This window comes from Acidimangrovimonas pyrenivorans, assembly GCF_042643245.1.
In the GTDB taxonomy this organism is placed as follows: domain Bacteria; phylum Pseudomonadota; class Alphaproteobacteria; order Rhodobacterales; family Rhodobacteraceae; genus Acidimangrovimonas; species Acidimangrovimonas pyrenivorans.
Genome location: NZ_JBHRSK010000026.1, coordinates 1 through 51,712, shown reverse-complemented (window position 1 = coordinate 51,712; position 51,712 = coordinate 1). Strand labels below are relative to the sequence as shown.

Genomic DNA, 51,712 nt, shown 5'->3' with positions numbered 1-51,712 from the left:
GAACTATCTTTGACTCTGTCCTTGCGTCGCGCTAGCGCGCCCCGAGTGCCGCGCGCTGGCTGCGGCCGCCGCGAAACCGCGGCGTGACCTCGACCGGCTCTTCGGCCGGCTCCGGCGTGGCGGCCTCGGGCTCGGCGGTGCCGAACTTGTAGCCCCGGCCATAGACCGTCTCGATATACTGGTAGCCGCTTTGCGCCGCCGCGCCGATCTTCTTGCGCAGCTTGCAGATATAGACGTCGATCACCTTGTCGAAGGGCTGGTCGTCGTCCATGCCGTAGACCGCGTCGTAGATCGCGCCCTTCGAGATCACCCGGTTCGAGTTCAGCACCAGGTGCTGGAAGATCGCGTGCTCGCGCTTCGACAGCCGCAACCGGCCGCCGGAGACTTCGGGGTCGCGGCCGTCGAAATAGGCCTTCACCTCGCCCACGGTCACGCTTTCGGCGGCATGGCCGTAGGAGCGGCGGTTGATCGAGTTGACCCGACTGAGCACCTCGATGCCCTTGATCGGGCTGACCATGACATCGTCGGCGCCGAGGTCCAGCGCCTCGGAGGTATCGCGCGAGTTCTTGAAATCGCGCATCACGATCAGGGGGTTGCGGCAACCGGCGGCGCGCACCGCGCGGATATTGTCGAGCGTCTGCGGGGTTTCGCCGATCAGGATGGCGCGGGTGTCGCTGCCCTTGCGGTTCAGCACGCTCAGGTCGGAGGCGAAGAAGTCCTCGCCGACCAGCACCGGCGACATGCCCACGCCCTCGAGTTCGGCGATCAGACCGTCCCGGCGACCGTCGCGAGGCTCGAAAACGTAGATATACATGAGGACCTCCGGATCCCGACGCAGTTCGCTCATACAGGATGCACTGACCTTAAGAACAATAAGAACAGTGGTCAAGAATTAATGAATTATGCTTCTGGACACAAAGAAAGACATCATCTATCCATGATGCAGGGGCCGGTCCCTTCTGCGGGCGGGTCCTTCGGATCGAAAGGGCCGCAGCGAGAGGGTGCCGGACCGATGACTGTCGCCGCATATCGTGCCTGCCTGGCCGCCCTGATGCTGGCGATCGGCCTCGTTCTGGCCGGGCCGGCGGCGGCGGTGGTGCGGATCAAGGACATCGCCAGTTTCGAGGGCGTGCGCGACAACCAGCTGGTCGGCTATGGCCTCGTCGTCGGCCTCAACGGCACCGGCGACAAGCTGGCCAACAGCCCCTTCACCCGCAAATCCATCGAGGGCATGCTCGAACGGCTCGGCGTCGGCAACCTGTCGGACGACAAGCTCAAGACCCAGAACACCGCCGCGGTGATGGTGACGGCCAAGCTGCCGCCCTTCGCCCGGCGCGGCTCGACCATCGACCTGACCGTGTCGTCGCTGGGCGACGCCAGCAGCCTGCGCGGCGGCACCCTGATCGTGACGCCGTTGTCGGGCGCCGATGGCGAGATCTATGCGGTCGGGCAGGGGCCGATCTCGGTCTCCGGCTACTCGGCGCAAGGCAATGCCGCCAGCATCGTCGAGGGTGTGCCGACGGTGGCCCGCGTCGTCAACGGCGCCACGGTCGAGCGCGAGATCGCCTTCGACCTCAATTCGCTCAATTCGGTCCGGCTGGCGCTGCACACGCCCGATTTCACCACCGCCGAGCGGGTGCAGAAGGCGATCAACGACGAGCTCGGCCACGGCACGGCCAAGGTGCTCGACCCCGGCACGGTCGAGGTGGCGCGGCGCGGCAAGTATGACGTGCCGACGATGATGGCGGCGATCGAGAACCTCGAGGTGGCGCCGGATTCCGTCGCCAAGGTGGTGATCGACGCCAAGACCGGCACCATCGTCATCGGCGCCCATGTCCGCATCGACAAGGTGGCGATCAGCCAGGGCGGGCTGACGGTGAAGGTGCGGGAAAGCTACCAGGTCAGCCAGCCCAGGCCGATCAGCATCGGCAAGACGGTGGTGGTGCCGAAGAGCGACGTCAAGGTCGAGGAGAAAAACACCAAGTTCACCGTGCTGCAGGGCGATGTCAGCCTGCAGGACCTGGTCGACGGGCTGAACGCGATCGGCGTCGGCGCGCGCCAGACGATCGCGATCCTGCAGGCGATCAAGGCGGCCGGCGCCTTGCACGCCGATCTGCAGATCATCTGAGGCGGGGCGATGGAGGGGATCGGAAAACCAGCCCTGCCGCCCGCCGCCGCCACGGCCGGCGGCGCCAAGCGCGACGCCGAGATCAAGAAGGTGGCGCAGGAGTTCGAGGCGGTTTTCCTGACCCAGACCGTCGACCAGATGATGAAGACGGTGAAGCTGGGCGACATGGATGGCGGTCATGCCGAGGCGACCTGGCGGTCGTTCCTGGCCCGCGAGATGGCGCAGCAGATCGCCGATAGCGGCACCACCGGCATCGCCCAGAGGATCGAAACCATGCTCAAGGCCTACAAGGGCTGAGCGACAGGAGATCGAGAGATGCAGAGCCCCGAGCCGTCGCGTTTCAGGAAACGCCTGGAAGCCCGCCGCGCCGGCGCCCCGGCCGAGGCGATGACCGACGAGGATCGCCAGGGCCTGGCCGCGTTCGAGTCCGACATCGTCGCCGTGACGGAGCTGCTGCAGGACGAGATCGCGGCGATCGGCGCCGGGGACCTCGACAGGGTCGGGGGGCTGTACGAGCGCAAGGCCGAGCTGCTCAAGCGGATCGAGCTGCGGATGCCCGTGGTCGAGCTCTTCCTGCGCGATCGGCTGGCCGGCGACGACCCGCTGCGCGCCCGGTTCGCCGCGTTCCGGGCGGCGGTCGAGGAGGACAGCGCATTGCTCGACCGGATGTCGCAGGCCACGGCCGAGATCGTGCGCGAGATCGAGAAGATCCGCGACCGGCACAGCCTGAACGGGCTTTACGGCAAGAGCGGCCAGAAGCTGGGAGAGGAGGCTGGGGCGCAGCGCCAGATCGACAAGACGATCTGACGGCGGGCGGGCAAGCGTCCGGATTGCAGGCGCCCGGCGCGGCCGGTCGGTCAATCGCCTGAGCACTGTGGCCGATCTGTCGCGCTCGCCCTCCGGTGGCGGATTCAATTGTGGCGGTACTGTGGCCGTTAGCAAAACGTTAACCGTGCTTTAAACGAAGTGGGCAAGATGCCTCTTTGCAGCCCCGGCCTGCCGGCTTGGGCGGCTTTTCTGTCAGAAGACGAAAATACGTGAACAGAAAGCGAATGAGGAGAGCACGGAATGTCATCCATTCTTACCAACACCTCGGCGATGACCGCCCTTCAAACCCTGAAGTCGGTCAATATGGGGCTCAACGAAACCCAGAACCGGATTTCCACCGGTCTTCGCATCCAGTCGGGCGCTGACAACGCGGCCTACTTCGCCATCTCGCAGACGATGAAGGGCGACAGCGGGATGTACAAGTCGATCGACGAAAGCCTGACCATGACCAAGAACTCGGTCTCGACCGCCGCTCTCGGCGCGAGCACCGTGAACGATCTGGCCCAGCAATTCGTCGAGCGCGTGGCCTTCGCCCAGGGCGATGCCGTCGACCGCAGCCAGGTCCAGAACGAACTCAACAGCCTTGTCGACCGGATCGGCACCACGATCGACCAGGCGTCGTTCAACGGTAACGACCTGGTCAGCGGTGGCGGTTCGGTCACCGTCGTGACCGGCATCAAGCGGGCCGCTGGCGGCAGCTTCTCGACCACGTCGATCAGCTTCCAGAAGGTTGACCTGACGGCGATCAAGACCACGCTCGCGGGTATCGACGTCAGCAGCGCCAGCACCGGCGCCCTCGCCGGCCTGCTGTCGACCGCCCAGGGCGCTCTGGCCGATGCCGTCTCGGCCTCGACCTCGCTCGGCGTCACCGAGGCCGCGCTGCAGACGCAGCAGGACTTCCTCGGCAAGCTGACCGACAAGCTCGACACCGGTGTCGGCAACATGGTCGACGCCAACATGGAAGACGAAGCGGCCAAGATGCAGGCCTACCAGGTGCAGCAGCAGCTGGCCACGCAGTCGCTGTCGATCGCCAATAAGGCGCCGCAGAACCTGCTCAGCCTGTTCCGCTAAGGCGGGCCGAGGCCATGATCCGGGAAGGTCCCGCCCGCGCGGGGCCTTCCCTTCACCCGCGCGGCGCGGCGAATATTAAAATTTCCTTTAACCAGCCGCTGTTACCCTCAAGTCTCGCGGGCAGAAGAAGAAACGGAAAGACCAGATGAGCATTGCCGCCTACAAGCGCACGATCATCGAGACCGAGGCGCCGAGACAGATCGAGCGGCGCATCCTGGCGCAGGTGACGGGACAGCTGGAGCAGCACCAGGAAAAATTCGACGCGAGCGGCGACCTGTCAGAGCGGCTGTCGCTGCTGGCCGGCGACCTGCGCGCCTGCCTCTGGGACAACGAACAGGTCTGGCTGATGCTGCGCAGCGACCTGTCAGAGCCCGAGAACGCCCTGCCGCCGCAGCTGCGCGCCGGGCTTCTGTCGATCGCGCTGTGGATCGAACGCCAGACCAACCTGGTGATGCGCGGCACCGGCAATATCGGCCCGCTGGTCGAGGTCAACCGCTCGATCATCCGCGGGCTGGCCGGCGACGCTGGAACCGCGGAGCTGCAGGAGGCGTGAGATGGGGCTCAAGCTGACGCTGCGACCGAATGAGCGAGTGGTGGTCAACGGCTGCGTGATCCGCAATTCCGACCGGCGCAACGTGCTGACCATCGAAACCCCTGCCGACGTGGTGCGCAGCGACGACCTGCTGGACGAGGACGCGGCGGCGACGCCGGTCAAGCAGGCCTATTTCCTGATCCAGACCGCCCTGATCCGGCCCGACACGCGCGAGGCGCTGGTGCCGGTGATCCAGGAAAAGCTGGCCGACCTCGTCGGCATCTTCAACCAGCAGACCGCGGGCGGCGTCATCGAGGCCGCGACCTGCGTCTCGGTCGGCGACTATTACAAGGCGATGAGCGCGCTGCGCCCGGTGATGCGGCACGAGGCCGAGGTGCTGGACTATATCGCGGCGCGTTCGGCCGGGATGGCGGAGGCGCCGAACCCGGCGCCGGAAAAGGCGTAGGGAGGCGGCGATGCTTTCGATCAGCGGAATGACCGGCCGGCTGGCGCTGACCCTGCTCGACAAGACCAAGGACGCGCAGCTGAAAAGCATCGAGAACGATCCCGCCAACGCCCGCGCGATCGCCAGGTTCCGCGACCAGGTCGGCAGCATCAACACCGTCGACGACCTGGTCGGCAATTACGACGTCTACAGCTTCGTCATGAAGGCCTATGACCTGAAGGACCAGATGTTCGGCAAGGCGATGATGAAGCAGATCCTGTCCAGCGATCCGACCGACAAGACCTCGTTGCTCAACAAGCTGACGGATTCGCGCTTCCGCACCTTCTACAACGCCATGGGCTTCACCTCGAACGGCCAGGTGAACGTCAACACGCTCAAGCAGAGCTGGCAGGACCAGGTCGTCCAGCGTTTCGTCGAACAGCAATATATCAACGACGAGGGCAGCCAGAACGACGCCGTCGGCACGGTGCTGAGCTTCCGCCAGAAGGTCGGCGGCATCAACAGCTGGTACGACGTGCTCAAGGACAAGAAGGTGGGCCAGTTCATGCGCACGGCGCTGCAGATCCCCGACGGCGTGGTGGCGCAGGATCTCGACCGGCAGGTGAAGCTTTTCGAAGACAAGTTCGACATCAAGAAGCTGCAGGATCCGGCCGAGGTCGAGAAGCTGGTGTCGAAATACGTCGCCATTTCCGATGCCAAGAACGCGGCCGCCAACGCCGCCAACGATCCGGGCCTTCAGCTCATTTCGGGGGCGCTGTCCTCGGACGGCAGCGGCCAGTTCGTGCCGGCGACGCTCGACATCTCGTCGATCGACATGTCCGCCTTTTCCGCCAGTTCGCTCTACCGCTAGGCCGCCGGCTCCGGCTGCCAGATCAGCGTCAGCGCCGCCCCCCAGGCGGCGGCAATCGCCGTGGCGCGCCCGGCCAGCCGTTCGGCCAGTGCCGCGGGCAAGGGACCTTCGCTGCTCACCTGCAGGGTCAGGCCGTCGCCGACGCGCTCGGCGGTGATCCGGACCGGGCCGCAGAAGGGCAATTCCATTTCCAGCACCAGCGTATCGCGCGGCGGATCCGTCTGCTCCGGCGCCGGGCGGCTCCAGTCGGTGTCATACTCGGCCTCGGCGCCGAAGATCGGCATTTGCCAGCGCCGCGGATCGGCCCCGAGCCCGGCGGTGAAACCGACCAGCGCCTTCTCGGCCGCGCGGCCGGCCCGGTTGCGCGCGCCATAGCGGGCGCGCCGCCGCCGGCGGGCCAGTTCGCTGAGCGTCCCGTCCTGAAGGATCTGCGGGAACAGGGCGGCGATCAGGGCGAAGCCGGCGCTGTTGGCCTGGGGGAAGACGGCGGCCAGCGCCGGGTCGGCCAGGGGCAGGGCCGCCGCCGTCACCGGGGCCAGCCCGGCCAGCGCCGCCGACAGCGCGGGCCCCGCGGCGGGCACGGCCGGCGGGGGCTCGGTGCTGCGGGCGGCGGGTTGCTGCCCGGTCTCGCCCGCGACCCGGATCCGGCCGCTGCCGGCATCCAGCATCAGCCGCAGCACCTGCCCGGGCTCGAACCGGCCGGCATCGGCCGGCAGCGTCACGGTGCCGAGCGCGGTCGCCACCCGGGTGTCGCCCGAGTCGAGGATCGACAGCACCCGGCCCGAGATCCAGCCCGCCCGGGCCAGGGCGCGCAGCGAAAGGGTGGTGGAGGGGAAGGCGGCCGCCCCGGCCGGTCCGGAGGCGCCGCCGACGCTCATTCGAGGATGAGGTCGTCGTCATCCAACGGCAGGCGGATGACTTCTTCTTCGGCCAGTTCCAGCGCCCCGTCGACCAGCGCCGACTGTGCCGTCTGCACGTCGCGGCCGCGCACCGGACCCATTGACGACATTTCCTCGAGCAGCATCTCGCGCGAGCGCGCCGGCAGGGCGTTGAGGAAATGGTCGCGGATTTCCTTCTTGGCGCCGCGCAGCGCCAGCGGCAGGGTGTTGCCCTCGACCGTCCGCATCACCCGCGCCAGGCTGTTGGCGTCGAGCCGGATCAGATCCTCGAAGGTGAACATCTTCTGCTTGATGGCGTTGAAGGGTTCGGGGATCCGGGTCTCGAGATCCTCGGTCACCTTCTCGAACAGGCTCGGGTCGAGCTTGTTGAACAGGTCGGCCATGCGCTGCTGCGGGTCGGGGCCCGAGGAGCGCCGGGCCGAGCTCATGAACTCGTGCTGCACCGTCTCCTCGATCTGGGCCAGCACGTGGCGCGGCACCGAATCCATCGCGATCATGCGCTCGATCACGTCGAGCATCCGCTCGTGGCCCAGCAGCGGCAGCACCTTGGCGGCGACGTCGGGTTTCACCTTGGTCAGGATCGCGGCGATGGTCTGGTCGTGCTCGCCCTTGATGTAATTGGCGATCACCTGCTCGTTCAGGGCCGAGAAGTTCTCCCACATGTTGCGGCCGACCAGCGGGCCCTGGATCTCGCCCATGATCTCGCCCACCCGGCTGTCGGGCAGGAAGTTGCGCAGCATGGTCTCGGCCATTTCCATCGAGCCGACCACCGCGCCGCCCGAGCCGGCATTGTCCATGAATTCCGAGATCACCTGCTCGGCCACCTGCGGCGGGATGGTGCCCAGGCCCGAGATCGCCCGCGTGATCTCGTGGATGTCGTAATCGTCCAGCCGCTGCATCAGGTCCGAGCCCTGCTCCTCGCCCAGGCACAGGAACAGGATCGCCGCCTTCTCGGCGCCGTTCAGCTTCTTGATGTCCTTGATCGGCTTCATCATGTCGGTCCGGGCTGAAACTATTCTTGTAAACTAGCACCCGTATCCGGTGGGATCAATTTTTATTCTTGCTGTTCTTGGTGATTCACGAACTCCTCGAGCACCACCGAAAGCAGCGTCACCAGCCGCGCGTCCGGGCTGTCGGCGTCTTGCGGCAGCCCGGCGGCGATCCGGGCCAGGGCGCGGGGATCGTTCGGGTCCTCTCCCGGGCCGAGCAGCGCGCCGGCCCGGGGATGCAGGGCAACGACGTCTTGCGGCGCGGTCGGTGTATCGGGGGTGGTCATCGGCTCAGCCTCCGCCGGCATAGGGAAGATAGGATTGCATCAGGCTGCCGGCGAGCATGTACCAGCCGTCGATGAGGACGAAGAAGATCACCTTGAACGGCAGCGAGATCATCACCGGCGGCAGCATCATCATGCCGGCGCTCATCAGCACCGAGGCGACGATCAGGTCGATGGCGATGAAGGGCAGGTAGAGCAGGAAACCGATGGTGAAGGCGCGGCGCAGTTCCGAGATCATGAAGGCCGGGATCAGCGCCCGCCAGCTGACCGAGTCCGGCCCGGCCGCCGGCGGCGTTTCGGGTTCGGGCTGGGCGGTGTCCGGTTGCGCGCCCGGGGTCTCCTTGGCGGTGATGTCCTGGAACAGCTTGATGTCGTTCGGCCTTGTATTGGCGAACATGAAGGCGCGGAACGGGGCGCCGATCCGGGTCAGGGCCTGTTCCTCGGTGATGGTGTTGTTCATCAAGGGTTGCAGCCCGCCCTGCCAGGCGTCGTTGAAGACCGGCTGCATGACGAAGAAGGTCATGAACAGCGCCATCGCGTTCAGCACCATGTTGGGCGGGGTCTGGTTCAGCCCCAGCGCCGAGCGCAGCATGGAAAAGACGATGACGAAGCGGGTGAAGCTGGTCATCACCACCAGCAGGCCCGGCGCGATGCTCAGCACCGTCATCAGGGCGATGAGCTGGAGGATGCGACCGCTGAGGCTGGCGCCGGCATCACTGCCCGGCGCGACATTGCCGACCATCTGCGACAGGCCCTGCAGGATGCCGCCGGCATCCTGCGCCTGCGCCGCCCCGGCCGCGAGGGCGAGGACGGTCAGCGCCACGGCGCCGAGGCCGAGAAGCTGGAAGCGGCGGGTCGGGAAACGGCGGGGCATCGGCTCTCCCGGTCTCAGCTATGCGAGACGTAATCCTTGACGATCTCGGTCAGGGTGACGCCGATGCGGTTGTCGCCGACCTTGACCAGGTCGCCCCGCGCCACCAGCCGGTCGTTGATCATCACGTCGACCGGCTCGCCGATCTTCTTGTCGAGCTCGATCACCGAACCGCGGCTGAGATTGAGCAGCTGCGAGATCGACATGCGGCTCTGGCCCAGCACGATCTGGACGTTGAGCCCGACATTGAGCATCGCGTTGATGTTCTGGCCGCTCCCCTGCTCGGCGACCTGCTTGCCGACCATGGTGTCGATCACGGTCGGGGTTTCGGCCGCCTGCTGCGGCTCGAACGGGTTGGTTTCGGGCTCGGACTGGGCCGTCCCGAGGGGCTGCTGGTCGTTCTCGGACATCACATCGCCTTCCTGATGGTCTCGCGCTCGGCCTCGGGCCCTGTCATCTCGCGCAGGGTCGAGAGGATGCCGGCGCAGATCGCGTCGTAGCTGTATTCCATGAACCCGTCCTGCCAATCGACGCGGGCGTCGCCGTCGCGCATCGTCGCGTCGGCGACGATCTCGACATGGCGCTGCACCGCCCCGCCGCGGGCCAGCGCCTCGAGCTCGGGGGCCAGCCGGTCATGGGTGGCGGGCGACAGCCGGATCTGCAGCTGCGGGCTGCGCAGGGCCAGCGCCAGGGTGCGGCGGATCTGGTCGGCCGCCGCCGCCGCCGAGCGCCGGGCGAGGAATTCGGGAAAGACCTTGTCGCAGACCGACAGGGTGAAGGCGAGCAACTGGCGCTCCAGCGCCTCGCGATGGGCGACCTGGCCCGCGACATAGTCCTGCAGCCGCGGCGCGATGATCTCGAGCGCCTCGGCCTGGCGCATCGCCAGTTCCTGCTCCGACACCATCCGCGCCGCGGCGTAGCCCTCGGCATAGCCTTCGCGCACCGCGGCCTCCTGCGCCGCCTTCACCGCCGCGTCCAGGTCGGCCTGGCTGAAGCGGCGGGCGCGGTCGCGCTCGGCCTCGCGCAGCTCGTCCTCCAGTTCGGCATCGAAGTCGCGGTGGAAGAATGTGTTCATCTCAGGCCTCGTTCATCAGCCAGCCGCGCAGGATCTTGATCGCCTCGTTCGGCTCCTGCTGGACGTAGCCGCGCACCGTCTCGACCTTGCGCTTGAACATGCTGCTGTGGATCGTGCCCGAGTCGAACAGCCCTTCGCCCAGCCCGCCGGATATGCTGGTGACCGCCTGCGGCCGGACCACCGCCGGCCGCGGCGGCGCGGGCCGGGCCGGCAGGCTGGCGGGCGGGGCCTGCCCCTCGGGCGCCTTCGCCTCTGCCTCCGGATCGCCGGCTTCCGCCTCGGGCGCGGCCAGGGCGGCGGCATCGGGCTTGGCGGGCAGGGCGGGTGTCTCGTCCAGCAGCCGGTTCATCACCGGGCGGAAGCCGAAGATGACGGTGACGCCGACGACCAGCAGCGCCAGCACGCCGCGCAGGATCGACATGATGTTGTCGGACAGCCGCTGGCCCAGGGTCGGGCCCACCGGCTCGCCGACATCCATCGAGTAATCCATGAAGCGCAGGCTATCGACCGAGACGGTGTCGCCGCGCGCCTTGTCGTAGCCGATCGCCGATTCCACCAGCTTGGTCAGCCGCGACAGTTCCTCCGGCGAGCGTTCCTGGTATTTCACCCCGCCGCCCTGCTTCTCGTAGATGCCGTTGACCAGCACGGCGACCGAGACCCGCTTGATCGCCCCGGCCTCGCGCGTCGTCTCGCTGCGGGTGCTGCCGATCTCGTAGGTGGTGCGCTCGTTGGTCTTGGCGCTGTTGTTCGAGCTGCCGCCGGCACCGCCCGGCCCGGCCAGCGCCGGCGGCAGGTTGGCCGTCACCCCGACCTGGCCACCGGTGGCGTTCTGGTCCTGGCTCTTCTCGTTGCGGCTCTCGGTCGAGCGCACGACCTGCTGGTTGGGGTCGAAGCTCTGCTGGACGACGACCTGCCGCGCGGTGTCGAGCTCGACCGCCACCTGGACCCGGACATTGCCGGCGCCGACCCGGGCCGAGAGGATCTGCTGGATGTTGCGCGACATCCGGTCCTCGATCGAGCTCTTGGCGGATTCGATCGTCGCCGGGCCGGCATCGGCGCTGTCCTCGGCCAGGATCGTGTCGCCGCGCGCCGACAGCACGGTGACGCGCCCCGGCGACAGGTTGGCGACCGCCGCGGCGACGAGGTTGCGGATCGCCAGCGCCTGCTTGCGGCTGACCGTGTGGCTGGCATCGGCGCGGACGACGACCGAGGCGCTGGGGTCGGGCCGGGTGCGCGAGAAGGCCTCGCGCTCGGGCAGCACGAGGTGGACGCGGGCGCTGTTGATGCCGTCCAGGGTCTGGATCGAGCGTGCCAGCTCGCCCTCCATCGCCCGCAGCCGGTTGACGTGCTGCATGAAGGTGTTCATGCCCAGCCCGCTGCTGTTGTCGAACAGTTCCCAGCCCGGTTCGCCATCGGCGGGCAGGCCCTGCTCGGCCAGGGTCATCCGTGCCTGGGCCAGGTCCTGCTGCGGCACCGAGACCGAGCCGCCGTCTTCCGACACCCGGGTCTGGATCCCGGCCTTGTCGAGCGCGTCGACCACCTTGGCGGCGCTGGCTGGCGAGAGCTGGTTGTAGAGCGGCTTGTAGGTCGGGGCCGTGACCAGCGACAGGCCGAAGAGCAGGGCGAACACCCCGCCCAGCCCGACACCGCCGAGGATCAGCAGCCGCTTGCGGCCCAGAGACAACAGGTTTTCGACGATCTGCTTCACGTCGGCCTCGGTCAAACCTTCGATTTCTTTGAGGCAGCCTAATCTATCTTTGTATTGCAAGTAAATACTGTATCGCTATACTTGTTGCAGGACTTGGATCGAAAGTATTGATCCGTGGTTCGGCAAGGACTTGATGGGTTCCCATGACCGAGGTCAGCGAAGGACAGATTCCCGAAGAGCCGACCGGCCTGCGCAAGCTGCTGGGCAACCGGCTGCTGGTTTTCGGCCTGGCCGGTCTGCTGGCCGTGGCGGCCCTGGGCGGCGGGCTGTTCGCCGCGCTCGGGCTGGACGGGATAACGGGGCTTGTCGGCGGCGGCGGTCACACGGCCGAGGCGCCGGCGGCGCATGGCGAGGCCGCGGCCGGCGGCACCGAGCTGCTCGACCTCGACGAGATGGTGGTCAACATCACCGGCTTCACCGCCACCGGCAGCAAGACCTCGCGCTTCATGAAGCTCAAGGTCTCGGTGGTCTATGGCAAGAGCGACGCCAACCACGCGCTGATGACGGAGAAGGCGCCCTTCCTGCGCGACAGCTTCCAGACCTACCTGCGCAACCTGACGGAAAACGACCTGCGTGGCAGCAACGGGCTGGTGACGCTGAAGGCCGAGCTGCTGAAACGGGCGCGGGCGGTCACCGATGGCGACGTGCCCAAGGCGATCCTGATCGGCGACCTGATTATCCAGTAGGGCGGGACAATGAGCGAAACGGCGGATATCCCGATCGAGGAACAGATCATCCAGATGGCGACGCTCAATTACGAGCCGTTGCCGATGCTGGAGGTGATCTTCGAGAAGCTGTGCCTGTCGGTGTCGAGCTCGCTCAAGACCTTCACCTCGTCGATCGCCGACGTGACGCTGAACTCGTTCCGCTACGTCTCCTATGCCGAGGCGATGGGCGCCCTGCCGCGCCACGGCCTGCTGGCGGTCGTCCATGCCCATCCCTGGGACAATGCGCTGACCCTGTCGATGGATGCCGATTTCCTCTATGCCGCGCTCGAGCTGATGCTGGGCGGCAAGCCCGCGCCCGAGAAGCTGGTCTCGAAGCGCGACTTCACCTCGATCGAGCGCCGGGTCGGCCAGCGGCTGGCCGAGTTGATGCTGGAAGACCTGTCCGAGGGCATGCGCCAGATCTCCGAAGCCTGGTTCAATGTCGAGCGGATGGAGTCCAACCCGCAATTCGTCTCGCTCAGCCAGCCCAGCAGCCCCTGCGTCCACGTGCTGCTCGACGTCGCCTTCGAGGAATGCCGCGGCAAGGTCTCCTTCGTCATCCCCTATGACACGATCGACCCGATCCGGCCGCTTCTGACCAAGGTGTTCTATGGCGAGAAACTGGGCGGCGACGCGCTCTGGCGCCGGCATCTGACCGCGGGCATCGAAAGCTCGACCGTGACGCTGACGGCGCTGCTGCACGAGCGGCCCTTCCCGATGGCCGAGGTGCTGGGCTGGCGCGTCGGCGACACGATCGACCTGCGGCTCGAGGCCGATCACGAGGCGACGGTGCTGTGCTCGGGCGTCGAGATGTTCCGCGGCGTCACCGGCAAGCGGCAGAACGGTTCGACCGCGCTGCGGATCACACAGGAACTGAAAGGCAAGGAGGCGCTGAGGGATGATGGGACTATGGATTGATGCCGTGCTGGTGCTGCTGCTGGCGGCGATGATGGGCTATGGCGTCTACATCACGCGGCGGCTGCGCCGGCTGATGGCGGTGCTGACCGAGATGGAGCCGCTGGTGCGCGAATTCTCGGCCGCGGTCGACAAGTCCGAGCAATCGGTCAGCCGGATGAAGCGCGCCGCACAGGATCTGACCAGCGCGCCCGCCGCCGTTGCCGCCGCCGCACCGGCTCAGGCCCCGGCCGCCGAAGGCGCGGTGACCTTCAGCTCGCGCCGGCGCAAGCCCAGGGCCGCGGCCGCCACCGGCCCGATTGCCGGCATGACCCGGGTCACCGGCAAGGCCGACCTGGTGCGCAGCTTCTTCGAGCGCGGCCGGATGCAGGGCGAGGTGGCGCAGCAATGGTAAGGCCGCCGCCGCTGCGCCTGCTGATCGGGGTTCTGGCGCTGGCCGGTGCGGCCAAGGCCGCGACCTCCCTGCCGGAGAACTCGTTGTCGGCCCTCGCCTCCGGGCCGGCGCAGCTTCTGCTGGCATCGGCGCAGGCGGAGGGCGGCAAGCCGGCGGCGGAGAAGGCGGCCTGCCAGACGCCGGAAGAACTTCTGCAATCGGTCCGGCAGGAGCGCGATCTGCTGAAGAAGCAGAAGGCCGAACTGGACGCGCGCCGCTCGAAGATCGACCTGGCGCAGCAGGAGGTCGCCGGCCAGACCAAGCAGCTGGGCGAGCTCAAGACCAAGGTCGAGGCGCTTCTGGCCCAGGCCAACAAGGAGCATCAGGCCGATGTCGACCGGCTGGTCCAGCTCTACCAGGCGATGAAGCCCGCCCAGGCGGCCGCGATCCTCAACGACATGGATATCGAGGTGACGGTGATGGTGCTGGCGACGATGAACGAGCGCAACGCCGCCCCGATCATGGCGCAGATGTCGCCGGTCCGGGTGCGGGCGGTGTCGAAGATCATCCTCGAACGCTCGAAGCTGCCGGGCGACCAGAACCTGGTCAACGTCAAGCTCAACTGACGGGCCGCCGGTCCGGCCGGGAAACGGTCGGGCCGGCGGGAATCCGTCTCTAATTCGCCTCGTCCGGGCCCGAGATCGGCCGTTCCCGATAGGGATAGTTCTTCAGCCGGATATCGCCGCGGGCATGCGGTTTGGCGATGGTCTTGTCCGGGTCGATCCAGTCTTCCCAGCGGAAATCCTCGATCACCTTGGCCTGGTAGCTCATCTCGAGCGGGTGCTCGAGGATGTCGTTGACATGGGCGAACTGCAGATAGCGCAGCTTGTCGACCTGATAGGGCGTCGGCGTGCCGCCCGCCGTCTTGACGTCGGCCTTGAGCTTCATCACCGCCTCGGTATCGACCTTCGTCTGCCAGTCGATCGCGCCGGGCAGCATCACCGGTTCGCCCGGGATGTTGTTGATGCCCTTCTTCCAGGTCGCCAGCACGGCGACGCCGGTATCCTCGCGATAGAGCAGGATGGCGTGGGAATAGCGGCTGTCCTTGAAGTAGCCCAGGTTGCCGTATTGCAGCCGCGCCCCGGTCAGGAAGGCGACCGCGTCGGACCAGCAGGGCGAGGTGCCCGAGATGCCCCACAGCACGCTGCGGTCGATGATCCCGTCGGGGAACAGGATGTCGAAGGCGATGCGTGCGTTGTTGGCGGCATGGATGGTGCCTTCGCAGTCATGCCCGTGGAACTTGATCATGTCCTTGAGCGTCACCGGGTAGGTATAGGGGTAATAGCGCCCCTGCGTGCCCCGCGTCGCCAGCATCTCGAAACTGGGCGCATAGGGCTTGCCCGCCATCGGCGCGTACCAGGTCGGGCTGCGGTCGGGCGCCTCGACCCCGGTTTCGATGAAGATGTCCTCGCCTTGCCGGTAGGTCGGATCGCCGGCCGCCGCCCGTCCTGTGACGGCTCCGGCCGCCAGGGCGGCCAAGCCAAGGATCGTGGTGCGCCGGGTGGTGGAAAATCGTCCGTTCAGAATGGGATTTGAAGATCTCCGTTCCATCGCATCGCTCCCTTGAATAGAGGCGCTTGATGGGCAGCCGAAACGTCACCCGGCCGCCAGTCGCGCCGTGTCACCGGAACAGGATAACAGAGTCGTGAGCTTTCGGGGTTGACGGGCGTCAAGTTCAAGGCTGCCGCCGGGTCAGTCCTCGACCCGCAGGGCCGAGCCTGCGGGCGGTTTGCGGCGGATGTTGCGGCGCAGGTCGATGACGTAGCCGATGATCTCGGCCACCGCCTGCCAGTGCTCGACCGGGACCATGTCGTCGACCTCGATCTTGGCGTGCAGGGCCCGGGCCAGCGGCTTGTTCTCGACGATCGGCACCTCGTGCTCGCGCGCCAGATCGCGGATCCGCTTGGCGATCAGGTCGGCGCCCTTGGCGACGCAGACCGGCGCGGTATCGACGCCCTGTTCGTAGCGCAGGGCGACGGCGTAATGGGTCGGGTTGGTCAGGATCACGCTCGCCCCCGGCACCGCCTGGGCCAGGCGCTGGCGGGCGCGGGCGTGGCGGATCTGGTGGCGCTTGGCCTTGATATGGGGGTCGCCCTCCATGTCCTTGCGCTCGTCGCGCAGGTCCTTGTGGCTCATCCGGTGCTTCTTGAGCCAGGAGAACCGCTTCCAGATGATATCGCCGAGCGCGATCGGCAGCATGAAGGCCGAGGCGGCGATCAGCACCAGGCTGGCGTAATGGGCGATGTAGCGCGGCAGTTCCTCGGGCAGGAAGCCGGGGCCGCGCCACAGCCCGGTGACGGCATTGCGCGCGATCCATAGCGCCAGGGCGCCGATCACCAGCACCTTGGCCATGCTTTTCAGGAACTCGACCACCGAGTTCCAGGAAAACAGCCGCTTGAAGCCCGAAAGCGGCGAGATGTTCGACAGTTTCGGCTTGATCCGCTCGGTCGAGACGACGGTCTCGCCCTGGACCAGCACGCCGAAGATTGCGCCCAGGATCATCATGCCGAAGATCGGCAGCACCGGCGGGGCGAGGTCGCGGGCCATGTCGAGGATGATGCCGCCGATATCGGTCAGCCCGGCGCGGCCGCTGCCGATCTGGAACTGGCCGGCATTGCTGTAGATGCCCGACAGGCTGCCGGCGATGCTGCCGGCGATGCGCGGCAGCATGAAGACGACCAGCACGAACAGCATGAAGATCGACATCAGGTTGCCGGTCTCGCGCGAGGCGGGAACGTCGCCTTTCTCGCGCGCGTCGCGCAGTTTCTTCTCTGTCGGCTCTTCTGTCTTGCCGTCCTTGTCCTCCTCTTCACCCTCGGCCATGGCGCCTCACAGGGTGAAGGTCCCCAACCACTGCGTGAAGTGGTCGAGGAAGCCGCGCAGCATGCTGGGCGCCGCGATGGAAAGGATCAGCAGCCCCGCCGCGATCAGCAGCGAGGAGGCGACGAAGAAGACCGGCAATGTCGGCATCATCCGGTTGGCGAGGCCGAGGCCGAGATTGAGCACCATCCCGACCACCAGGAACGGTGCCGCCAGTGACAGGCCGATATAGAAGCTGGCGCTGACCGCCTTGACCATCTGCTGCGCCATGTCGCCCAGGATCACCCGGCCGAAGGGAAAGACATCGTAGGAATAGAGCAGGGCGCGGATGATGATGTAGTGGGTGTTGGTGGCGAAGAGCAGCGCCAGACCGCCGATCAGCAGGAAGGACGCCACCATGGTCGAGCCCTGGAAGCTGCCGAGGTTGGGCGCGAAGGCGTTGGCGAGGCCCGAGATCTGGCCGACCTGGTAGCCCGCGAACATCAGCGCGCTGAACAGCGTCCGGGCGGCAAGGCCGATCCACAGCCCCACCGTCACCTCGGCCGCCAGCAGCCGGGCCAGCATGACCAGCGTGTCGGGGTTCAGCGGCGGCACCGGCGTCGCCGGGGTCAGCGCCAGGCACATCACCAGCGCAAGGCTCAGCCGCGCCCGCATCGGCACCATCTGCTCGCCGAAGCCGGGCATGAAGATCAGCGCGCTGCCCAGCCGGGCGAAGACCATCAGGAAGGCCAGCAGTTGACCGCTGAGGAAGGCGCTCAGCATCGCTCATGCGCCGATCGTGCCGACGGTGCGCAGCGCCGCCTTGCGGTGGATCTCGTTATGCGAGATCACCTGCGTCATCGGGCTGACCCGTTCGAGCATCGAGCGGACATAGCCGCGCAGTTCGGGGCTGACCATCAGCGCGGGCCATTCGTCGCGGGCCGCGTGCTGCTGGATCTCCTTGCGGGCGTCGAGGACGAATTCCTGCACCCGCTGTGGCGACATCAGGAACGTGCGCTCGCCGTTGTTGATCCGCAGCGCCTCGCTGAATTCGTTCTCCCAGTTGGCCGACATCACCAGAACAGGCACGAATCCGGCGGAATCGGTCAATGCCTTGCAGATCTGGTTCGACAGCTTGGCGCGGACATGGTCGGTCAGCTGGCCGGCATCCTTGGTCGCCGCGCTGGCTTCGGCCACGGCCTCGACGATCAGCGGCAGGTTGCGGATCGACACCCGTTCCGACAGCAGGTTCTGCAGCACCTGCTGCAGCAGGATCGCCGGGGCGGGGGCCGAGATTTCGCTCACCAGCTTCTGGTATTCGCGGTCGAGATTGCGGATCAGCTCCTGCGTCGCGCCGTAGGTCAGCAGCTCGGGCAGGTGTTCCTTGATCACCTCGGTCATGTGGGTGGTGATGACGCTTTCCGGGTCGACGACGGTATGGCCGTGACGCTCGGCCTCGGCGGCGCGGCCCGGGTCGATCCAGACGGCGGAGAGGCCGAAGGTCGGCTCCTTGGTGCGCTCGCCCGGCAGCTTGACGCTGTCCCCGGCCGGGTCGATCACCATCATGCCCGTTGGCCGAACCTCGCCGCGCGCCGCCTCGACGCCCTGGACGACGATGGCATAGGCATTGGTCGGCAGCGCCGCGTTGTCCTTGATCCGCACCGCCGGCAGGACGAAACCGTAATCCTTGACGAACAGGTTGCGCAGGCTCTTCACCTTGCCGGGCAGGGCGGCGTCCATGCTCGAGATCAGCGGCACCAGCCCGGCGCCGAGTTCGAGCCGGACGTCGTCGAGCTTGAGCAGGTCCTGCGTCGTCTCCTCGCCCGCCGCCGGTTCGCCGGCCCGCTTGGCGGCTTCCTCGCGCGCCTGCGCCAGTTCGCGCTCGGCCGCCTGGCGCTGCATCGCGTAGCCCAGCCCGCTCATCAGCCCGGCCAGTGCGGTGAAGACGAGGAAGGGAAAGCCCGGCAACAGGCCGATGCCGAACAGCAGCGCCGCGGCCATGTAGAGCGCCTTGGGGAAGTTCGACAGCTGGCCCAGCACCGCCTCGTTCGCCGCGCCCTCGGTGCCGCCCTTGGTGACGATCAGGCCGGCGGCGAGCGAAACGACCAGCGCCGGGATCTGCGTCACCAGCCCGTCGCCGATGGTCAGCGTGGTGTAGTTGTCGACCGCCTGGCTCAGCGTCAGCCCGTGCTGGACGACGCCGATCAGGATGCCGCCGACGACGTTGATCAGGGTGATGATGATGCCGGCGATGGCGTCGCCGCGGACGAATTTCGAGGCGCCGTCCATCGCGCCGAAGAAGCCGCTTTCGTCCTCCAGCTCCTTGCGCCGGCGCCGCGCCTCGGCCTCGTCGATCATGCCGGCGCCGAGGTCGGCGTCGATCGCCATCTGCTTGCCCGGCATCGCGTCGAGCGAGAATCGGGCCGAGACCTCGGCGATCCGGGTCGAGCCCTTGGTGATGACGACGAAGTTGATCACCACGAGGATGGCGAAGATCACCACGCCGATGATGAAGTCGCCCGAGACGATGAAGCGCGAGAAGCCCTCGATGACGCCGCCGGCCGCGTCGGGGCCGGTATGGCCGCGGCTGAGGATCAGCCGCGTCGACGAGATGTTCAGCGACAGCCGCAGCATGGTGACCATCAGCAGCAGCGTCGGGAAGGAGTTGAATTCGAGCGGCTTCGGGATCCACAGCGCCACCATCAGGATCAGCACCGAGAGCGACAGCGAGATCGCGAGGCCGAAATCGAGGATCACCGGCGGCAGCGGCACGAACAGCATCGCCAGCACCAGCACCACGCCGACGGCAAAGCCGACATCGCGGTTGCGCAGGCCGAGCCCGGCAAGGTTACCCGCCAGGTTAGAGCCGATATTGACCTGCTGGTTGCTCATCGCGGCTCAGAACTCCTTGCTGAAATGCGGCAGCACGGGCTGCAGTTCGGCGGTCGAGTAGATCGACAGGCGGCGGTCGTCGCTGCCCGCGCTCAACGCCGAGGTCCAGGCGATCCTGGGCTGCGGCCGGGCCTGGGCGACACGCAGCGGGGCGGCGCCGGCGGCGCGGTTGCGGAAGCTGTCGAGCCGGGCATTGGCGACGGTGACATTGCGCTTGAGCGCGGCGAGATAGGTCTGGCGCTGCTTGCTGTTGAAGGAATGGTACGAGCCCGCCGCCGTCATCCAGTCGCCGGTGCGCTGGCGCAGGCTGACCAGGAAGCGGGCGGCATAGTCGACATTGGTCGCCGGATCGAAGCTGGCCGACAGGTTGTCGAAGGCGTCGGGGTGCCAGCGCCGGTTGACCTGCATGCAGCCGACATCGATCGAGTCGATGCCCTGCGCCTGCTTCTGCTTGACCCAGTCCATCGCCGCCTGGGCGTTTGGGAACATCTTGCCCTCGCCGGCGGCGTTCACGCTCCACGGCCAGACCGTCAGCTTGCCGTTTCGCGACAAGCCGGCCTCTTGCAGACCGATCGCCAGTAGCAGGTTGTTGGGGATGTCATAGCGTTTCTGCGCCGCCAGGATCGCGCGGATGCAGGCGTTCTGCGCCGCCACCGGCTGCGGCTTGGCGACCGGGGCCGAGCGGCTGCTGTAGAAGCCGCCCCAGCCCTCGGCCCGGGCGGGGGCGGGCAGGGCGGCGAGGGCGGCCAGAAGCAGGACGAGGGCGCGCATCATGGCCCCCCGTGCATGATCAGGTCGAAGACATGGTCGGAGAGCTTGGTCAGCGTGGCGTAGATGAAGGGCGTCGTCGCCAGCAGGCCGAGGAAGATGGCGACGATCTTGGGCACGAAGGTCAGCGTCATTTCCTGGATCTGGGTCAGGGCCTGGAAGAAGGCGATGCCCAGCCCGACCAGCAGCGCCAGCGCCAGGATCGGCCCCGAGGCGATCAGCACCGTCAGGATTGCCTGGTTCAGGATCGTGTAGACATCCGCCTGGCTCATCTCGTCCCTCGGACCGGAGGCCGCCTAGATCGGCATCCGCATGATTTCCTGGTAGGCCTCGACCAGCCTGTCGCGCACCGCGACGGTCGTCTTGACCGTGCTTTCCAGCGCCAGCGTCGCCTCGACCACCTGCTGGGTGTCGACCTTGCCGGCCAGCCCGGCCTGGGCGGTGGCATCGGCGGCGCGCACGGTCTTCACCGCGTCTTCCGCCGCGCTCTTGACCATCTCGGCGAAGGTCTGCTGGCCTTCCGGCGCCGCCGGGCTGGCGACGGGATCGGCCTGCAGCGCCTTGGCCTGGCCGTAGGCGCCGCGGATCGCGGCATTCGACAGGATCGAGGGGGCGTCGCTCATTTCTCAGTCCTATTTCAGCAGGTCGATCATCTGCAGCTGCATCTTGCGGCCGGTGTCGAGCATGTTGATGTTGGCCTCGTAGCTGCGCGAGGCCTCGCGCATGTTGCTCATCTCGATGATCGGGTTGACGTTGGGCATCTTGACGAAGCCGTCGGCATTTGCGGCCGGGTTGCCGGGATCGTATTTCAGCTCGAAATCGCTCTGGTCGCGGCCGATATCGGTGACCTTGACCATCTCGGCCCCGGTCGCCTGGTCGACCATCTGGCCGAAGGAGATCGTCTTGCGGCGATAGGGGTCGGCGCCGGGGGAGTTGCCGGTGGAATCGGCGTTGGCGACGTTCTCCGACACGATCCGCAACCGCTCGGCCTGCGCGCGCATGCCGCTGGCGGCGATGGCGGATATGGCTTTCAGCGGGTCCATGGGCGTCTCCCTGGCTCAGGTCATTTCGCGGCGAGGTTCAGAAGCTCGTGCGCCTTGCGGTAGAGGTTGGCCGCCAGCCGGTACTGCTGCGCCGTCTCGCCCGCCTTCACCGTCTGCTGCTCGAGCACCACGGTGTTGCCGCTCAGCGTGCCGGTCCAGCTGTCGTCGGCCGTCACCGTCTCGACCGGGGTCAGGGTGGTGAAATCGGTCGGGCCGAGCTGGGCCTCGTTGCTGCGCACATGCTCGACGAAGGCGTCGAACGAGGCGACGTCCTGCGCCCGATAGCCCGGCGTGTCGGCATTGGCGATGTTCTCCGAGATGACCCTCTGCCGCGCGGACAGCCACTGCATCCGCTCGGAGGCCAGCCGGAAAAAGGACATCGAGTCGAGTTTCATCTTGGATTTTTCCTCAATTCTTGGCAAGTATAGCATGTGGAACAAGGATTGGTAGGATTTAATACTTGTGAGCACGATCTTTTCAGAGCTCAATCACAAGCTTAGCGCCGTGACAGGGGCAAGGATTGCCGGGCATGTCCAGTCGGTGACCGGGCTGTCGCTGACGGTGGTCGGGCTCGAGCGGGCGATGGGGATCGGCCAGCGCTGTCACGTCTACGGCCGCCGCGGCCCGGTGCTGGGCGAGGTGGTCGGCATCGGCGCCGACGGCACCCATATCCTGCCTTTCGGCAGCTGGGACGGCGTTTCGGCCGGCGACCGGGTCGAGGTCCGGGCCCATGGCGACATCATCCATCCCGACGACAGCTGGATCGGCCATGTCGTCGATGCGCTCGGCCGCCCGGTGGGGGACGCGTCCGGGGATGCGGGCGGCTTCCGCCAGGGCGAACGGGCCCGCGACGTCAAGGCCCAGCCGCCGCGCGCCTTCGACCGCAAGCGGGTCGGGGCCAAGCTGGCAACCTGCGTCAAGTGCTTCGACATCTTCACCCCGCTGTGCCGCGGCCAGCGCATGGGCGTCTTCGCCGGCTCGGGCGTCGGCAAGTCGACGCTGATGGCGATGCTGGCGCGCAATACCGATGCCGACGTGATCGTCATAGGCCTGGTCGGCGAGCGCGGCCGCGAGGTGCAGGACTTCATCCAGGAGGATCTGGGCCCCGAAGGCATGGCGCGCTCGGTCGTCGTGGTGGCGACCGGGGACGAGCCGCCGCTGCTGCGTCGCCAGGCGGCCTGGACCGCCACCGCCGTGGCCGAGCATTTCCGCGACCAGGGCAAGCAGGTGCTGCTGCTGATCGACAGCGTCACCCGCTTTGCCATGGCGCAGCGCGAGATCGGCCTGTCGGGCGGCGAGCCGCCGACTTCGAAGGGCTATCCGCCGACCGTCTTCGCCACCCTGCCGCATCTGCTGGAACGGGCGGGGCCGGGGGCGCAGGATGTCGGCGACATCACCGGCATCTATACCGTGCTGGTCGATGGCGACGACATGAACGAGCCGATCGCCGACACGGTGCGCGGCATCGTCGACGGCCACGTCGTGCTCGACCGCCACATTGCCGAGCAGGACCGTTACCCGGCGATCAACATCCAGCGCAGTATCTCGCGGATGCTGCCCGACTGCCATACGGACGAGGAATTCCGCATCATGCAGGCGGCGCGGCGGGCGCTGGGGAAATATGCCGACATGGAGGACCTGATCCGGGTCGGCGCCTATCGTCCGGGCGCGGATGCCGAGACCGACGCCGCCATCCGCTTCTTCGGCCCGGCCACCGCCTTCCTGTCGCAGCGCAAGAGCCAGAAACAGGTCCCGGCCGAGGCTTTCGCGGGGCTGCGGCGTCTGTTGCAGGAGGCGGGCGTCGAGGTGCCGGAGCCGACCGAAGCCCGATAATCCGTGTTATGTAAACTGGGAGCGTCCCCAGCGCAGGGTGGTCAGCTCGTCCGCTTGCGCGGCCTCCTTGCGGTTGGCTTCGCGGGTCTGGCCGGCGCGGGTGTCGTCCAGCACCTTGCCATAGGTCTTCATCTGGCGGAAATGCTCCAGCACCACCGCCTCGCGCTCGGCGACTTGCTTTTCCAGCGCCGCGATCTCGCCGTTCAGCCGCGCTTCCTCTCTGCGGACGGCGCGGACATAGCTGCCGACATAGGGCGCGGCCTCGAGCGTGCGGCCATGCGCCTGGTTGTGCAACTCGTCCAGAAGGGTCGTTTTCTGCCGTGTCAGAGCCGAAATCTTCAGGTTGAGTTCGGCCAGACCGGCGGCCTCCTGCTCCATCTCGTGGCGGCGGATGCGCTGGATCAGGGTCAGCGCCTGGAGCTTGCGGTCGGCCATGGCGTCACGCCGCCACCAGCGCCTTCTGCGCCTTCTCGACCTCGTAGAAATCGGGCTGCATCGCTGTCGGGATGTTACCGCGGCCGATCTCGACGCAGATGTTCGGCGCGTGGCCGGCGACCATGGCGACGAAGATGTCGCGGATCACGGCGTAGAGCGAGGCGTCCTCGTTCTCGATCTGGCTCAGCCGGCCCGAGATCGGGGCGACCATGCAATAGGCCAGGAACACGCCCATGAAGGTCCCGACCAGCGCGCCGCCGATCATCTCGCCCAGGATTTCCGGCGGCTGGTCGATCGACCCCATGGTCTTGATCACCCCCAGCACGGCGGCGACGATGCCGATCGCCGGCAGCGCGTCGGCGACGGTCTGGATCGCGTGGGCCGGGGCCAGCGCCTCGTGATGGTGCTTCTTGAGCTTGCGGTTGATCACGTCCTCGGTCTGGTACTGGTCGTCGAACTGCATCGACAGCATGCGGAAACTGTCGGTGATCAGCTCGATGACGAAATGGTCGCCCAGCAGCTTGGGGTAACGCTTGAAGATCTCGCTCTCCTTCGGCCGCTCGATATGGTCGTCGAGCGCGAGGATGCCCTTGGTGCGGTAGAGCCGCGACAGCTCGTACATCAGGTTGAGCGCGTCGCCGTAATCCTTGGTCTTCCACTTGGTGCCGCGGAACACCTTGATGATGCCGGCGCCGGCGCGTTTGATCTGGCCGAAGGAATTGGCGATGATGAACGAGCCAAGCGCCGCCCCGCCGATCATCATGCCCTCGAAGGGCAGCGCGTGGGCCAACACCCCCATCTTGCCGCCGGACAGCACGAAGCCGCCGAAGACGAGGCCGACGACAAGGGCGAGTCCCAGGATGATCGTCATCAGTTCCTACCATTCGCAGTAAGGCGCTCGGGCCAGTCTTCCCGGCCAACAAGGATAAAGTCAAGTATATATGCTGTATTATGGAGGGATCTTTGGCAGTCTTTGTTCAATTCAGGCGATAGCAAGAATAATTGACAGCCATATCATGCACAGATAGCATGAATTCGAAACCCAGCAGCCGGATTGACCCGAGGTCGCCATGGCCGACACATCAGAGGCGCTCGCCTTTTTCCTCGAGGAGGCCGATCTCGGCCATCTCTTCGTCGACTGGCCGGCGGGGATGCGGCTGGTGATCTGTCTCGACCATGACGGCGACTGCGCGATGCTTGTCTATCACGCCGACGAGGAGCCCCGCATCCTGCGCCGGGCCGCCGACCTGCTGCGCAAGCCGGTGGGCACGTTCTGCGTCGTGCCGCCGCGCGATGGCTGCCCGACCCGGCGGATGCTGTTCTCGGAAGAACAGAAGCTGCTGGCGCTCGTCTCCGAGACCGAGAACCTTTACGAGACCGCCTCGGATTACGCCATCAACTACGCCTTCGCCGCCGAAGAGGGGCTGGATACCGAGTTGATGACCACCGGGAGTTCCGGCGCGGCCGCCGCCGATCCTGCCGCTGCGGCGGAAGAGGTGCAGCCCACCCTGCCCCCGATCCCGCCGGTGTCGCCGCACCGCGCGCCCTCGGTGGTGACGCCGGAGATCGCCCCGGACCGGGCCGCGGCCTCCGCGCGGGGCAATGTGCCCGAGGGGTTCCGGGCGCTGAGCGAGGACGAACGCCGCTACAGCCTGTTCGCGGACGGGATGCTGACGCTCGGCCGCCGGGGCCAGCTCAGCCTGACCGCGGGCGACGCGGCGGCCGAGGCCGGGCCGGCGGTGACGGTCGACCGGATCTATTTCCGCGACGACCTGCTCAGTTTCGCGATCCCGGTCGCCACGCTGCGCGAACAGGGCGCGCGCGGGCTGCCCGGCCGGATCATGCTGGGCGAGCACCTGTTCCCCGCGCCGCTGGTCGAGACCCTGGCGCGCGGGCCGCAGCCGGTGCGGCTGACCGCGGCCGGCGCCTTCATCTATGTCGGGCTCGGCCCGTCGCGGGTTCCGGCGGCGGCCGCCCCCGCTGCCGCCGTCCCCCCTGCCCCGGCTTCTGCCGCGGCGCGGCCGCGCCGGCGCGGCCTGTTGCGCAGCCTGCTGGGCGGCGGGGCGGTGGCCGTCCTGGCGTTGCTGGCGCTGCAGATCGGTCTCTCGCCCGCCTTCAGCCGCGCCGACGCGCCGGCAAAATCCCTGCGCGACGATGTCTTCGCCGCCGCCAAGTAACGCCAAGTCCCCCCCTGCCCCGCAGGCCAAGCCCGAGGAGCGGCGATGACCCAGAGCCTGTCGCGCAAGCAGCGCCGCGCGCTTCAATCCGAGGCGGCCCGGGCCTATGGCGTCGACGGCGCGGCCGGGCAGACGCTGCACGCGGCCTACCAGGCGCTGGCCCGGCAGGACATCCGCCAGGCCAGCCAGCTGGCCCATACCGTCAGCCAGAGCCACCCGGCCAACCTGCATCCCTGGCTGATCCTTGGCATGATCGCGCTCGACCGGCACGAGGTCGAGGCCGCCCATGCCTTCCTCGACCGGGCCTGCAAGATCGCGCCGGGCGACGCCCGGGCCCTGGCCGGTCTGGGCAAGGCGCTGGTGCTGCAGGCCGATGTCTTCGCCGCCGTCGAGCTGTTCGAGCGGGCGATCGAAGCGGGCAGCGACGACCTGTCGATGGCGCGGCTCTACGCCGACCTGATGCGACGGATGGAGCGTTCGGCCCAGGCCGCGGCGGCGCTGGCGCCGATGGCGGCGCGGCTGCAGTCGGCGGCCCTGCAGCACATGGTGGCCGAGCTGTGCCTCGATACCGAGGATTATGCCGGCGCCGGAAAGGCTTTCGAGGCCGCCTATGCCGCCGATCCGGGGGGCGCGGAGTATCGGATCGGCCATGTCAAAGCCCGGCTCTTTCGCCACGATTTCGCCGGTGTAGAGACGGAATCGGCAGAGATGCTGGTGCAGGACCCGGCGCTGGAGGAGCTGATCGGGCTGCGGATGGCGGCCTTGCGCAACCTCGGCCGCCGCGACGAGGCGCTGGCGCTGCTCGACGCCCCCTTCGCCACCCCGCTCTACTACAAGCGGGCGCTGAGCACCGCGGCCAACATCCATATCGACCGCGGCGAGATGCGGGCGGCCGACCTCGCCTTCCGCAACGCGCTTCACCTGACCGACGAGGAACGGATCTGGACCGCCAAGGCCTATGGCACGTTCCGCTTTAGCCTCGGCGATTTCGCCGGCGGCCTGCCCTATTACGCCGAGCGTCAGCCGCCGGCGCTGCGCGGCCGGATCCCTTACGAGAATTCCGCGCCCGAGGCGCTGGCGGCGCGGCAACGGCTGTTCCTGGTCGGCGAACAGGGGATCGGCGACCAGCTGGCGCTGATGGCACTGCTGCCGTTGGCGCCCGTCGCGGCCGGGGCTCAGGTGCGTTTCGTCGGCGATGGCCGGATGCCGGCCGCGCTGGCGGGCAACACGCTCGGCCTCGCGGCGCTGGCGCAGGAAGATTTCGATCCGGCGGCGGCCGGCGTGGCGCCGCAAGAACTGATCTATGTCGGCGACCTGGCACGCTACTTGCCGGAACGCACCGCGCCGCTTGGCGGTTTCCTGCGCGCCGATGCCGACCGGGTGGCAGAACTGCGCGCGCGCTACGCGGAGATGGCGCAGGGGCGGCCCGTGGTCGGGCTGGCCTGGCGCAGTGGCGACAGCCTGACGGGCCATCACCGCTCGGTCGCGCTGACCGATCTGGTGGCGACGCTGCCCGAGGGCGCGCTGGCGGTGAACCTGCAATATGGCGATTGCGGCGCCGAGATCGCCGAAGCGGCCAGGGCCCGGCCCGATGTCGGTGTTTTCGCCGACGACACGGTGGACCAGATGGCCGACCTGGCCGGCTTCTTCGCCCAGATCATGGCGCTGGAGCGGATCGTCAGCATCGACAACACCACCGCCCATGCCGCCGGCGCGCTGGGGCATCCGGATACCCATGTGCTGGTGCCGGCCGGGGCCGAATGCATGTGGTACTGGGGCCGCGAGGGCACGCCGGATCCGTGGTACGGCAATCTCAAACTGCATCGCCAGGACGCGCCGCAGGACTGGGCACCGGTGCTGGCCGGGCTGCGGGCGCTGTGGCAATGAGGCGTTTTCCGCCGAGTTAGAGACGATTCCCCTACCCGTCCAGCGCGGCCAGCAGGTTGCGGCGGTTGTGCAGCACGCGGATCACCTCGACCGCGCCGGGCGGGCCGTCATAGACCACGATATGCGCCCGATAGGGATGGAGCCGCACCGGCGGGGCGAATTCGTCGCGCGGCCGGGCGATGCCGGGCTGCTCGGCCAACAGGGCGAACAGCGCGACGAGGCCGTCGAAATAGCGGTCGGCCTGATCGGGGCCCCAGGTCTCGGCCCCGGTCTGCCAGATTTCGGCCAGATCGGCCCGCGCCGCCGGCCGCAGGCGGTAGCCCGGCGCTTCAGCCACGGGCGCGGCGCATCTGGTCGCGGAACGCCTGCGGATCGAAGGGTTCGGCCGCACCGCTGGCAAGGCCGCTATCGACGGCGGCCTGGAGCTCGGCGATCGCCGCCTGCCGGGCCTGGTCGCGGCGGATCAGGTCGCGGACATAATCGCTCGAATTCGCGAATCGGCCGCTCGCGGCCTGGCGTTCGACCCAGGATTTCATCTGTTCGGGCAGCGAAACGTTCATCGTCGACATGGCCGGAGCTCCGTTCGGGAGGTCAATTTATGGCAAGGATTGCCAAGAATCAACGCCTCCCCTGCCCTTTCGCCCCGGATCCGGGGGATTTTAGTGTCTATGGGACAGGAGCCCACTAGATGCGGTAAAAAGATCTTGCCCGAATCTGCGCTTCCGGACATTTAATTACGGAAGATAACCAATAAAACGACTTCTTCCGTAACAAACGGAAGAGAGATGAGGGCAGAGATGAACGCACCGCGGCAGCGTATCGACCAATTGGTCGGAGATCACGCGCTTCGATTGTCGGAACGCCTGCAGGCGCACCGGGCGCAGCTGTTCCCGCCGAATGCGCGCAAGGCGCTGCGGAAATTCACCAGCGGCGAGGTGGCCGAACTGCTGGGCGTCAAGGACGCCTACCTGCGCAAGCTGCATCTCGAGGGCAAGGGCCCCTCGCCCGAGATCGGCGCCGGCGGCCGGCGCTATTACTCGCCCGATGACATCCAGGCGCTGCGCGAGTTTCTCGAACAAGGCGCAAAGGTGCCCGGAACCTACCTGCCCGGCCGCCGCCCCGGCGACCATCTGCAGGTGATCACGGTAATCAATTTCAAGGGCGGCAGCGGCAAGACCACCACCGCCGGCCACCTGGCACAGAAGATGGCGCTGGACGGCTACAAGGTGCTGGCCGTCGACCTCGACCCGCAGGCCAGCCTGTCGGCGCTGCACGGCTTCCAGCCCGAATTCGACCTGCTCGACGGCGGCACACTTTACGACGCGATCCGCTATGACGATCCGGTGCCGCTGCGCGACGTGATCCAGAAGACCTATTTCACCAATCTCGACATCATCCCCGGCAATCTCGACCTCATGGAGTTCGAGCACGACACCCCGCGCGCGCTGGCGCAACGGGATGGTAACCTTTTCTTCACCAGGGTTGGCGATGCGCTCGCGACCGTGGAGGGGGATTACGACGTGGTGGTGATCGACTGTCCGCCCCAGCTGGGATTCCTGACGATGTCGGCGCTTTCGGCCGCCACCGCGGTGCTGGTGACGGTGCATCCGCAGATGCTCGACGTGATGTCGATGTGCCAGTTCCTGCTGATGACGTCGAACCTGCTCGGCGTTGTCGCCGAGGCCGGCGGCGACATGACCTATGACTGGATGCGCTACCTGGTGACGCGCTACGAGCCGGGCGACGGGCCGCAGAACCAGATGGTCAGCTTCATGCGCTCGATGTTCGGCGAGCATGTGCTGAACCACACGGTGCTGAAATCGACCGCGATCTCGGACGCCGGCCTGACCAAGCAGACGCTTTACGAGGTCGAGAAGAACCAGTTCACGCGCTCGACCTACGAGCGGGCGATGGAGTCGCTCAACGCGGTCAACGGCGAGATCGAGGAGCTGGTGCAGCAGGCATGGGGGCGTGGCCATGGCGCGTAAGGATCTGCTCAAGGGGCTGATGGAAGGCGCGGGCGAGCCCGACCGGCCGGCGCGCGTCGACGCGGCGCGGCCGCGCTATTCGACCGGCGCGATCGGGGCGGTTTCGCAGTCGATCGCCGAGCTGAAAAGCCGCTCTGTCGCAGAGATAGAGCCGGATCTGATCGAGACCGCCGGCGTCCGCGACCGGCTCGAGGATCACCCCGACGAGATCGAGGCGTTGACCGAGTCGATCCGCGAATATGGCCAGCAGGTGCCGGTCCTTGTCCGGCCCCATCCCGACAACCCGGAACGCTACCAGATCGTCTATGGCCGCCGCCGCCTGGCCGCCCTGCGCCGGCTGGGCCAGCCGGTCAAGGCGATGGTGCGCAGCCTCGACGACCGCGAGCTGGTGATCGCCCAGGGCCAGGAGAACGCGGCGCGCAAGGACCTGAGCTTCGTCGAGAAGGCGATCTTTGCCGGCCAGATGCGCGACGCCGGCTACGAGCGCAAGATCATCTGCGACGCGCTGCATGTCGACAAGACGCTGATTTCGCGCATGCTTTCGGTCGCCGACCGGGTGCCGCTGACACTGATCGAAGCAATCGGCGCGGCGCCGGGGATCGGGCGCGAGCGTTGGCTGGCGCTGGCGGATCTGATGGAGCGTGGGGCCGAGCTGGACAAGGCGGTCGCGCTGGCCCGGATCGACGCGCCCTCGGACAAGCGGTTCGAGGCGGTGATGAAGGGGCTGATGCTGGCGCCGAAAGCGGCCCCCTCCCCTGCCCCGCTGCAGGCCGTCACGGATGGTGACGGCAACGAGATCGCGCGGGTCAGTCGCAAGAACGGCAGCGTCACCTTGATCCTGCGCGAGGCCAAGGCCCAGGGCTTCGAGCGCTGGCTGGTCGAACACCTGGAAGAAATCCACCGCGACTGGAAGAAGCACCGCGGGGAGTGAGCCGCCCTTAGGGGCATCGAGCAAGAGCAGCAACAGGAGGCACGGCAAGGACAGAACGTAAAGAAAAAGCCCCCCGGAAACATAATTCCCGAGAGGCCGTGTTCGTGTTTTCGCACTTCCGAACATAGGGCTTTCAGTTGACCGCTGTCAACCAGCGCCGAGTCCGGCGGGCGTGAAAGTTTTGTCTCGTGATGATGAATGGAGCATTTGACAACGACGCCCTTCGGGCGGCGGCCGGTGACGGCTGACCTGATCGACCGCGCCGCGGCCGCGCAGGCCCGGCCGAGCGTGCCGCATATCAACAAGTGGGAGCTGTTTCGCGAGCTTTGCGCCGCGCGGATAGCCTTCGGCGTCAGCGATCGCGACCTGACGGTGCTGAACGCGCTGCTGTCCTTTCACCAGGACGCGACGCTGTCGGACAATGCCAACCTGATCGTCTTTCCCTCCAATGCCGCGCTGTCCGAGCGCGCGCATGGCATGGCGGAAAGCACCCTGCGCCGGCATCTGGCGGCGCTGGTGGCAGCCGGGCTGATCCTGCGCCATGACAGCCCCAACGGCAAACGCTACGCCGCCCGCGACATGGACGGCGACGTGACGCGCGCCTTCGGCTTCGACCTGCGGCCGCTGCTGGTCCGCGCGCGCGAGATCACCTCCTGCGCGGCCGAGGCCCGGGCAGCGGCCGAGCGACTCAAGCGGCTGCGCGAGGCGGTGTCGCTGAAGAAACGCGATGCGCTCAAGCTGGTGGAATACGGCCGGGAGACGGGACTTGCCGGAGACTGGGAAGGTTTCGCGGCGCGGCTGCTGGAGATCCACAAACGGATGCGGCGCAAACTGGCTTTCGAGGTACTGGAGGAGCTTGGGGGCAAGCTGGGGCAATTGCTGCTGGAAATCCGGGAAACCCTGTCTGAGTCAAAAGAAGTGAGCGGCAGTGACGTCGATTCCGGGCGCCAGTATCAGAATTCAAATAAAGACTCTCATGATTCTGAACTTTGCCAAGAAGAGGCAAAAGGCGGGGCCGTGGAAGACCCCGAAGCGGAAGCGCCGCCGAAGCCCGAGGCGCCGCATATTCCCCTCGGGTTGGTGCTGAAAGCCTGTCCCGACATTCTCGACTACACGCCGGACAAGCCCCGGCATTGGCATGAGCTGGTTGCGCTGGCAGCCTTCGTGCGCGGCATGATGGGGATCAGTCCCGACGCCTGGGACGAGGCGCAGCGGATCATGGGGCCGGAAGTGGCGGCGGTGACGGTCGCCGCGATCCTGCAGCGGGTGAGCGATATTCGCAGCCCCGGCGGCTACCTGCGGGCCCTGACCGGCAAGGCGGCGGCGGGCGGCTTCTCGCCCGGGCCGATGGTGATGGCGCTGCTGACGCGGGAGAGCGCGGATGCGGCGTGAGGTTGACAGCTGTCAACCGAGGTCCCCGGGCGACGGGCGCGCCGCGATGTTGACCGCTGTCAACGCGCGGTCACTCGAGGCTCTTGCGCAGATCGTCGAGCGAGATCGAGCTGTATTGCTGGGCCAGGGGATCTTGCTTGACCGTCGGCGCGGCAGCCGGCGCAACGTTCTGCGCGCCGTCCTTGGGCGCCGGGGCAGGGGCGGCGCTGGCGACGGCCGGGGACTGTTGCGGCGCCGGAGCGGCCGGGGACCGTGTGGCTGGCGCCCCGGCTTGCGGGGCCGGGGGCGTGGCCTGTGCCACGGGCGCTTCCGCGGCCGGGCCGGCGGCGCCAACGTCTTTCGCGGCGGTGTTGGCGCCGGCCTCGGCCTTGGTGTAGGCCAGCAGCACGCTGATGCGCCGGTTGCTCGGGTCCAGCGGGTTTTCGGGTTTCAGCGGCTGGGTATCGGCGAGGCCGGAAATCCGGGTGATCCGCTTGGGGTCGATCCCGGCCTCGACAAAGACCCGCCGGGTGGCGTTGGCTCGGTTCGAGGACAGTTCCCAGTTGTCGTGCACCGTGCTGTCGGAATAGGGCACCGCGTCGGTATGGCCGGAAATCAGGATATCGTTCGGCAGCGTCTTGATCGCCCTGGCCAGCCCCTGCATCAGCGCCAGGGTCTTGCCCTCGATCTTGGCGCTGCCCGAGGCGAACATCGCGCGGCCCTTCTGGTCGACGATCTGGATCCTGAGACCGTCCGGGCTCTTCTGGAACAGCACGTTCTTCAGCAGCGGCTTGAGGTCGGGCGCGGAATCCATCGCCTGGGTGATCTCGGTCTCGACCTTGGCGAAGCGTTTGTCGTCGAGCGCATGGGCGGCGGCGGCGAGCGTCGCGGCATCCGGCTTGGCCGCCGGGGCAGGGGCCTTGGCGGCCGGTTTCGCCTGGCCCTCGGGCAGCGCGGCCGCGGCCAGCATCGCCGCTGCCTTTTTCGCGTCGGCGGTCGGCTCTTCCGGCCGGTCCTTCTCGGCCTTGGCATCCGGACCTTTCGGCGCGGTGATCCCGTTCGAGGCGTTGAGCGTCCCCTTGGGGCCCAGCGTCGTGCCGTCCAGCGCCCCGGTGCCGCCCGAGGAGGTCATCGAGACGGCAGAGGGCGTGAAGTAGTTGGCGACGCCGACCAGCTGCTCCTTCGAGGCGGTCGAGAGAATCCACAGCATCAGGAAGAAGGCCATCATCGCGGTCATGAAGTCGGCATAGGCGACCTTCCAGGCGCCGCCATGGTGCCCGCCCTCGTCAACCTGCTCGACCTTCCGGATGATCACCGGCCGCTGATTTGATCGCATTCCACCGTCACCTTCAGACCCGCCCCGAAGGGCCACCTGCGCGGCGGGCGAGCGGCCTGCCTTCACGGCAAACCCTCCCGGAAGCCGGACTCCGCCCCGCGCCACTGCCCGGTTTCAACGAAAAAGGCGCCGAAAAAGCGGCGCCTTTGGTGCATCTTTCGGAAACTATTGTGAGATCAGCCGATCCCGGCCTCTGCCGGCGGCCGCGAATCCTCGCCCTCGTCGCGGCTGTATTTGCCCAGGCCCACCTGCTTGGCATAGGCGGCCTTGCGCTCGCTGTAGCTGGGGGCGACCAGCGGCATGTCCTCGGGCAGGCCGAACAGGGCGCGGTATTCGTCCTCGTTCAGGCCGTGTTCCGAGCCGAGATGGCGCTTGAGCATCTTGAAGCCCTTGCCGCAGCACAGGCAGTAGACCTTGTCGCGCGTCACCGCCTGCTCGATCGGCAGGGCGGGGCGCGGCTGCGCCTCGATGGCAGAGGCCGGCGGCGTGGCGGTGGCCAGGGCACGCGGCTCTGCCTCGACCGCCAGCTCGGCCGAGAGCCGCGAGACCAGGGTCACGATGTCGTCGATCGAGACGTCGGGCCGCGCCGCGTAAGCCGCGGCGATGATCGAGATCGCGTCCAGGGCGTCGCCGGATTTCGTCTTTGCCATTCGTAGGCCTCCAGATACAAACACGTCACAGCCTATACGATTGGCTAGGCATCCTGCGGGTGGGCAGGGGAAAAGTCAAGAAATTCAGAGTTAATCTTTGAACTCCATCCTTGCTTTCCCTTGGACTAATCGAACAATGCGTCTTTTTCATGGCACGGTTCCGCTTTGGTATCCTTGTGCGCGGCCTAACCGCGCGCGGTCCGGGACGCGCCCCGACGATGGCGGTCGGGGCTGGTGGCCTGCCGGGCCCGCGCTTTCGCGGCGCTATAGCTTGGCGCGGTCATCGGGTAGTCGTCGGGCAATTGCCACTTGCGCCGGTACTCCTCGGGCGTCATGCCCAGATTGTCCTGCAGGTGACGCCGCAGCATCTTGAGTTTAGCCCCTGTTTCCAAGCAGATAAGGAAATCCTGCCGAACGCTTTCCGTGACCGGGACCGCAGGGGCGGGGCGCTCTGCCCGCGGCGCCCGCATCTGTTCATGCAGTTGCAGCGCCAGCCGCAGGGTCTCGGCCAGGCTCATCGCGTTCTGCTCGGCCTGGTGGCTGACCAGGGCGACGATCCGCTCCTGAAGCGCGGCCGTGTCGCGGCCGTTGCTGGGGACCTGGGCTGCCGTCACATGACTTTCCTTCCGTAGCGCGGCGAACCTTGGCTCTCGCCCGCCGCACCCAAGAAGATTGGGCAAGGATATTAAAACGAGGTCAAAGAATTCACATAATTATGACATGGCCATCCCGTCTTGCCGGGCGCGAAGCGGCACCGGCATCGGGCGGGCCAATGCCGGTTTGGTTCGGAACCATGTGGATCTCGGCCCCGGCTCTGCTATCCTCGGCCCGATGTGAGGGCCGAAAGAGAGTCGCGGAACGCGACCGCGGCCCGCGACGACAGGGGCAGAAGGGAACGGGGATGCGGCAGGACGATGTTCTGATCCTGGATCAGGATGATGCCCTGGGCACCGAGTTGAGAATCTTCCTGAGCCGAAGCTGTGGCTGGCAGGTCCGTGTCGTGGCGGCGCCGCAGGAGCTTCTCGCCGCGGCGCAGGAGGGCGGGCTGCGGCTGGTCCTGGTCGGAGACGGCGCCTGCGGTCCCGACACGATCCGCCAGCTGCGCCGGCGGGGGTTCGACGGTGTCGTGATCTTCCTCGACCGCCAGAGCCGCCCGGACATCGGCGCGGATGCCTTCGCCGCCGGGGCCGACGACGTCGCGCGGCTGCCGTTCTCGATCCGCGAATTCGGCCTGCGGCTGCGGGCCCGGCTGGGCGACGCCATGCCGTTGCGGCCGGAGGCGGCGGTGCCGCGGGTGATGCTGGACGGCGACAGCCGCCTGATCTCGGCCGACAGCCGCGAGACGGTCCAGCTGACGCCCTCGGAGGCCGAGGTGATGGCGGTGCTGATCCGGCGCGGCGGCGAGATCGTGACCCGCGACGCGCTTTCGCAGGCGATCGACAATTGCGCCTGGGTCTATGGCGACCGCAAGTTCGACGTCCACATCACCAAGATCCGGCGCAAGCTCCGGACCGCCTTCGGCGAGCGCTATGTCGTCCGCACCGTGCGCTCGGAAGGCTATGCCTTCTACGAAAGCGCGCCGGCCTCGGCCGGCCGATCCGGGTGACCGCAGCGGAATTCGCTCGGAAGCCGGGGCGCCACGCTGTCAAGAAGGCAATTGTTAATCCCGCGTAAATGTCGCCGGGCCGGGGCTTGCGGTCACAGATTCGCAAATCTAGCGTGTGCGGTTCGTAATCCCGCAAGAAACGGTGCAAAATCCCACATATTGCGTTCGAAAAGTGAAGATTACGCGATCGGTTGCGGGTTTTGTGGCGGCTCCGCCAGCTCCCGAAGGGGCACATGCCGGCGCCTGGGCGGCGTTGCCACTCAAGAACTTTTAACAATTGCGTGCTTACAACGGCAATTCCATGCCGATATATTTTTGATGTGGAAGGATAAGGGTTGGGCGTGCATGCGACACAGGGCGCTTCTTGAGCGAATTTGGGATGGGTCCATCTCGGTGTTGTCCGACCCGGAGGCCAGCCGCACGGCCGGGGTGATCCGCCAGATCCTGCCGATCCGGCTGGTTTGCCTGGTGTCGTCGCGCCCCGAGGCCGAACCGCAATTGCTGCCCGAGTCGACCGAGCTGATGCCCGGGATCACGCTGGGCGACGTGCTGGTCGAGGAACTGGGAATCGAGGTGCCCTATGGTGCACTTGTCTTGGTCGAGACCGCGCGCTCCCTCGGCACTGGTCCGGAGAGCAACCCCTACATAGGGTGTGAGGACAGCCAGGCGCTTCTTGATATTGTGACGTCCTTCGGCGCCAACGCCGCGTTGCCCGAAGCTGGGCCGCCCCGGGCGATGTCGGGCGAACGTCCCGGTTCCGGGTTTCGCGACCGCGGTCTCAACGATCATTTCTTCCGCGGCGGCTCCAGGTTCCTCGGAGAGCGTGAGCCGCGGTCGAGCCAGCGCGCCGCCGGCTGATCTCTCTCCCTGCCGCATTGTGCCCCGATGCCCCGCCCTGTGGCGGGGTGTCGTCGTTCTGGCCGCCGGAATGCCCGGCGATGCCCGCGCCGCGCTCTGGCAAGAGAGACAAGAAAATGCCTGATTTAATCTAGCCTTAATCAAGTATAACTTTTTCGCTTCGGCCTTTTGTGTTCTTTTTGATTTTAAGAATAGTAAGGATAGCTAGGCGAGTAGATGACAGCTCTCACCTACCGGGCGGCTCTGAATGCTCCGTTGCTGGAGGCCGATGAAGAGCGCGACGCGATCCGCCGCTGGCAGGAGGCGGGGGACCGGGCGGCGCTGGAGCTGCTGATGTGCTCGCATGCAAGGCAGGTCCATGCCCAGGCGCAGAAATGGACCTCGAACCCGGTCGAGCTCGAGGATCTCGTCGCCGAGGGCATGATCGGGCTGATGCGCGCCGCCGATCTTTTCGACCTCGACCAGGACGTGCGCTTCGCCACCTATGCCCATTGGTGGATCCTGACCTGCGTCTCGACCGCGCTGGCGCGGATGCGGTCGCTGGTCGACATCCCGCAGCGCACCTATCTCGACGCGACCAAGGGCCGGCTGACCGGCGAGGACCGCGAGCTGGTGATGCAGGCGCTGCAGGGCCGGATCAGCCTCGACGCGCCGGTCTTCGACGAAAGCGTCGGCCAGGCGCTCGACATGCTGCGCAGTCCCGAGATGACGCCCGAGGAACGGGTCGAGGCGGAATCGACCGCCGAGATGCTGCGGGCGCTGATCGAGGAGGCGCTGGAGGAGCTGGGCGATCCCGACCGCGAGATCGTGCTCCGCCGCAAGCTGCATGCCGCGCCCGAGTCGATCGAGGAGATCTCGCGCCATCTGGGCATCAGCCGCGACCGGGCGCGGATGGTCGAACGCCGGGCTATGGCGCGGCTCAAGCTGTGGCTGGTGCGGCGCGGCTTCTCGCCGGCGATGCTGCATTAGGGGGGCGGGAATGGACCGGCATCTGATCATCGCGGGGCAGGGCAGGGCGGGCACGACCCTGCTTTACAACATGCTGCGCAGCACCCTGCAGGGGTTCGACCTGCCGCCCAGCGAACGCGCCGCCAGAACCCTGATCGACCTGCCGGGATCGTTCTGCACCAAGCGGCCGTTCGACATCTTCGACATGCCGGCGATCTTCGAGGCCAACCAGGGCCGCAAGCGGATCGACCTGATCGTCAGCCTGCGCGACCCGCGCGACATCCTGGTCAGCCGCCACGCCAAGGTGCCCGACGACTATTTCTGCAGCGCCGACGCGATGTATTTCGTGCCAGGAGACCGGCCGCCGGAGCGCACCGCGCCGGGGCTGCTGGCGATCCACGACTTGAGCATGGCGGTGGCGGAGTCGTCTCTGTTCCCGCAGGGCGTGTTCTTCCTGAAATACGAGGACCTGGTCGCCGATCCCGAGGCCGTCCAGGGGCTGCTGGAACAGGGTCTCGGGCTGCGCTTTTCGGGCCGGTTCGGCGATTTCCATGCCGCCGAGATTCCCGGCGCCTTGCAGGGGCCGCTGAACGGGGTCCGGCCGGTCGAGGCGGCCGAAGCGAAATGGCGGCGGCCCGAGCACCGGGCGCGGATCATCGACCAGTTCACCCGCTTTCCGGCGCTGTTCACGGTGCTCGACCAGCTGGGCTACGAGACGGATCGGGGATGGTTCGAGGCGCTCTGCGCGGACGAGGTCGCGGAAGCCGGGGTGGAAATTTAACGTGGTGAAACCCGGGCTGCCCATATCCGATTGGCACGCCCCTGTTTCCGGGAAAGATACGGCCATGTCGTCCGCTCCGATCTCGCGCCTGCTGCTGGCGCTTCAGCCCGCCGCGGCCAGCCGGGCCCGGCCCGCCGCCGCCGGCTTTGCCGCGCTGCTCGCCGGCAAGGCACCGGCGGCTGACACTTCTGCTGCCACGGCGGCGGGCAAACAGCTTCCGCCACGGACGACCGGCGCGGCGGGCCTGACGCAGGCCGGCGCCAGCGGGGCCGAGCTGGTGGCGACGAAGGTGCAGCTGGCGGCGGCGCTGCGCGATCTTCAGGCCCGGCTTTCGCCCGGAGCCGGGGCAGGGGCCGCGGCGGCAGGGGCCGCAGCGGAAACACCGGTCGCGAAGGCGGCAGGCAAGCTCGTCGATCTGCTGGGCGCGTTCGACGCGGTGAACGGCACCAACGCGCTGCCGGCGCTGCGCAAGGGGCTGGCGAAGATCGCGGCGGCGGAGGCCGAGCCCGACGCGCAGACAGCGCCGACCGACACCACCGGCGAGGATGGCAAGGAGGCCTTGGCCGCCCTGTTCGCCGGGGTGGGGCAGCTATTGGGCCTGGCCCGGCCGGCGCCCGCCGCGCCAGAGGGGGCCGCCGGCCGTGCCGTGCTGCTCGAAGCGGTGAAGCAAGGGGCGGAGGACGGGCAGGGCGTGCTGGTTCCTGCCGCGGCGTCTGCGGTTCCGAACGCGCAGCCGACGGCAGGGCTTGCCGCTGCCGCCGTGCCCACCGGAAACGGTCAGCCCGCCGACGCATCCAGGGCGGCGCCGCAACAACGGGGCGCATTTGCGAACGATCCTTCGGATTTCTTCGATCCCCGTCTCCGGGCCGTCCTCGAAAAGGCGCTGCGCCTTGCGCCCGCCGCGCCGGACCAGGCAAGGGCAGGCGCGCAGCCCACCGGCACCGCCGCTGCCGCGCTGCCGCAATCCGCGGCACAGGCACAGACGCCGCTGCTGGCCGCGCTGCCGGCCGGGGCGTCCCCCTTCGGCGCGGCTCCGCTGGCACAGGCCGCCGCATCGCCACCGGCGACCGCGCCGCAGGCCCATGCCGCCGCCGTGCCAACCCCGGCGCCGCCACCGGGCTTTGCCGGTGTCGTCACCGCCCAGCTGCGCAGCGCCGACCTGTCGGCCCGGCACACCCGGATCGCGCTGACGCCGCAGGGGCTGGGCACGATCGAGTTCGATCTTCAGCACGACAAGTCCGGCGATCTGAAAGTCGTGGTGCGGGCCGACAACCCGATGGTGCTGACCGCGCTGCGCAACGACCGTGATACGCTGGCCGGCATCCTGAGCGGCAGCGGCCTTGCGGCCAGCGGCAATGCGCTGGATTTCCAGGACCTGGGCCAGCGCGACGGCGGCGAGGAGCGGCGGGGCGCCCCCGTGGCGGTCGGTGTGGCGGGCGAAGAGACGGAGGCGCCGGTGCCGGATGTGCTCCAGACCATCGGCAATGGCAGACTCGACATCAGGACGTGAGGGCAGAGGCATGGCAATCGACAGCACGACATCGGCGACCTCCACCACCGCCAGCCAGACGTCTTCGGCGGCGGCGTCGAAGCAGATCGGCGCCGATTACAACAGCTTCCTCAAGCTGCTGACGGCGCAGATCGCCAACCAGGACCCGCTCAAGCCGATGGATTCGACCCAGTTCGTCAGCCAGCTGGCGCAGCTGTCGCAGGTCGAGCAGACGGTGCAGTCGAACGCCAACCTGGAAAAGATCAGCTCGACGCTGGGGGCGCTGGCCTCGATGTCGGATGTCGGGCTGATGGGGCGCAGCGTGACCCTGGCCTCGGACCGGATCGAGCTGCAGGGCGGCGCCGGCCATACCGCGTATCAGCTCGCCTCGACGGCGGCCTCGGCCACGGCCCGGATCACCGATGCGGCGGGCAACGTGGTCCGCACGATCCCCGGTCTGGGCACCGATGGCGGCAGCCGGATCGCGCTCGACTGGGACGGCAAGGACGACAGCGGCAAGGCCGTGGCCGACGGCGTCTATCACGTCACGATCGACGCCAAGGACAGCAACGGCGATGCCGTTTCCTACGACACCTACCCGACGACCACGGTCGAGAAGGTGCTGTTCGGCAGCAACGGCCAGGTGCTGGAACTGGGCAACGGCGAGCAGATCCTGTCGTCGCAGATCCTCTCGGTCAGCTGATCAGCTGCGCGGCGAGTCGGTGGTGGCGGCGGCGCGGACCTCGACCTTCTCGACCCGGGGAAACTGCTTCACCAGCCCGATGCGCAGCAATTCGGCCAGCCGGTCCTTGTCGATCTTGTCCTCGTGCAGAAGCGGCGTCTGGGCGGCGTCGGTCAACACCGTCAGCGCCCGGTCGCGCAGGGCGGTGGTGGTGGCGGGGCTGGCCAGGGCAATGGCATTGGCGCGGCCCTTCACCGTCACCGCCAGGTCGGTGGCCAGGTAGGTGACCTGCCGCGCCTTGTAGATCTGGACCACGACGCGGCCCAGCGGGATCGTCTCGGGCGCCTGCGCCGCCTCGGCCGCCTTGGCCTGGGCGACGGGATCGGGGCTCAGGAACAGCCCGGCGCCATAGCCGACCCCGCCGCAGATCAGCGGCAGCCCGAGCAGCAGGGCAAGCGGTTTCAGCATCTCGAACACCGCCAGGAAAGCCCGCGACGCAGGCACGCCGCATCACGGGGGGCGCCGGGCCGGCGGCACGCCGGGCTTGCGAATGGACGTTCAGTACGGCAGCACGACATTGAGGAAATCCTGGCCGTAGCGCGGCTGCTGCACCGAAGAGATCTGGCCCTTGCCGCCATAGGCGATGCGTGCCTCGGCGATCTTCTCGTAGGAAATGGTGTTGTCCATGCGGATATCCTGCGGCCGGATGATGCCGGCGACGCGCAACTCGCGCAGCTCGTGGTTGACCTTCACCTCCTGCCGGCCGGCGATGACCATGTCGCCATTGGGCAGCTTCTTGATCACCAGCGCCGCGACCTTGAGGTTGATCGTCTCGTTGCGGTCGATCGAGCCCGAGCCGCCGGTGCTCGAGGTCGAGCCGAGATCGACGATCTGGCCGCCGGTCGGCAGGTCGTTCTGCTGGACGCCGGGCAGGATCTTGTCGATCTGCTTGCCATAGCCGAAGAAGGTCGGGAAGCCCATCTTCTGGCTGCCGTCGCGCGACCGCTGCGAGGCGTTCTGCAGCTTGGCCTTGTCGTCGATATTGATGTCGACGGTCAGGATGTCGCCGACCTTGGTGGCGCGCTGGTCGCCGAAGAACCCGCGCGAGCCGGTGCGCCAGAGCGAGGCGCCCTCGGCCCGTTTCAGCACCCGTTTCGGTTCGGGCGGCGGCATCGGCACCTGGACATTGGCGGCCTCGGGCATGGTCTGGGCGTTCATCTGCATGCCGGTGACCCTGGGGTCGCGGTTCTCCTTGTACTGCGCGCAGGCGGTCACGGCGATCAGCAGCGCCAGCGGCAGGGCAGGGCCGAGGGGGAAACGGGGAAGGGGGCTCACTTGACGATCTCCACGATGCCGGACGTGCGGGCGATGCCGGTCACGGTCTTGTTGCTGGCCAGGTTGATGACGCGCACTTCCTGGTCGGCCTGGGCGCTGGTGATCGCGCGGCCGGGTGCCGACAGTGTCATCGGCCCCTTGCTGTAGCGGATCGAGACACGGTCGCCGCGATCGATCACCAGCGGCGGCGCGACCGACTGGCTCATCACCGGCCGGCCGGGCGACAGCATGCGCCGGACCTGCTGGCCGACGAGGTGATCGAGGCTGGTGACGGCATAGGCGCCGACCCGGGCATAGGGCAGCGAGACGATCTGGAAATCCTGCTTGGTCAGGATCGTGTCGGGCATGATCCGGCGGGTCGGCACCGGCACCGGGATCATCAGCGCGGCCAGGCCCGAGACCCGCCGCGTCTCGCCCGACTTGGTCACCGCGTTGGCGATGAACTGGCCGGTGTCGCGATCCATCCAGAAATCGCTGATGAACTGCGCCTCGCCCGGTTCCGGGTTGCGCATCGAGACGTTGAACTCGCTATGCGCCGGCAGGGCATAGCCGAAGGTCTCGGCGGCCTTTTCGGCGATCAGCGTGGTGATCGCCTCGGCCCGCGCCGACCCGGCGGCGCCGAGGGCGAGCAGGGCAGAGACGATCACAACGACGATGGGCAGAACGGACGCGCGGCGGATCATGACGGGGCCCCTCCCGGGCGAATGGCTACTTGATCTGGTTGGTGGCCGACATCATCTGGTCGGCGGTTTCGATCGCTTTCGAGTTCATCTCGTAGGCCCGCTGGGCCGAGATCAGGTCGGTGATCTGCTGGATGATGTTGACGTTCGAGCTTTCCAGGTAGCCCTGGCGCAGGATGCCGACGCCCGGATCGCCCGGATTGGCGGTGATCGCATCGCCCGAGGCGACGGTGGCCTGCAGCAGGTTGTTGCCGACCGGCTTCATTCCGGCCTCGTTGACGAAGGTCGCCATCGTCAGCTGGCCGAGGTCGACCGGGGTCGGGTTGTTCTCGACATAGGCCTGGACGACGCCCTGCTGGCTGATCTCGATCTTGGTGGTGTTGGCCGGCACGGTGACCCCGGGCGAGACCTCGTAGCCGTCCAGGGTCACGATCTGGCCGGTCGAGCTGAGCTGGAAGGTGCCGGCGCGGGTATAGGCGAGGCTGCCATCGGGCATGGTGACGGCGAAATAGCCCTTGCCGTCGATCGCCAGGTCGAGCTGGTTGTTGGTCTGCACCAGCCCGCCCTGGGTGTTCAGCCGCACCACCCCGGCGCTCTGCACGCCGAGGCCGACATCGAGGCCGACGGGCCGCTCGGTCCCGGTATCCGAGGTCTGGGCGCCCTCGCGCTTCATCGTCTGGTAGACCAGGTCCTGGAACGCCGCGCGCGAGCTCTTGAAGCCCGTCGTGTTGGCGTTGGCGATGTTGTTCGAGATGACGTCGACATTGGTCTGCTGGGCCAGCATGCCGGTCGCCGCGATGCCAAGTGCTCTCATGTCGTCCGGTCCTTTCGCCTCAGGCGGTGTTGCCCAGCTTGCTCAGGGTCTGCTGACGCAACTGGTTTTCGTCATCCATGATCTTCATCGCCTGTTCATAGGCGCGCTGGATCTCCATCATCCGGGTCATCTCGATCACCGGCTGGACATTGCTTTCCTCGACGAAGCCCTGGGAGATCTTCGAATCCGCGGCAGGGCTCCGGGCGTTGGAGCCGTCCGGCGCCACGAACATGCCGGCACCGATGCGCTTGAAATCGGCGATGCCGGGGACGTCGAACAGGCCGATCTTGGCGATGGTGGCGCCCTGCGGCCCGGTGATGGTGCCATCGGAGGCGATCTGCAATTGCGTGCCTGTATCGGCCGGAATCGCGATCGGCGCACCGCCCTCGTCCAGCACCTGGGCGCCGGTCAGCGTGACCAGGTCGCCGCGCTGGTTGATGCTGAAGCGGCCGTCGCGGCCATAGGCGGTCTGGCCGGTCGGCGTGGCATAGGCGAACCAGCCATTGCCCGAGATCGCGACGTCGAGCGGATTGTCGGTGCGGGTCAGCTGGCCCTGGCTGCCGTCGAGGTAGGAGCCGCGGTTGAGCACGTAGCTGGTGCCGTCCGCACCGGTCTGCTGGCTCTCGACCATGGTCCGGAAATCCGCCCGCTGCGCCTTGAACCCGACCGTGTTGGCATTGGCCATGTTGTTGGCGGTGACATCCAGGCTGCGCCGCAGGGCCGCGGCGCGGGACAAGGATACGTACGTCGAATTATCCATCGGTCAACACCTGTATGTCGGGATAAGTAGAGGGATATTCGCGGCTTTCCTTTGAATAGCACATTTACTTTCCTTGCAGCTATTCTTATTATCCTTGATGCAGGTCGAGTTTCAAGGGTTTTCAGGACAAGCACCCGGCGAAATGCGCACAGCACGATGGATCTCCCGGATCGCCTGCCTGGCCTTGCTGCTGGGGACGGGCGCGGCGGCCGCGGCCGACAGGCCGCCGGCCTTCGACCTGACGCGCTACACCCGGCACAGCTATGTCGACGAGCACGCCGCGCTGGTCGCGGCCCTGACCGCCGACAGCCAAGCGGCACAGGCGAAGGCACGGATCGAGCTGGCCGCGTTCTACCTTGCCCATGCGATGCTGGCCGAGGGCCGTTCCGTGTTGGCCGAGGTCGCGCCCGACACGCTGGCGCCGGCCGACCGGGCCCGTCGCGGCGCTATTGCCGCCGCGTTGCAGATCCTGGCGGGGCAGGGGGTCAAAGCCGATGCGCCGGACTCGCCGCTGGTCGCCGCGAATGCCGGTTGGGCCGATTACGATCTCTGGCTGTCGCTCAACGCCGCGCTGTCAGGCGACACGGCGGCCTTGCGGGCGCATCTGTCGGCCGGGGTCGCCCGGCTCGACAGCTATCCCCGGCCGGTTGAGGCCGCCTGTCTGCCGCGGCTGCTGAAGGCCGCGATCGACAGCCGGCAATGGAGCCTGGCGAAAGCCATCGCGATCCGCTTCGACCGCTTCCCCGACCTCAAGGCGCAGCCGGTCTACAACTACCTGCTCGGCATGGCGGCCGAGAAGGTGAACCGGCCCAAGAAGGCGATCGAGGCCTATGGCAAGGCGGCGCGCGGCCTCGACCTCTATGCCCAGAAGGCGCGGCTGGCGCTGGTCGACATGGGGCTGAAAAGCGGCCAGATGCCACCCCGGGCGGCGCGGGTGCTGCTCGAGGACAGCCTGTCGCTGTGGCGCGGCGACAAGTACGAGCTCGAGACGCTGCGGCGGCTGGCACAGGTCGACCGGATGCTGGCCGACTGGCCGGCGATGCTCGAGACGCTGGGCCGTATCGTCACCCTCTATCCCGACAGCCCCGATGCCGGCCCGGCCCGGGCCCAGGCCCACAGCCTGATCGCCGCCTATTACAAGCTTGGCCTCGCCGGCAAGATCCCGCTGTCGACCTTCGTCACCACCCATCGCCGGATCACGCCGCTGTTTCGCCTCGACGAGGTGTTCGAGAAACAGGCCGAGCTGTTCGCCGACCGGCTGTTCGAGCTTGGCGGCACGGCGATGGCGGCGCAGGAATACGGCCGCATCGACGACACGCTGGGCGTCGCCGCCGACCTGTCGCTGTGGCACGTCTCGGCCGACCGCCGCGCCGGGCTGAAGCTCAAGCGGGCCGAGGCGCTGATCCGCGGTGGCCAGTTCAAGCCCGCCGCCGTGGTCCTGGCCAAGGTCACCGCCCCCGATCCCGGACCGCGGCGCGACCGGCTCAACGCCCTGCGCGCCCAGGTCTATGCCGGCAGCGGCGAGCCCGAGCGGGTGATCGACACCACCGTCTCCGAACCCTCGCCCGGCTATCTGCGGCTGCTGGCCCAGGCCTATTGGAGCAAGGGCGACTGGGGCAACGCCACCCGACGCTATCAGCAGCTCTGGCACAGCTACCCGGACGTCTTTGGCGGCACCGACGCAATCAACCTGCTGCTGGCCGCCTATCGCGCCGGCGACCGGGCGACGGCGCGCAAGGTGGTGGCGAAATTCCCCGACCTCGCCGACAGCCCGCAATTGCAGGGCGAGCGGCTTCTCCAGACCCCGGCCAGCCTTGAGCCGCTGAAACGCGCCGCCGCCGATGCCCGGCTGCAGAGCGCGGCCGAGATCCTCGACCGGCTGGGCAAGGCCAAGCCCGGCAAGGCCGTGAGCAACTGAATGGCCCAGGCAACCCAAACAGGCGGGAACGCGATATGAACCTGATCATCGGATTTGTCCTCGTGGCGGCCAGCGTCCTGGGCGGGTTCGCCGCGATGGGCGGCAGCCTGTCGGTGCTGTGGCAGCCCTTCGAGCTGATCATCATCGTCGGCGCCGCGCTCGGCGCCTTCGTCATCGCCAACCCGGTCTCGGTGCTGGTCGACACCCTGCGCAGCCTGCTCGCCATCGGCCGGCAGCGGCCCTATGACAAGGAGGATTACCTCGAGCTCTTCGCCCTGCTCTACATGCTGTTCAAGACCGGCAAGGACGATCTGAAGTCGCTGGAAAAGGACCTCGACGATCCGCTGACCAGCAAGTTCTTCAGCGCCTTCCCGGCGATCTCGGGCAAGCGGCGCAATGTCGTCTTCCTTGCCGACTACCTGCGGCTGGTGCTGCTGGGGTCCGAGAAGTCGCATGAGCTCGAGCCGCTGATCGACACCGAGATCGACTCGATCGAGCAGGAGCTGAACAAGGTGCCGAACGCGCTCAACGTCATGGCCGACAGCCTGCCGGCGGTCGGCATCGTCGCCGCCGTGCTGGGCGTCATCAACGCGATGGGCGCGATTTCCGAACCGCCGGCGGTGCTGGGCGCGCTGATCGGCGGGGCGATGGTCGGCACCTTCATGGGCGTGCTGCTGAGCTACGGCGTCGTCGGCCCCATCGCCGGCGCCATCCGCGACCGGCGCGAGCAGGAGGTCACCTATTTCCTCGCCGTCAAAAGCTCGCTGATGGCCTTCCTCAACGGCTATCACCCGCGCATCTGCGTCGAATATGCCCGCAAGACGGTGAGCGAGGAGGTCCGCCCCCATTTCGAGGAGGTCGAGGGCGCGATGCGCGACGCCTCGCAGCGGACCGGCATGGAACTGGGAGGCTGAGCGGTGGCGACACGCGCGACCAAGGTCGAACGGGTCGTCATCCGCGGCGGCGCGCGGCGCAAGCGCCACGCGCAGGAACGGCATGGCGGCTGGAAGGTCGCCTATGCCGATTTCGTCACCGCGATGATGGCCTTCTTCCTGCTGATGTGGCTGGTCTCGACCACCACCCAGGGCCAGCGCGACGGCATCTCGGACTATTTCAAGCGGTCGGACGCGCCGGCCTCGGCGACCGAGACCAAGCGGCCGGACAAGGTGACGCCGACACCGGAATCCGGCGTCGCGGTGGTCAAGCCGCCGAAACCCGAGAACAAGCCCGAGCGGGCCGGCGCCGCGCCGCCGCAGCCGGTGGTGACCCCCGGCGCGGTGGCGGCCAACAGCGCGATCCCGGCCGAGGAGGCCGCCGACCACTCCGATCTCGATTTCCTCGACACGGTCAAGATCGGCCGCGACAAGTACGAGAAGCTGCGTCGGATGGCGCAGCTGGGCCAGACGCTGGCGCAAGAGAAGGCCAAGCGCGACGCGCAGGCGAAGGCGGATAAGGCGGCCGAGAAGACGGCGGCGCAACAGGCGCCGGCCGCGCCCGACGCCAAGCCGCGGCCGGCGCCCGAGGTCGACAAGCTCAAGGCCGAGCTCGAGCGGCTCAAGCAGACCGAGCCGCTGCTGCGCAAATACGCCAGCAACATCGTCGTCGACGCCACCGGCTCGGGCCTGCGGCTGCAGCTGATCGACCAGAAGGGATTCGAGATGTTCCGGGTCGGCTCGTCGCGGCTGACCCCGGGCGGGGCCGAGCTGGTCAGCCGCTTTGCCGAGGTGCTGCGGCGCTGGCCGCATGGCATCGTCGTCACCGGCTATACCGACGGCCGGCCGTTCCGCGGCAGCCCGGGCTACGCCAATTGGGAGCTCTCGGCCGACCGCGCCAATGCCGCGCGCCGGGCGCTGGTGGCCGATGGCGTGCCCGGCGACAAGATCGTCCGGGTGGTGGGGCAGGGCGACCGGCAATTGCTGATCCCCGGCGATCCGCTGGATCCGCGCAACCGGCGGATTACCTTCATGCTGCTGCGCTGACTGTCCTTGGATCCTGGCCGATTCAAGAAAAGCGGCAAGGTCAGTGTTTCTTTAACCTCGATTAAATCCCCGCTCATTATTTGATTTGCGAGTTATTCCCCGATGGGACGGAAGGATTACGGCCATGAGCATATCGAGCGCCCTGCAAACCGCGGTCAGTGGCCTGTTCGCCAATTCCACGGCGGTCGGCAGGATTTCCGAGAATATCGCCAACGCCAATACCGACGGCTACAAGCGCCGCTTCGCCCAGATGGTGACGACGACGGCGGCCGGCAGCGAATACGCGCCCTCGGGCGTGATGGCCGTGACCGGGACCAGCGTGACCCAGGGCGGGGCGCTGAACCCGTCGAGCTCTGTCACCGACATGGCGATCGACGGCAACGGCTTCTTCATCGTCTCGAGCGCGCCCAACGATCCGGTGCAATCGCATTACATGCTGACCCGCGCCGGCTCCTTCGTGCCCGACGGCAACGGCAACCTGGTCAATTCGGCCGGCTACTACCTCGCCGGCTATCAATACGATCCCAACGGTTCGCTCGGCCAGGTCGACCGGTCGAGCTTCAGCGGCATGAACACGGTGAATGTCAGCAATGCCCGGATCGACCCCTCGGCCACGACCACCGTCAACCCGCACGGCAACCTGCCGTCGCAGGAAACCGGCCAGACCCCGCCCGGCGCGGCCTTCACCTCCTCGACCGAGTTCTACGATGCGCTCGGCGCGCCGGGGCGGCTGCAATTCTCGTGGCAGCCGACCGCGACCGACAACCAGTGGGTGGTGACGGTCTCGGACGATGCCGGTGTGACCTATGGCGACGTGACCGTCGACTTCAACGATTCCGGTGCCAATGCCGGCACGCCGGCGCTCTATTCCAACATCAACAACACGGCGCCGGCGCCGGCGGCCTTCGCCTTCAACGCCGCCACCGGCACCGCGACGCTGACGATCAACAACGGTGCCGTGCCGCAGACCATCGACGTCGCCTTCGGCGCGCCCGGCACCTCGGACGGCATGACCCAGTTCGCCGGCGATTTCACGCCCCAGACCTTCGACAAGGACGGCTCGGGCGTCGGCAACCTGACCCGGGTCGAGATCGACGACAAGGGCAACCTCAACGGCGTCTTCGACAACGGCATGCGCAAGGCGCTCTACCAGATCCCGGTGGGCCACGTGGACAATCCCGACGGGCTGATCACCGCCGACGGCAACGCCTACAAGCTGTCGAACAATTCCGGCGTCTATTCCAACTTCGAGGCCAATACCGGCCCGGTCGGCGGCATCGCCTCGAACGCGCTGGAAGGCTCGAATGTCGATATCGCCCAGGAGCTGAGCGACCTGATCCGCACCCAGCGCGCCTATTCCACCAACGCCAAGGTGGTCACCACCATGGACGACATGCTGAGCCAGACCACCCAGCTGAAACGCTGATCTCCGGCGGTTACCCGAAGGACGGCTGAATGAGCCTGACAGACGCCCTCAATGCCAGTCGCAGCGGCCTCGTCGCCACCCAGACCTGGTCGCAACTGACCGCGCGCAACATCGCCAACGCCAATACCGACGGCTATGTCCGCAAGGATATCAGCTTCGGCACCCGCACGCTGGGCGAGGGCGGCACGGTGCAGGTCACCGAGATCCGGCGCGAGATCGACAGCTCGCTGACCCGGATGTATCGCGGCGAAAACAGCAAGATGGCCAAGTACCAGGCGATCTACGAGGGCATCGGCGAATACACCGCCACGCTGGGCGAGCCCAGCGACGATTTCTCGCCCGCGTCGCGGCTGACGCAGTTCCAGACCAGCCTCGACACGCTGGTCAACAGCCCCGGCAATGCCGGGGCGCAGCGCGGGGTGCTGGATTCCGCCCAGGCGCTGGCGACCTCGCTCAACAATGCCAGCGACACGCTGGGCCGGGTGCAGGGCGAGGTCTCGCGCGAGATCAAGTACGACGTCTCGGATCTCAACCAGGCGCTCTACAAGATCGCCGACCTGAACCGGCAGCTGAGCGGCAGCGGCTCCGTCTCGATCGCCGGCGCCGACATGCAGGACGAGATCGACCGCCAGATCCAGAAGGTTTCGCAGATCATGGATGTCCGCGTCAGCCAGGGGGCGGACGGGCGGGTGAGCCTCTACACCGCCGGCGGCTCGGCCCTGATCGAGGGCGACAAGGTCAGCGACGTGCGCTTCGACGAGCCGACGGGCAAGCTCTTCGCCGGCCAGACAGAGATCACCCCGAACAGCAATTCGACCCGCGGGTTCGAGAACGGCAGCCTGGCGGGGCTGTTCTCGCTCAAGGACGACGTGCTGCCGCGCTACCAGCTTCAGCTCGACGAATTCGCCCGCAGCCTGGTCCAGGGCTTCGAAGGCGCGGACAGTTCGCTGTCGGCGGGGCAGGCGGGGCTGTTCACCGATGCCGGCGCCGCCTATGACCCGACCAAGCTGCAGGGGCTGGCCGGGCGCATCGCGGTCAACGACGCGGTCAAGCCGGACAAGGGCGGCACCCTGAGCCGGCTGCGCGACGGCATCGGCGCCACCACGCCGGGCCCGGCGGGCGACGCCACCCAGCTCAACGCCTTTGCCGCCGTCTTCGACCAGCCGCTGACCGTCGACCCGGCCACCCAGCTGTCCGACGGCATGATCCTGACCGATTACGCCGCCAACATGGTCGCCGCCCAGCATGTCGAGGGCAGCCGCGCCCAGACCAACTACAACTCCACGCGAACGACGGCCGAGACCGTCGATGCCTCGCGCCAGAGCATCCAGGGCGTCAATATCGACGACGAGCTGCAGAAGATGATGGTGATCCAGCAGAGCTACGCGGCCAATTCCAAAATGATGACCACGGTGATGAACATGATCGACACCCTGCTGAAGGCGTTCTGAGACGATGGCGGTGATCAACATCTTCAACCCGCTCCCGACCCTGCAGGCCAGCCTGATGGGGCGGCGCAACGTCTCGAAGGTGACGGCCGAGCTGCAAAACGCCAGCAAGGAGGTCTCGACCGGGCTGCGCGCCGACATTTACGGCGATCTCGGCCAGCGCGCCGCGATCACCCTGTCGCTGCGCAGCCGGATGGACCGGACCGACGCCTTCGTCACCTCGAACAAGCTTCTCAACAACAAGCTCGACGTGGTCTCTTCGGCCGCCGGGCAGGCACAGCAGGCGGCGCAGGATTTCCTCAGCCTCGCGGTCGCCAATGTCGACTCGCCGGGCACCACCGCGAGCACGCTGCAGCAGCAGGCCCGCGCCGCGCTGCAGGCGGTGACCAACGCGCTCAACGCCAATTACGCCGGCGAATACCTGTTCTCGGGCACTGCGACCGACAAGGCGGCGCTGCAGGAATACACCAAGACCAATCCAGCGACCGGCCTGTCGCCCAAGGACGTGATCGACGGCATCGTCGCCGGCGGCCCGACCTCCGCCGCCGACGCCGCGGCCAAGCTGGCCCAGCTCGACGCCGTGTTCTCCTCGACCAACACCGCCAACCCGAACCAGAATTTCGAGGCCACCTTCTATGGCGGCACCCCGGCGCAGGACGCCTCGGGCAATCCGAACCCGCGGCTGTCGGCCCAGATCGCCGAGGGCCAAACGATCAGCTATGGCATCCAGGCCAACGACCCGGCGGTGCGCGACGTGCTCAAGGGGCTGACGATGATCGCCTCGACCGACGTCTCCAAGATCACCGATCCGGCGGCCTACAAGGCGTGGATGAAATCGGCGGTCGGCGCCCTGTCCAGCGGCACCGAGGGCCTGACCCAGGCCCAGGCGCAGCTGGGCAGCCGGCAGCAGCTGGTGCAGGACACCCAGACCCGGCAGGAGGACCTGAAGGCGGTCTATAACAGCCGGATCGCGGGTTACGAGGCGGTCGACCCCTACGAGGCGGCCAGCCGGATGAGCGCGCTGCAGACGCAGCTCAACGCCACCTACAGCGCCACCGCGCAGCTGTCCAAGCTGTCCTTGCTGAACTATCTTTGACTCTGTCCTTGCGTCGCGCTAGCGCG

General features: G+C 67.5%; 58 protein-coding genes. 29 read left to right on the top strand and 29 right to left on the bottom strand.

Annotated features, from left to right (window positions below; genetic code table 11):
• Positions 1 to 31: 31 nt before the first annotated feature.
• Entirely contained in the window at positions 32 to 814 is a 783-nt protein-coding gene (locus ACFOES_RS20855; RefSeq protein WP_377835629.1) for a winged helix-turn-helix domain-containing protein, read from the bottom strand.
• Positions 815 to 1,012: 198 nt separating this feature from the next.
• Between ACFOES_RS20855 and ACFOES_RS20850 the strand changes: the two genes are divergently transcribed.
• From ACFOES_RS20850 to ACFOES_RS20820, 7 genes are all read left to right on the top strand, one after another.
• Complete coding sequence (locus ACFOES_RS20850) at positions 1,013 to 2,128, top strand: flagellar basal body P-ring protein FlgI (protein WP_377835627.1); 1,116 nt, start codon at positions 1,013 to 1,015, stop codon at positions 2,126 to 2,128.
• Positions 2,129 to 2,137: 9 nt separating this feature from the next.
• Positions 2,138 to 2,425 carry a rod-binding protein gene (locus tag ACFOES_RS20845; protein ID WP_377835625.1) on the top strand — a complete coding sequence of 96 codons (288 nt, stop codon included), beginning with the start codon at positions 2,138 to 2,140 and terminating at the stop codon, positions 2,423 to 2,425.
• A gap of 18 nt (positions 2,426 to 2,443) precedes the next feature.
• Positions 2,444 to 2,935 (top strand): hypothetical protein, encoded by a 492-nt coding sequence (locus tag ACFOES_RS20840; RefSeq protein ID WP_377835623.1) that lies wholly within the window; start codon positions 2,444 to 2,446, stop codon positions 2,933 to 2,935.
• A 261-nt stretch (positions 2,936 to 3,196) separates the two neighbouring features.
• Positions 3,197 to 4,027 carry a flagellin N-terminal helical domain-containing protein gene (locus tag ACFOES_RS20835; protein WP_377835621.1) on the top strand — a complete coding sequence of 277 codons (831 nt, stop codon included), beginning with the start codon at positions 3,197 to 3,199 and terminating at the stop codon, positions 4,025 to 4,027.
• A gap of 145 nt (positions 4,028 to 4,172) precedes the next feature.
• The gene (locus ACFOES_RS20830) at positions 4,173 to 4,580 is read left to right on the top strand and encodes a flagellar biosynthesis regulator FlaF (RefSeq protein ID WP_377835619.1); all 408 of its coding nucleotides are present in this window, start codon (positions 4,173 to 4,175) and stop codon (positions 4,578 to 4,580) included.
• 1 nt (position 4,581) lies between these two features.
• Positions 4,582 to 5,025: a flagellar biosynthesis repressor FlbT gene (locus ACFOES_RS20825; RefSeq protein WP_377835617.1), complete on the top strand. Its 444-nt coding sequence runs from the start codon at positions 4,582 to 4,584 to the stop codon at positions 5,023 to 5,025.
• 10 nt (positions 5,026 to 5,035) lie between these two features.
• A complete protein-coding gene (locus ACFOES_RS20820) occupies positions 5,036 to 5,875 on the top strand; it encodes a DUF1217 domain-containing protein (RefSeq protein WP_377835615.1) in 840 nt (279 codons plus the stop codon).
• Here the strand turns inward: ACFOES_RS20820 and ACFOES_RS20815 are convergent.
• From ACFOES_RS20815 to fliF, 7 genes are all read right to left on the bottom strand, one after another.
• Positions 5,872 to 6,753 (bottom strand): hypothetical protein, encoded by an 882-nt coding sequence (locus ACFOES_RS20815; RefSeq protein WP_377835613.1) that lies wholly within the window; start codon positions 6,751 to 6,753, stop codon positions 5,872 to 5,874. The genes ACFOES_RS20820 and ACFOES_RS20815 overlap by 4 nt on opposite strands.
• Positions 6,750 to 7,769: a flagellar motor switch protein FliG gene (locus tag ACFOES_RS20810; protein ID WP_377835611.1), complete on the bottom strand. Its 1,020-nt coding sequence runs from the start codon at positions 7,767 to 7,769 to the stop codon at positions 6,750 to 6,752. Before ACFOES_RS20810 ends, ACFOES_RS20815 begins: the two co-directional genes overlap by 4 nt.
• Positions 7,770 to 7,828: 59 nt before the next feature.
• Entirely contained in the window at positions 7,829 to 8,050 is a 222-nt protein-coding gene (locus ACFOES_RS20805) for a hypothetical protein (RefSeq protein WP_377835609.1), read from the bottom strand.
• Between the two features lie 4 nt (positions 8,051 to 8,054).
• Positions 8,055 to 8,921 (bottom strand): flagellar type III secretion system pore protein FliP, encoded by an 867-nt coding sequence (gene fliP / locus ACFOES_RS20800; protein WP_377835607.1) that lies wholly within the window; start codon positions 8,919 to 8,921, stop codon positions 8,055 to 8,057.
• Positions 8,922 to 8,935: 14 nt separating this feature from the next.
• Positions 8,936 to 9,223, bottom strand: coding sequence for a flagellar motor switch protein FliN (gene fliN / locus ACFOES_RS20795; protein ID WP_377835633.1), 288 nt, complete (start codon positions 9,221 to 9,223; stop codon positions 8,936 to 8,938).
• A 104-nt stretch (positions 9,224 to 9,327) separates the two neighbouring features.
• A complete protein-coding gene (locus ACFOES_RS20790) occupies positions 9,328 to 9,993 on the bottom strand; it encodes a FliH/SctL family protein (protein ID WP_377835605.1) in 666 nt (221 codons plus the stop codon).
• Between the two features lies 1 nt (position 9,994).
• The gene (fliF, locus tag ACFOES_RS20785; RefSeq protein ID WP_377835603.1) at positions 9,995 to 11,716 is read right to left on the bottom strand and encodes a flagellar basal-body MS-ring/collar protein FliF; all 1,722 of its coding nucleotides are present in this window, start codon (positions 11,714 to 11,716) and stop codon (positions 9,995 to 9,997) included.
• A 128-nt stretch (positions 11,717 to 11,844) separates the two neighbouring features.
• Here fliF and ACFOES_RS20780 point away from each other — a divergent pair, with 128 nt between their 5' ends.
• The 4 genes from ACFOES_RS20780 to ACFOES_RS20765 are packed head-to-tail and all read left to right on the top strand — an operon-like array spanning position 11,845 to position 14,322.
• The gene (locus tag ACFOES_RS20780) at positions 11,845 to 12,387 is read left to right on the top strand and encodes a flagellar basal body-associated FliL family protein (protein WP_377835601.1); all 543 of its coding nucleotides are present in this window, start codon (positions 11,845 to 11,847) and stop codon (positions 12,385 to 12,387) included.
• A 9-nt stretch (positions 12,388 to 12,396) separates the two neighbouring features.
• A complete protein-coding gene (locus ACFOES_RS20775) occupies positions 12,397 to 13,326 on the top strand; it encodes a flagellar motor switch protein FliM (protein ID WP_377835599.1) in 930 nt (309 codons plus the stop codon).
• Entirely contained in the window at positions 13,310 to 13,717 is a 408-nt protein-coding gene (locus ACFOES_RS20770) for a flagellar motor switch protein (protein ID WP_377835597.1), read from the top strand. Before ACFOES_RS20775 ends, ACFOES_RS20770 begins: the two co-directional genes overlap by 17 nt.
• Positions 13,711 to 14,322 carry a MotE family protein gene (locus ACFOES_RS20765; RefSeq protein WP_377835595.1) on the top strand — a complete coding sequence of 204 codons (612 nt, stop codon included), beginning with the start codon at positions 13,711 to 13,713 and terminating at the stop codon, positions 14,320 to 14,322. The genes ACFOES_RS20770 and ACFOES_RS20765 overlap by 7 nt, the downstream gene beginning before the upstream one ends.
• A 49-nt stretch (positions 14,323 to 14,371) precedes the next feature.
• Here ACFOES_RS20765 and ACFOES_RS20760 read toward each other — a convergent pair whose 3' ends face one another.
• The 9 genes from ACFOES_RS20760 to ACFOES_RS20720 form a co-directional block, all read right to left on the bottom strand.
• Entirely contained in the window at positions 14,372 to 15,235 is an 864-nt protein-coding gene (locus tag ACFOES_RS20760) for a formylmethanofuran dehydrogenase subunit E family protein (RefSeq protein WP_377835593.1), read from the bottom strand.
• A gap of 213 nt (positions 15,236 to 15,448) precedes the next feature.
• The gene (locus tag ACFOES_RS20755; RefSeq protein WP_377835591.1) at positions 15,449 to 16,579 is read right to left on the bottom strand and encodes an EscU/YscU/HrcU family type III secretion system export apparatus switch protein; all 1,131 of its coding nucleotides are present in this window, start codon (positions 16,577 to 16,579) and stop codon (positions 15,449 to 15,451) included.
• Between the two features lie 6 nt (positions 16,580 to 16,585).
• Positions 16,586 to 17,338 (bottom strand): flagellar biosynthetic protein FliR, encoded by a 753-nt coding sequence (locus tag ACFOES_RS20750; RefSeq protein WP_377835589.1) that lies wholly within the window; start codon positions 17,336 to 17,338, stop codon positions 16,586 to 16,588.
• Positions 17,339 to 17,341: 3 nt separating this feature from the next.
• Positions 17,342 to 19,447 (bottom strand): flagellar biosynthesis protein FlhA, encoded by a 2,106-nt coding sequence (gene flhA / locus ACFOES_RS20745; RefSeq protein WP_377835587.1) that lies wholly within the window; start codon positions 19,445 to 19,447, stop codon positions 17,342 to 17,344.
• 6 nt (positions 19,448 to 19,453) lie between these two features.
• Positions 19,454 to 20,218, bottom strand: a complete 765-nt coding sequence (locus ACFOES_RS20740) for a transglycosylase SLT domain-containing protein (RefSeq protein ID WP_377835585.1) — start codon at positions 20,216 to 20,218, stop codon at positions 19,454 to 19,456.
• Positions 20,218 to 20,487 (bottom strand): flagellar biosynthetic protein FliQ, encoded by a 270-nt coding sequence (locus ACFOES_RS20735; protein WP_377835583.1) that lies wholly within the window; start codon positions 20,485 to 20,487, stop codon positions 20,218 to 20,220. The genes ACFOES_RS20740 and ACFOES_RS20735 overlap by 1 nt, the downstream gene beginning before the upstream one ends.
• Before the next feature lie 24 nt (positions 20,488 to 20,511).
• Complete coding sequence (locus ACFOES_RS20730; protein ID WP_377835581.1) at positions 20,512 to 20,838, bottom strand: flagellar hook-basal body complex protein FliE; 327 nt, start codon at positions 20,836 to 20,838, stop codon at positions 20,512 to 20,514.
• Positions 20,839 to 20,847: 9 nt separating this feature from the next.
• Positions 20,848 to 21,258 carry a flagellar basal body rod protein FlgC gene (gene flgC / locus ACFOES_RS20725; RefSeq protein ID WP_377835579.1) on the bottom strand — a complete coding sequence of 137 codons (411 nt, stop codon included), beginning with the start codon at positions 21,256 to 21,258 and terminating at the stop codon, positions 20,848 to 20,850.
• Positions 21,259 to 21,278: 20 nt separating this feature from the next.
• On the bottom strand, positions 21,279 to 21,653 hold the full coding sequence (locus ACFOES_RS20720; RefSeq protein WP_377835577.1) for a flagellar basal body rod protein FlgB: 375 nt from the start codon (positions 21,651 to 21,653) through the stop codon (positions 21,279 to 21,281).
• A 67-nt stretch (positions 21,654 to 21,720) separates the two neighbouring features.
• On the opposite strand from ACFOES_RS20720, the gene ACFOES_RS20715 reads away from it, so the two are divergent.
• Positions 21,721 to 23,091, top strand: coding sequence for a FliI/YscN family ATPase (locus tag ACFOES_RS20715; protein ID WP_377835575.1), 1,371 nt, complete (start codon positions 21,721 to 21,723; stop codon positions 23,089 to 23,091).
• A 6-nt stretch (positions 23,092 to 23,097) separates the two neighbouring features.
• On the opposite strand, the gene ACFOES_RS20710 is transcribed toward ACFOES_RS20715, so the two are convergent.
• A complete protein-coding gene (locus ACFOES_RS20710; RefSeq protein ID WP_377835573.1) occupies positions 23,098 to 23,526 on the bottom strand; it encodes a flagellar FliJ family protein in 429 nt (142 codons plus the stop codon).
• Between the two features lie 4 nt (positions 23,527 to 23,530).
• Positions 23,531 to 24,397, bottom strand: a complete 867-nt coding sequence (motA, locus tag ACFOES_RS20705; RefSeq protein WP_377835571.1) for a flagellar motor stator protein MotA — start codon at positions 24,395 to 24,397, stop codon at positions 23,531 to 23,533.
• A gap of 199 nt (positions 24,398 to 24,596) precedes the next feature.
• Between motA (ACFOES_RS20705) and ACFOES_RS20700 the strand changes: the two genes are divergently transcribed.
• A complete protein-coding gene (locus ACFOES_RS20700) occupies positions 24,597 to 25,703 on the top strand; it encodes a hypothetical protein (RefSeq protein ID WP_377835569.1) in 1,107 nt (368 codons plus the stop codon).
• A 45-nt stretch (positions 25,704 to 25,748) separates the two neighbouring features.
• Positions 25,749 to 27,590 carry a tetratricopeptide repeat protein gene (locus ACFOES_RS20695; RefSeq protein ID WP_377835567.1) on the top strand — a complete coding sequence of 614 codons (1,842 nt, stop codon included), beginning with the start codon at positions 25,749 to 25,751 and terminating at the stop codon, positions 27,588 to 27,590.
• Between the two features lie 31 nt (positions 27,591 to 27,621).
• Here the strand turns inward: ACFOES_RS20695 and ACFOES_RS20690 are convergent, their stop codons facing one another.
• Positions 27,622 to 27,927, bottom strand: a complete 306-nt coding sequence (locus tag ACFOES_RS20690; RefSeq protein ID WP_377835565.1) for a type II toxin-antitoxin system RelE/ParE family toxin — start codon at positions 27,925 to 27,927, stop codon at positions 27,622 to 27,624.
• Entirely contained in the window at positions 27,920 to 28,159 is a 240-nt protein-coding gene (locus ACFOES_RS20685; protein WP_377835563.1) for a type II toxin-antitoxin system ParD family antitoxin, read from the bottom strand. Before ACFOES_RS20685 ends, ACFOES_RS20690 begins: the two co-directional genes overlap by 8 nt.
• 228 nt (positions 28,160 to 28,387) lie before the next feature.
• On the opposite strand from ACFOES_RS20685, the gene repA reads away from it, so the two are divergent.
• The 3 genes from repA to repC all read left to right on the top strand — a co-directional run bounded on the left by repA (position 28,388) and on the right by repC (position 31,901).
• A complete protein-coding gene (repA, locus tag ACFOES_RS20680; RefSeq protein ID WP_377835561.1) occupies positions 28,388 to 29,578 on the top strand; it encodes a plasmid partitioning protein RepA in 1,191 nt (396 codons plus the stop codon).
• Positions 29,568 to 30,509, top strand: a complete 942-nt coding sequence (gene repB, locus ACFOES_RS20675; RefSeq protein ID WP_377835559.1) for a plasmid partitioning protein RepB — start codon at positions 29,568 to 29,570, stop codon at positions 30,507 to 30,509. The genes repA and repB overlap by 11 nt, the downstream gene beginning before the upstream one ends.
• 198 nt (positions 30,510 to 30,707) lie before the next feature.
• Positions 30,708 to 31,901 (top strand): plasmid replication protein RepC, encoded by a 1,194-nt coding sequence (repC, locus tag ACFOES_RS20670; protein ID WP_377835557.1) that lies wholly within the window; start codon positions 30,708 to 30,710, stop codon positions 31,899 to 31,901.
• Positions 31,902 to 31,971: 70 nt separating this feature from the next.
• Here the strand turns inward: repC and ACFOES_RS20665 are convergent, their stop codons facing one another.
• From ACFOES_RS20665 to ACFOES_RS20655, 3 genes are all read right to left on the bottom strand, one after another.
• Positions 31,972 to 33,216: a flagellar motor protein MotB gene (locus ACFOES_RS20665; protein ID WP_377835554.1), complete on the bottom strand. Its 1,245-nt coding sequence runs from the start codon at positions 33,214 to 33,216 to the stop codon at positions 31,972 to 31,974.
• Between the two features lie 176 nt (positions 33,217 to 33,392).
• Positions 33,393 to 33,866: a MucR family transcriptional regulator gene (locus ACFOES_RS20660; protein ID WP_377835552.1), complete on the bottom strand. Its 474-nt coding sequence runs from the start codon at positions 33,864 to 33,866 to the stop codon at positions 33,393 to 33,395.
• A gap of 185 nt (positions 33,867 to 34,051) precedes the next feature.
• Positions 34,052 to 34,480 carry a MucR family transcriptional regulator gene (locus tag ACFOES_RS20655; RefSeq protein WP_377835550.1) on the bottom strand — a complete coding sequence of 143 codons (429 nt, stop codon included), beginning with the start codon at positions 34,478 to 34,480 and terminating at the stop codon, positions 34,052 to 34,054.
• A gap of 287 nt (positions 34,481 to 34,767) precedes the next feature.
• Here ACFOES_RS20655 and ACFOES_RS20650 point away from each other — a divergent pair, with 287 nt between their 5' ends.
• The 6 genes from ACFOES_RS20650 (at position 34,768) to ACFOES_RS20625 (ending at position 40,251) form a co-directional block, all read left to right on the top strand.
• Entirely contained in the window at positions 34,768 to 35,472 is a 705-nt protein-coding gene (locus ACFOES_RS20650; protein ID WP_377835548.1) for a response regulator transcription factor, read from the top strand.
• 393 nt (positions 35,473 to 35,865) lie between these two features.
• The gene (locus ACFOES_RS20645) at positions 35,866 to 36,330 is read left to right on the top strand and encodes a hypothetical protein (protein ID WP_377835546.1); all 465 of its coding nucleotides are present in this window, start codon (positions 35,866 to 35,868) and stop codon (positions 36,328 to 36,330) included.
• Between the two features lie 216 nt (positions 36,331 to 36,546).
• Positions 36,547 to 37,299 carry a sigma-70 family RNA polymerase sigma factor gene (locus ACFOES_RS20640; protein WP_377835544.1) on the top strand — a complete coding sequence of 251 codons (753 nt, stop codon included), beginning with the start codon at positions 36,547 to 36,549 and terminating at the stop codon, positions 37,297 to 37,299.
• Positions 37,300 to 37,309: 10 nt separating this feature from the next.
• On the top strand, positions 37,310 to 38,059 hold the full coding sequence (locus ACFOES_RS20635) for a hypothetical protein (RefSeq protein WP_377835542.1): 750 nt from the start codon (positions 37,310 to 37,312) through the stop codon (positions 38,057 to 38,059).
• A 64-nt stretch (positions 38,060 to 38,123) separates the two neighbouring features.
• Positions 38,124 to 39,569: a flagellar hook-length control protein FliK gene (fliK, locus tag ACFOES_RS20630; RefSeq protein ID WP_377835540.1), complete on the top strand. Its 1,446-nt coding sequence runs from the start codon at positions 38,124 to 38,126 to the stop codon at positions 39,567 to 39,569.
• Between the two features lie 10 nt (positions 39,570 to 39,579).
• On the top strand, positions 39,580 to 40,251 hold the full coding sequence (locus ACFOES_RS20625) for a flagellar hook assembly protein FlgD (RefSeq protein WP_377835538.1): 672 nt from the start codon (positions 39,580 to 39,582) through the stop codon (positions 40,249 to 40,251).
• Here the strand turns inward: ACFOES_RS20625 and ACFOES_RS20620 are convergent, their stop codons facing one another.
• From ACFOES_RS20620 to flgF, 5 genes are all read right to left on the bottom strand, one after another.
• Positions 40,252 to 40,698, bottom strand: a complete 447-nt coding sequence (locus ACFOES_RS20620) for a hypothetical protein (protein ID WP_377835536.1) — start codon at positions 40,696 to 40,698, stop codon at positions 40,252 to 40,254.
• Between the two features lie 90 nt (positions 40,699 to 40,788).
• On the bottom strand, positions 40,789 to 41,565 hold the full coding sequence (gene flgH / locus ACFOES_RS20615) for a flagellar basal body L-ring protein FlgH (protein WP_377835534.1): 777 nt from the start codon (positions 41,563 to 41,565) through the stop codon (positions 40,789 to 40,791).
• Positions 41,562 to 42,248 (bottom strand): flagellar basal body P-ring formation chaperone FlgA, encoded by a 687-nt coding sequence (gene flgA / locus ACFOES_RS20610; protein WP_377835532.1) that lies wholly within the window; start codon positions 42,246 to 42,248, stop codon positions 41,562 to 41,564. Before flgA ends, flgH begins: the two co-directional genes overlap by 4 nt.
• A gap of 25 nt (positions 42,249 to 42,273) precedes the next feature.
• Positions 42,274 to 43,059 (bottom strand): flagellar basal-body rod protein FlgG, encoded by a 786-nt coding sequence (gene flgG / locus ACFOES_RS20605; RefSeq protein ID WP_377835530.1) that lies wholly within the window; start codon positions 43,057 to 43,059, stop codon positions 42,274 to 42,276.
• 19 nt (positions 43,060 to 43,078) lie between these two features.
• Complete coding sequence (gene flgF, locus ACFOES_RS20600) at positions 43,079 to 43,819, bottom strand: flagellar basal-body rod protein FlgF (protein ID WP_377835528.1); 741 nt, start codon at positions 43,817 to 43,819, stop codon at positions 43,079 to 43,081.
• 142 nt (positions 43,820 to 43,961) lie between these two features.
• On the opposite strand from flgF, the gene ACFOES_RS20595 reads away from it, so the two are divergent.
• The 6 genes from ACFOES_RS20595 to ACFOES_RS20570 all read left to right on the top strand — a co-directional run bounded on the left by ACFOES_RS20595 (position 43,962) and on the right by ACFOES_RS20570 (position 51,686).
• Positions 43,962 to 45,737: a tetratricopeptide repeat protein gene (locus ACFOES_RS20595; protein WP_377835526.1), complete on the top strand. Its 1,776-nt coding sequence runs from the start codon at positions 43,962 to 43,964 to the stop codon at positions 45,735 to 45,737.
• Between the two features lie 35 nt (positions 45,738 to 45,772).
• Positions 45,773 to 46,651: a flagellar motor stator protein MotA gene (motA, locus tag ACFOES_RS20590; RefSeq protein WP_377835524.1), complete on the top strand. Its 879-nt coding sequence runs from the start codon at positions 45,773 to 45,775 to the stop codon at positions 46,649 to 46,651.
• Positions 46,652 to 46,690: 39 nt separating this feature from the next.
• On the top strand, positions 46,691 to 47,716 hold the full coding sequence (locus ACFOES_RS20585) for a flagellar motor protein MotB (RefSeq protein WP_377835631.1): 1,026 nt from the start codon (positions 46,691 to 46,693) through the stop codon (positions 47,714 to 47,716).
• Positions 47,717 to 47,840: 124 nt separating this feature from the next.
• Complete coding sequence (locus ACFOES_RS20580; protein ID WP_377835523.1) at positions 47,841 to 49,142, top strand: flagellar hook protein FlgE; 1,302 nt, start codon at positions 47,841 to 47,843, stop codon at positions 49,140 to 49,142.
• Between the two features lie 29 nt (positions 49,143 to 49,171).
• Positions 49,172 to 50,593: a flagellar hook-associated protein FlgK gene (gene flgK, locus ACFOES_RS20575; protein ID WP_377835522.1), complete on the top strand. Its 1,422-nt coding sequence runs from the start codon at positions 49,172 to 49,174 to the stop codon at positions 50,591 to 50,593.
• Between the two features lie 4 nt (positions 50,594 to 50,597).
• Positions 50,598 to 51,686, top strand: coding sequence for a flagellin N-terminal helical domain-containing protein (locus ACFOES_RS20570; RefSeq protein WP_377835520.1), 1,089 nt, complete (start codon positions 50,598 to 50,600; stop codon positions 51,684 to 51,686).
• Positions 51,687 to 51,712 lie beyond the last annotated feature (26 nt).

What these genes read in the sequence shown, in the direction of transcription:
- ACFOES_RS20640 (WP_377835544.1), top strand. Translation starts at nt 36,547, where the DNA reads ATGACAGCTCTCACCTACCGGGCGGCTCTGAATGCTCCGTTGCTGGAG.
- ACFOES_RS20620 (WP_377835536.1), bottom strand. Translation starts at nt 40,698, where the DNA reads ATGCTGAAACCGCTTGCCCTGCTGCTCGGGCTGCCGCTGATCTGCGGC.
- flgA (WP_377835532.1), bottom strand. Translation starts at nt 42,248, where the DNA reads ATGATCCGCCGCGCGTCCGTTCTGCCCATCGTCGTTGTGATCGTCTCT.
- ACFOES_RS20835 (WP_377835621.1), top strand. Translation starts at nt 3,197, where the DNA reads ATGTCATCCATTCTTACCAACACCTCGGCGATGACCGCCCTTCAAACC.
- ACFOES_RS20765 (WP_377835595.1), top strand. Translation starts at nt 13,711, where the DNA reads ATGGTAAGGCCGCCGCCGCTGCGCCTGCTGATCGGGGTTCTGGCGCTG.
- ACFOES_RS20720 (WP_377835577.1), bottom strand. Translation starts at nt 21,653, where the DNA reads ATGAAACTCGACTCGATGTCCTTTTTCCGGCTGGCCTCCGAGCGGATG.
- ACFOES_RS20805 (WP_377835609.1), bottom strand. Translation starts at nt 8,050, where the DNA reads ATGACCACCCCCGATACACCGACCGCGCCGCAAGACGTCGTTGCCCTG.
- ACFOES_RS20710 (WP_377835573.1), bottom strand. Translation starts at nt 23,526, where the DNA reads ATGGCCGACCGCAAGCTCCAGGCGCTGACCCTGATCCAGCGCATCCGC.
- ACFOES_RS20635 (WP_377835542.1), top strand. Translation starts at nt 37,310, where the DNA reads ATGGACCGGCATCTGATCATCGCGGGGCAGGGCAGGGCGGGCACGACC.
- ACFOES_RS20845 (WP_377835625.1), top strand. Translation starts at nt 2,138, where the DNA reads ATGGAGGGGATCGGAAAACCAGCCCTGCCGCCCGCCGCCGCCACGGCC.
- flgC (WP_377835579.1), bottom strand. Translation starts at nt 21,258, where the DNA reads ATGGACCCGCTGAAAGCCATATCCGCCATCGCCGCCAGCGGCATGCGC.
- ACFOES_RS20810 (WP_377835611.1), bottom strand. Translation starts at nt 7,769, where the DNA reads ATGATGAAGCCGATCAAGGACATCAAGAAGCTGAACGGCGCCGAGAAG.
- ACFOES_RS20820 (WP_377835615.1), top strand. Translation starts at nt 5,036, where the DNA reads ATGCTTTCGATCAGCGGAATGACCGGCCGGCTGGCGCTGACCCTGCTC.
- ACFOES_RS20750 (WP_377835589.1), bottom strand. Translation starts at nt 17,338, where the DNA reads ATGCTGAGCGCCTTCCTCAGCGGTCAACTGCTGGCCTTCCTGATGGTC.
- ACFOES_RS20830 (WP_377835619.1), top strand. Translation starts at nt 4,173, where the DNA reads ATGAGCATTGCCGCCTACAAGCGCACGATCATCGAGACCGAGGCGCCG.
- ACFOES_RS20580 (WP_377835523.1), top strand. Translation starts at nt 47,841, where the DNA reads ATGAGCATATCGAGCGCCCTGCAAACCGCGGTCAGTGGCCTGTTCGCC.
- ACFOES_RS20650 (WP_377835548.1), top strand. Translation starts at nt 34,768, where the DNA reads ATGCGGCAGGACGATGTTCTGATCCTGGATCAGGATGATGCCCTGGGC.
- ACFOES_RS20790 (WP_377835605.1), bottom strand. Translation starts at nt 9,993, where the DNA reads ATGAACACATTCTTCCACCGCGACTTCGATGCCGAACTGGAGGACGAG.
- ACFOES_RS20695 (WP_377835567.1), top strand. Translation starts at nt 25,749, where the DNA reads ATGACCCAGAGCCTGTCGCGCAAGCAGCGCCGCGCGCTTCAATCCGAG.
- ACFOES_RS20685 (WP_377835563.1), bottom strand. Translation starts at nt 28,159, where the DNA reads ATGTCGACGATGAACGTTTCGCTGCCCGAACAGATGAAATCCTGGGTC.
- ACFOES_RS20855 (WP_377835629.1), bottom strand. Translation starts at nt 814, where the DNA reads ATGTATATCTACGTTTTCGAGCCTCGCGACGGTCGCCGGGACGGTCTG.
- flhA (WP_377835587.1), bottom strand. Translation starts at nt 19,447, where the DNA reads ATGAGCAACCAGCAGGTCAATATCGGCTCTAACCTGGCGGGTAACCTT.
- ACFOES_RS20660 (WP_377835552.1), bottom strand. Translation starts at nt 33,866, where the DNA reads ATGGCAAAGACGAAATCCGGCGACGCCCTGGACGCGATCTCGATCATC.
- flgF (WP_377835528.1), bottom strand. Translation starts at nt 43,819, where the DNA reads ATGGATAATTCGACGTACGTATCCTTGTCCCGCGCCGCGGCCCTGCGG.
- ACFOES_RS20840 (WP_377835623.1), top strand. Translation starts at nt 2,444, where the DNA reads ATGCAGAGCCCCGAGCCGTCGCGTTTCAGGAAACGCCTGGAAGCCCGC.
- repA (WP_377835561.1), top strand. Translation starts at nt 28,388, where the DNA reads ATGAACGCACCGCGGCAGCGTATCGACCAATTGGTCGGAGATCACGCG.
- ACFOES_RS20730 (WP_377835581.1), bottom strand. Translation starts at nt 20,838, where the DNA reads ATGAGCGACGCCCCCTCGATCCTGTCGAATGCCGCGATCCGCGGCGCC.
- repB (WP_377835559.1), top strand. Translation starts at nt 29,568, where the DNA reads ATGGCGCGTAAGGATCTGCTCAAGGGGCTGATGGAAGGCGCGGGCGAG.
- ACFOES_RS20825 (WP_377835617.1), top strand. Translation starts at nt 4,582, where the DNA reads ATGGGGCTCAAGCTGACGCTGCGACCGAATGAGCGAGTGGTGGTCAAC.
- ACFOES_RS20570 (WP_377835520.1), top strand. Translation starts at nt 50,598, where the DNA reads ATGGCGGTGATCAACATCTTCAACCCGCTCCCGACCCTGCAGGCCAGC.
- ACFOES_RS20625 (WP_377835538.1), top strand. Translation starts at nt 39,580, where the DNA reads ATGGCAATCGACAGCACGACATCGGCGACCTCCACCACCGCCAGCCAG.
- ACFOES_RS20735 (WP_377835583.1), bottom strand. Translation starts at nt 20,487, where the DNA reads ATGAGCCAGGCGGATGTCTACACGATCCTGAACCAGGCAATCCTGACG.
- flgG (WP_377835530.1), bottom strand. Translation starts at nt 43,059, where the DNA reads ATGAGAGCACTTGGCATCGCGGCGACCGGCATGCTGGCCCAGCAGACC.
- ACFOES_RS20815 (WP_377835613.1), bottom strand. Translation starts at nt 6,753, where the DNA reads ATGAGCGTCGGCGGCGCCTCCGGACCGGCCGGGGCGGCCGCCTTCCCC.
- ACFOES_RS20755 (WP_377835591.1), bottom strand. Translation starts at nt 16,579, where the DNA reads ATGGCCGAGGGTGAAGAGGAGGACAAGGACGGCAAGACAGAAGAGCCG.
- repC (WP_377835557.1), top strand. Translation starts at nt 30,708, where the DNA reads ATGGAGCATTTGACAACGACGCCCTTCGGGCGGCGGCCGGTGACGGCT.
- flgK (WP_377835522.1), top strand. Translation starts at nt 49,172, where the DNA reads ATGAGCCTGACAGACGCCCTCAATGCCAGTCGCAGCGGCCTCGTCGCC.
- fliK (WP_377835540.1), top strand. Translation starts at nt 38,124, where the DNA reads ATGTCGTCCGCTCCGATCTCGCGCCTGCTGCTGGCGCTTCAGCCCGCC.
- ACFOES_RS20770 (WP_377835597.1), top strand. Translation starts at nt 13,310, where the DNA reads ATGGGACTATGGATTGATGCCGTGCTGGTGCTGCTGCTGGCGGCGATG.
- ACFOES_RS20780 (WP_377835601.1), top strand. Translation starts at nt 11,845, where the DNA reads ATGACCGAGGTCAGCGAAGGACAGATTCCCGAAGAGCCGACCGGCCTG.
- ACFOES_RS20850 (WP_377835627.1), top strand. Translation starts at nt 1,013, where the DNA reads ATGACTGTCGCCGCATATCGTGCCTGCCTGGCCGCCCTGATGCTGGCG.
- motA (WP_377835571.1), bottom strand. Translation starts at nt 24,397, where the DNA reads ATGACGATCATCCTGGGACTCGCCCTTGTCGTCGGCCTCGTCTTCGGC.
- ACFOES_RS20740 (WP_377835585.1), bottom strand. Translation starts at nt 20,218, where the DNA reads ATGCGCGCCCTCGTCCTGCTTCTGGCCGCCCTCGCCGCCCTGCCCGCC.
- ACFOES_RS20595 (WP_377835526.1), top strand. Translation starts at nt 43,962, where the DNA reads ATGCGCACAGCACGATGGATCTCCCGGATCGCCTGCCTGGCCTTGCTG.
- motA (WP_377835524.1), top strand. Translation starts at nt 45,773, where the DNA reads ATGAACCTGATCATCGGATTTGTCCTCGTGGCGGCCAGCGTCCTGGGC.
- ACFOES_RS20700 (WP_377835569.1), top strand. Translation starts at nt 24,597, where the DNA reads ATGGCCGACACATCAGAGGCGCTCGCCTTTTTCCTCGAGGAGGCCGAT.
- fliN (WP_377835633.1), bottom strand. Translation starts at nt 9,223, where the DNA reads ATGGTCGGCAAGCAGGTCGCCGAGCAGGGGAGCGGCCAGAACATCAAC.
- ACFOES_RS20775 (WP_377835599.1), top strand. Translation starts at nt 12,397, where the DNA reads ATGAGCGAAACGGCGGATATCCCGATCGAGGAACAGATCATCCAGATG.
- fliP (WP_377835607.1), bottom strand. Translation starts at nt 8,921, where the DNA reads ATGCCCCGCCGTTTCCCGACCCGCCGCTTCCAGCTTCTCGGCCTCGGC.
- ACFOES_RS20665 (WP_377835554.1), bottom strand. Translation starts at nt 33,216, where the DNA reads ATGCGATCAAATCAGCGGCCGGTGATCATCCGGAAGGTCGAGCAGGTT.